The organism is Paenibacillus psychroresistens (assembly GCF_009728935.1).
In the GTDB taxonomy this organism is placed as follows: Bacteria; Bacillota; Bacilli; order Paenibacillales; family NBRC-103111; genus Paenibacillus_AC; species Paenibacillus_AC psychroresistens.
This window is the reverse complement of the sequence record NZ_CP034235.1, coordinates 919,215-976,885: the sequence shown is the minus strand read 5'-3', so window position 1 is coordinate 976,885 and position 57,671 is coordinate 919,215. Positions and strand designations below refer to the sequence as shown.

Annotated in this window: 56 protein-coding genes, 2 pseudogenes, 1 riboswitch and 1 other annotated feature (2 of these 60 cut by a window edge); of the genes and pseudogenes, 10 read left to right on the top strand and 48 right to left on the bottom strand. The window is 41.0% G+C overall.

Translation table 11 applies throughout. The features are described from left to right. On the bottom strand, positions 1-4 hold the 5' portion of the coding sequence (locus EHS13_RS04540; protein WP_155699225.1) for a GNAT family protein. Its footprint begins 473 nt before the window's first position; the window shows 4 of its 477 coding nt (coding positions 1-4); it begins with the start codon at positions 2-4; the stop codon falls past the left edge of the window. Positions 5-170: 166 nt separating this feature from the next. Here EHS13_RS04540 and EHS13_RS04535 point away from each other — a divergent pair, with 166 nt between their 5' ends. Both EHS13_RS04535 and EHS13_RS04530 read left to right on the top strand, forming a co-directional pair. Then, positions 171-1,217 (top strand): M23 family metallopeptidase, encoded by a 1,047-nt coding sequence (locus tag EHS13_RS04535; protein ID WP_155699224.1) that lies wholly within the window; start codon positions 171-173, stop codon positions 1,215-1,217. Between the two features lie 102 nt (positions 1,218-1,319). Next, the gene (locus tag EHS13_RS04530) at positions 1,320-2,129 is read left to right on the top strand and encodes a sulfite exporter TauE/SafE family protein (protein WP_155699223.1); all 810 of its coding nucleotides are present in this window, start codon (positions 1,320-1,322) and stop codon (positions 2,127-2,129) included. A gap of 22 nt (positions 2,130-2,151) precedes the next feature. Here the strand turns inward: EHS13_RS04530 and EHS13_RS04525 are convergent, their stop codons facing one another. After that, a complete protein-coding gene (locus EHS13_RS04525; RefSeq protein WP_155699222.1) occupies positions 2,152-3,060 on the bottom strand; it encodes a Gfo/Idh/MocA family protein in 909 nt (302 codons plus the stop codon). Positions 3,061-3,241: 181 nt separating this feature from the next. Between EHS13_RS04525 and pepT the strand changes: the two genes are divergently transcribed. Beyond that, positions 3,242-4,471, top strand: coding sequence for a peptidase T (gene pepT / locus EHS13_RS04520; RefSeq protein ID WP_155699221.1), 1,230 nt, complete (start codon positions 3,242-3,244; stop codon positions 4,469-4,471). Between the two features lie 95 nt (positions 4,472-4,566). Here pepT and EHS13_RS04515 read toward each other — a convergent pair whose 3' ends face one another. The 20 genes and pseudogenes from EHS13_RS04515 to EHS13_RS04425 form a co-directional block, all read right to left on the bottom strand. Further along, positions 4,567-4,905, bottom strand: coding sequence for a hypothetical protein (locus EHS13_RS04515; RefSeq protein WP_155699220.1), 339 nt, complete (start codon positions 4,903-4,905; stop codon positions 4,567-4,569). A 235-nt stretch (positions 4,906-5,140) separates the two neighbouring features. Continuing rightward, on the bottom strand, positions 5,141-6,895 hold the full coding sequence (locus tag EHS13_RS04510) for an ABC transporter ATP-binding protein (protein WP_155699219.1): 1,755 nt from the start codon (positions 6,893-6,895) through the stop codon (positions 5,141-5,143). A gap of 3 nt (positions 6,896-6,898) precedes the next feature. Beyond that, positions 6,899-8,686 (bottom strand): ABC transporter ATP-binding protein, encoded by a 1,788-nt coding sequence (locus EHS13_RS04505; RefSeq protein ID WP_155699218.1) that lies wholly within the window; start codon positions 8,684-8,686, stop codon positions 6,899-6,901. Further along, positions 8,679-9,278 carry a TetR/AcrR family transcriptional regulator gene (locus EHS13_RS04500; RefSeq protein WP_155699217.1) on the bottom strand — a complete coding sequence of 200 codons (600 nt, stop codon included), beginning with the start codon at positions 9,276-9,278 and terminating at the stop codon, positions 8,679-8,681. Before EHS13_RS04500 ends, EHS13_RS04505 begins: the two co-directional genes overlap by 8 nt. A gap of 134 nt (positions 9,279-9,412) precedes the next feature. After that, the gene (locus EHS13_RS04495) at positions 9,413-10,441 is read right to left on the bottom strand and encodes a hypothetical protein (RefSeq protein ID WP_155699216.1); all 1,029 of its coding nucleotides are present in this window, start codon (positions 10,439-10,441) and stop codon (positions 9,413-9,415) included. A gap of 20 nt (positions 10,442-10,461) precedes the next feature. Next, entirely contained in the window at positions 10,462-11,202 is a 741-nt protein-coding gene (locus tag EHS13_RS04490; RefSeq protein ID WP_155699215.1) for an RNA polymerase sigma factor, read from the bottom strand. 70 nt (positions 11,203-11,272) lie between these two features. After that, on the bottom strand, positions 11,273-11,476 hold the full coding sequence (locus tag EHS13_RS36600; RefSeq protein ID WP_227013788.1) for a hypothetical protein: 204 nt from the start codon (positions 11,474-11,476) through the stop codon (positions 11,273-11,275). A 47-nt stretch (positions 11,477-11,523) separates the two neighbouring features. After that, the gene (locus EHS13_RS36595) at positions 11,524-11,679 is read right to left on the bottom strand and encodes a hypothetical protein (RefSeq protein WP_227013787.1); all 156 of its coding nucleotides are present in this window, start codon (positions 11,677-11,679) and stop codon (positions 11,524-11,526) included. A gap of 54 nt (positions 11,680-11,733) precedes the next feature. Then, positions 11,734-12,026: pseudogene (locus EHS13_RS04480) on the bottom strand (GNAT family N-acetyltransferase); the annotation flags it as partial. After that, positions 12,007-12,690, bottom strand: coding sequence for a hypothetical protein (locus EHS13_RS04475; RefSeq protein ID WP_193571475.1), 684 nt, complete (start codon positions 12,688-12,690; stop codon positions 12,007-12,009). The gene EHS13_RS04475 and the pseudogene EHS13_RS04480, both read right to left, overlap by 20 nt. Continuing rightward, a pseudogene (locus EHS13_RS04470) lies at positions 12,687-12,950 on the bottom strand (nuclear transport factor 2 family protein); the annotation flags it as partial. The gene EHS13_RS04475 and the pseudogene EHS13_RS04470, both read right to left, overlap by 4 nt. A 20-nt stretch (positions 12,951-12,970) precedes the next feature. After that, a complete protein-coding gene (locus tag EHS13_RS04465) occupies positions 12,971-13,309 on the bottom strand; it encodes a VOC family protein (protein ID WP_155699214.1) in 339 nt (112 codons plus the stop codon). A 138-nt stretch (positions 13,310-13,447) separates the two neighbouring features. Beyond that, positions 13,448-14,365, bottom strand: a complete 918-nt coding sequence (gene murQ, locus EHS13_RS04460; protein ID WP_155699213.1) for an N-acetylmuramic acid 6-phosphate etherase — start codon at positions 14,363-14,365, stop codon at positions 13,448-13,450. 99 nt (positions 14,366-14,464) lie between these two features. Beyond that, positions 14,465-15,499: an N-acetylglucosamine kinase gene (locus tag EHS13_RS04455; RefSeq protein ID WP_155699212.1), complete on the bottom strand. Its 1,035-nt coding sequence runs from the start codon at positions 15,497-15,499 to the stop codon at positions 14,465-14,467. A gap of 1 nt (position 15,500) precedes the next feature. Continuing rightward, positions 15,501-16,304 (bottom strand): carbohydrate ABC transporter permease, encoded by an 804-nt coding sequence (locus EHS13_RS04450; RefSeq protein WP_155705218.1) that lies wholly within the window; start codon positions 16,302-16,304, stop codon positions 15,501-15,503. Between the two features lie 36 nt (positions 16,305-16,340). Further along, the gene (locus EHS13_RS04445) at positions 16,341-17,267 is read right to left on the bottom strand and encodes a carbohydrate ABC transporter permease (protein ID WP_155699211.1); all 927 of its coding nucleotides are present in this window, start codon (positions 17,265-17,267) and stop codon (positions 16,341-16,343) included. 47 nt (positions 17,268-17,314) lie between these two features. Continuing rightward, the gene (locus EHS13_RS04440) at positions 17,315-18,604 is read right to left on the bottom strand and encodes an ABC transporter substrate-binding protein (RefSeq protein WP_155699210.1); all 1,290 of its coding nucleotides are present in this window, start codon (positions 18,602-18,604) and stop codon (positions 17,315-17,317) included. 39 nt (positions 18,605-18,643) lie between these two features. Continuing rightward, the gene (locus EHS13_RS04435; protein ID WP_155699209.1) at positions 18,644-19,660 is read right to left on the bottom strand and encodes a serine hydrolase domain-containing protein; all 1,017 of its coding nucleotides are present in this window, start codon (positions 19,658-19,660) and stop codon (positions 18,644-18,646) included. Continuing rightward, a complete protein-coding gene (locus EHS13_RS04430; RefSeq protein ID WP_155699208.1) occupies positions 19,653-20,519 on the bottom strand; it encodes a MurR/RpiR family transcriptional regulator in 867 nt (288 codons plus the stop codon). The genes EHS13_RS04435 and EHS13_RS04430 overlap by 8 nt, the downstream gene beginning before the upstream one ends. Positions 20,520-20,609: 90 nt before the next feature. Then, a complete protein-coding gene (locus EHS13_RS04425) occupies positions 20,610-21,503 on the bottom strand; it encodes a TolB family protein (RefSeq protein WP_155699207.1) in 894 nt (297 codons plus the stop codon). A gap of 195 nt (positions 21,504-21,698) precedes the next feature. Next, a riboswitch (cyclic di-GMP riboswitch) is annotated at positions 21,699-21,787 on the top strand. Positions 21,788-21,863: 76 nt separating this feature from the next. On the opposite strand from EHS13_RS04425, the gene EHS13_RS04420 reads away from it, so the two are divergent. Beyond that, the gene (locus EHS13_RS04420) at positions 21,864-22,010 is read left to right on the top strand and encodes a hypothetical protein (RefSeq protein ID WP_155699206.1); all 147 of its coding nucleotides are present in this window, start codon (positions 21,864-21,866) and stop codon (positions 22,008-22,010) included. A gap of 85 nt (positions 22,011-22,095) precedes the next feature. On the opposite strand, the gene EHS13_RS04415 is transcribed toward EHS13_RS04420, so the two are convergent. The 5 genes from EHS13_RS04415 to EHS13_RS04395 all read right to left on the bottom strand — a co-directional run bounded on the left by EHS13_RS04415 (position 22,096) and on the right by EHS13_RS04395 (position 29,952). Beyond that, the gene (locus tag EHS13_RS04415) at positions 22,096-23,616 is read right to left on the bottom strand and encodes a hypothetical protein (protein WP_155699205.1); all 1,521 of its coding nucleotides are present in this window, start codon (positions 23,614-23,616) and stop codon (positions 22,096-22,098) included. Between the two features lie 4 nt (positions 23,617-23,620). Beyond that, positions 23,621-25,141, bottom strand: a complete 1,521-nt coding sequence (locus EHS13_RS04410) for a hypothetical protein (RefSeq protein ID WP_155699204.1) — start codon at positions 25,139-25,141, stop codon at positions 23,621-23,623. Between the two features lie 772 nt (positions 25,142-25,913). Beyond that, a complete protein-coding gene (locus EHS13_RS04405) occupies positions 25,914-26,642 on the bottom strand; it encodes an SWIM zinc finger family protein (protein ID WP_155699203.1) in 729 nt (242 codons plus the stop codon). Positions 26,643-26,667: 25 nt separating this feature from the next. Then, positions 26,668-29,244 (bottom strand): DEAD/DEAH box helicase, encoded by a 2,577-nt coding sequence (locus tag EHS13_RS04400; RefSeq protein WP_227013786.1) that lies wholly within the window; start codon positions 29,242-29,244, stop codon positions 26,668-26,670. A 168-nt stretch (positions 29,245-29,412) separates the two neighbouring features. Next, a complete protein-coding gene (locus EHS13_RS04395; protein ID WP_155699201.1) occupies positions 29,413-29,952 on the bottom strand; it encodes a hypothetical protein in 540 nt (179 codons plus the stop codon). A 213-nt stretch (positions 29,953-30,165) separates the two neighbouring features. On the opposite strand from EHS13_RS04395, the gene EHS13_RS04390 reads away from it, so the two are divergent. Next, positions 30,166-30,732, top strand: a complete 567-nt coding sequence (locus tag EHS13_RS04390) for a TetR/AcrR family transcriptional regulator (RefSeq protein ID WP_155699200.1) — start codon at positions 30,166-30,168, stop codon at positions 30,730-30,732. A gap of 15 nt (positions 30,733-30,747) precedes the next feature. Here the strand turns inward: EHS13_RS04390 and EHS13_RS04385 are convergent, their stop codons facing one another. After that, positions 30,748-31,362, bottom strand: a complete 615-nt coding sequence (locus tag EHS13_RS04385) for a serine hydrolase domain-containing protein (protein WP_155699199.1) — start codon at positions 31,360-31,362, stop codon at positions 30,748-30,750. A 151-nt stretch (positions 31,363-31,513) separates the two neighbouring features. Between EHS13_RS04385 and EHS13_RS04380 the strand changes: the two genes are divergently transcribed. Beyond that, positions 31,514-33,592, top strand: a complete 2,079-nt coding sequence (locus EHS13_RS04380; protein WP_155699198.1) for a peptidoglycan D,D-transpeptidase FtsI family protein — start codon at positions 31,514-31,516, stop codon at positions 33,590-33,592. 4 nt (positions 33,593-33,596) lie between these two features. Here the strand turns inward: EHS13_RS04380 and EHS13_RS04375 are convergent, their stop codons facing one another. Then, complete coding sequence (locus tag EHS13_RS04375) at positions 33,597-33,788, bottom strand: aspartyl-phosphate phosphatase Spo0E family protein (protein ID WP_155699197.1); 192 nt, start codon at positions 33,786-33,788, stop codon at positions 33,597-33,599. 113 nt (positions 33,789-33,901) lie between these two features. Next, positions 33,902-34,096: a hypothetical protein gene (locus tag EHS13_RS04370; protein WP_155699196.1), complete on the bottom strand. Its 195-nt coding sequence runs from the start codon at positions 34,094-34,096 to the stop codon at positions 33,902-33,904. Positions 34,097-34,347: 251 nt separating this feature from the next. Between EHS13_RS04370 and EHS13_RS36590 the strand changes: the two genes are divergently transcribed. After that, positions 34,348-34,776 (top strand): hypothetical protein, encoded by a 429-nt coding sequence (locus tag EHS13_RS36590; RefSeq protein ID WP_227013785.1) that lies wholly within the window; start codon positions 34,348-34,350, stop codon positions 34,774-34,776. 176 nt (positions 34,777-34,952) lie between these two features. Here EHS13_RS36590 and EHS13_RS04360 read toward each other — a convergent pair whose 3' ends face one another. The 12 genes from EHS13_RS04360 to EHS13_RS04305 form a co-directional block, all read right to left on the bottom strand. Next, the gene (locus EHS13_RS04360) at positions 34,953-35,321 is read right to left on the bottom strand and encodes a LytR/AlgR family response regulator transcription factor (protein WP_155699195.1); all 369 of its coding nucleotides are present in this window, start codon (positions 35,319-35,321) and stop codon (positions 34,953-34,955) included. A gap of 383 nt (positions 35,322-35,704) precedes the next feature. Next, positions 35,705-36,316, bottom strand: a complete 612-nt coding sequence (locus tag EHS13_RS04355) for a DUF2087 domain-containing protein (protein WP_155699194.1) — start codon at positions 36,314-36,316, stop codon at positions 35,705-35,707. A gap of 152 nt (positions 36,317-36,468) precedes the next feature. Beyond that, the gene (locus tag EHS13_RS04350; RefSeq protein ID WP_155699193.1) at positions 36,469-38,934 is read right to left on the bottom strand and encodes a leucine-rich repeat domain-containing protein; all 2,466 of its coding nucleotides are present in this window, start codon (positions 38,932-38,934) and stop codon (positions 36,469-36,471) included. 58 nt (positions 38,935-38,992) lie between these two features. Beyond that, the gene (locus tag EHS13_RS04345) at positions 38,993-39,292 is read right to left on the bottom strand and encodes a hypothetical protein (RefSeq protein WP_155699192.1); all 300 of its coding nucleotides are present in this window, start codon (positions 39,290-39,292) and stop codon (positions 38,993-38,995) included. Positions 39,293-39,359: 67 nt separating this feature from the next. Further along, entirely contained in the window at positions 39,360-40,301 is a 942-nt protein-coding gene (locus EHS13_RS04340) for a hypothetical protein (protein WP_155699191.1), read from the bottom strand. Next, positions 40,298-40,786, bottom strand: a complete 489-nt coding sequence (locus EHS13_RS04335; RefSeq protein ID WP_155699190.1) for an RNA polymerase sigma factor — start codon at positions 40,784-40,786, stop codon at positions 40,298-40,300. The genes EHS13_RS04340 and EHS13_RS04335 overlap by 4 nt, the downstream gene beginning before the upstream one ends. 141 nt (positions 40,787-40,927) lie before the next feature. Further along, a complete protein-coding gene (locus tag EHS13_RS04330; protein ID WP_155699189.1) occupies positions 40,928-42,067 on the bottom strand; it encodes a toxic anion resistance protein in 1,140 nt (379 codons plus the stop codon). 34 nt (positions 42,068-42,101) lie between these two features. Beyond that, complete coding sequence (locus EHS13_RS04325; RefSeq protein ID WP_155699188.1) at positions 42,102-43,790, bottom strand: vWA domain-containing protein; 1,689 nt, start codon at positions 43,788-43,790, stop codon at positions 42,102-42,104. 10 nt (positions 43,791-43,800) lie between these two features. Beyond that, positions 43,801-44,541, bottom strand: a complete 741-nt coding sequence (locus EHS13_RS04320) for a hypothetical protein (RefSeq protein WP_319633417.1) — start codon at positions 44,539-44,541, stop codon at positions 43,801-43,803. Positions 44,542-44,701: 160 nt separating this feature from the next. Continuing rightward, a complete protein-coding gene (locus tag EHS13_RS04315; protein WP_155699186.1) occupies positions 44,702-45,055 on the bottom strand; it encodes a nucleotide pyrophosphohydrolase in 354 nt (117 codons plus the stop codon). Between the two features lie 148 nt (positions 45,056-45,203). Next, positions 45,204-46,289, bottom strand: coding sequence for an aspartate-semialdehyde dehydrogenase (gene asd, locus EHS13_RS04310; protein ID WP_155699185.1), 1,086 nt, complete (start codon positions 46,287-46,289; stop codon positions 45,204-45,206). A 79-nt stretch (positions 46,290-46,368) separates the two neighbouring features. After that, positions 46,369-46,632, bottom strand: a binding site (T-box leader). Between the two features lie 53 nt (positions 46,633-46,685). Then, positions 46,686-48,770, bottom strand: a complete 2,085-nt coding sequence (locus EHS13_RS04305) for a helix-turn-helix transcriptional regulator (protein ID WP_155699184.1) — start codon at positions 48,768-48,770, stop codon at positions 46,686-46,688. A 148-nt stretch (positions 48,771-48,918) separates the two neighbouring features. Between EHS13_RS04305 and EHS13_RS04300 the strand changes: the two genes are divergently transcribed. Beyond that, complete coding sequence (locus tag EHS13_RS04300; protein ID WP_155699183.1) at positions 48,919-49,179, top strand: antibiotic biosynthesis monooxygenase; 261 nt, start codon at positions 48,919-48,921, stop codon at positions 49,177-49,179. A gap of 33 nt (positions 49,180-49,212) precedes the next feature. Continuing rightward, positions 49,213-49,668 (top strand): DUF2269 family protein, encoded by a 456-nt coding sequence (locus EHS13_RS04295; RefSeq protein WP_155699182.1) that lies wholly within the window; start codon positions 49,213-49,215, stop codon positions 49,666-49,668. Positions 49,669-49,890: 222 nt separating this feature from the next. Here the strand turns inward: EHS13_RS04295 and EHS13_RS04290 are convergent, their stop codons facing one another. The 4 genes from EHS13_RS04290 to EHS13_RS04275 all read right to left on the bottom strand — a co-directional run bounded on the left by EHS13_RS04290 (position 49,891) and on the right by EHS13_RS04275 (position 54,170). Next, positions 49,891-50,316 (bottom strand): GNAT family N-acetyltransferase, encoded by a 426-nt coding sequence (locus EHS13_RS04290; RefSeq protein ID WP_227013784.1) that lies wholly within the window; start codon positions 50,314-50,316, stop codon positions 49,891-49,893. A gap of 157 nt (positions 50,317-50,473) precedes the next feature. Continuing rightward, on the bottom strand, positions 50,474-50,917 hold the full coding sequence (locus EHS13_RS04285) for a GNAT family N-acetyltransferase (protein WP_155699180.1): 444 nt from the start codon (positions 50,915-50,917) through the stop codon (positions 50,474-50,476). 242 nt (positions 50,918-51,159) lie between these two features. Continuing rightward, complete coding sequence (locus tag EHS13_RS04280; RefSeq protein WP_155699179.1) at positions 51,160-52,803, bottom strand: discoidin domain-containing protein; 1,644 nt, start codon at positions 52,801-52,803, stop codon at positions 51,160-51,162. A gap of 440 nt (positions 52,804-53,243) precedes the next feature. Next, positions 53,244-54,170 carry an AraC family transcriptional regulator gene (locus EHS13_RS04275; protein WP_155699178.1) on the bottom strand — a complete coding sequence of 309 codons (927 nt, stop codon included), beginning with the start codon at positions 54,168-54,170 and terminating at the stop codon, positions 53,244-53,246. A 129-nt stretch (positions 54,171-54,299) separates the two neighbouring features. On the opposite strand from EHS13_RS04275, the gene EHS13_RS04270 reads away from it, so the two are divergent. Then, complete coding sequence (locus EHS13_RS04270) at positions 54,300-55,361, top strand: glycoside hydrolase family 88/105 protein (protein ID WP_155705216.1); 1,062 nt, start codon at positions 54,300-54,302, stop codon at positions 55,359-55,361. A 56-nt stretch (positions 55,362-55,417) separates the two neighbouring features. Here the strand turns inward: EHS13_RS04270 and EHS13_RS04265 are convergent, their stop codons facing one another. Together EHS13_RS04265 and EHS13_RS04260 are read right to left on the bottom strand one after the other, a co-directional pair. Further along, complete coding sequence (locus EHS13_RS04265) at positions 55,418-57,160, bottom strand: DUF8769 domain-containing protein (protein ID WP_155699177.1); 1,743 nt, start codon at positions 57,158-57,160, stop codon at positions 55,418-55,420. A gap of 35 nt (positions 57,161-57,195) precedes the next feature. After that, a protein-coding gene (locus tag EHS13_RS04260) for a helix-turn-helix domain-containing protein (RefSeq protein WP_155699176.1) crosses the window boundary here: on the bottom strand, positions 57,196-57,671 show its 3' end. Its footprint extends 1,849 nt past the window's final position; only the last 476 of its 2,325 coding nucleotides appear in the window; its start codon lies off the right edge, out of view; its stop codon occupies positions 57,196-57,198.

Sequence of the window (57,671 nt, the reverse complement as noted above, 5' to 3'; positions counted from 1 at the left end):
GCATGGTCAATCTCCTTCATTTGTTGTGATTAAGGTTTTGTATCCCTAACTATACCACTAACCATCGGAACTTATATAAAATTTGCGACATTAAGCATAAACATGCATGCATTGCACATGCTAAAATAACCATTCTTTGCAAAAACACTCGGGAGGATTAATAGTATCTCATGAAAATTAAACCAACTAGATCCTTTCAGTATTTGGTCTTATTTATCACATTGATTGCCGTAACCTACACACCAATTAGCCCTGTCCTAGCCGCGGTCCCAGCTTCTTCTCCCCCAAAAACACAATCCGATCATAAAATAATATTCGCAAAACGCCTAGAATTGTTTGAAAAAGTTAGCATGGTTACCGGAATTCCTTGGTCTTATTTGGCTGCAATGGATCAATATGAGCGAAGCTTACGAATCACTAAAAAACTCCCAGCAAGCCAAGGCTTAATTGGGATACACATTTCTGAATCGGACTGGGCTGGCGCGCTAAACCCGGATCAAACCGACACCAATCCAACCTCGATTTCGCTATTTCGTGGCTTAGGTCAAGATGGTTCCGGGGACGGCTTTGCGCAGCGAGATAACGATTTAGATCTACTTAAAACGGTATCCGCGTTTATTTCAACACCTGGCAATCGTGAGGAAGATTTACAAATAAGGCTTTGGGAGTATTACCATAATTCACGCAGCGTACAGCGAATCCAACAATTCGCACGAATTTATGCGGTTAATAAAACCTTGGATTTATATCAAAATTCTTTTCCATTGCCGGTTAGTGCCGTATACTCCTATCGCAATACCTGGGGAGCCAAGCGTGGCTGGGGTGGACTGCGCATTCATGAAGGCACCGATCTTTTTGCTGGTTATGGAGTGCCTGTAAAAAGCACCTGTCATGGAATCGTTGAGATTATAGGCTGGAATCCATTTGGCGGATGGAGAATTGGCATTAGGGATCTCAATAATGTTTACCATTATTATGCTCATTTGTCTGGCTTTAATAAACCGATTAAAAAAGGTGATATTGTTAAGCCTGGGCAAATTGTCGGTTGGGTTGGCAGCTCTGGATACGGGAAACCTGGAACTTCAGGCAAATTCCCGCCTCATCTACATTATGGGTTATATCGAGATACAGGTCTGACCGAGTGGTCCTTTAATCCGTATTCTTATTTAAATAAATGGGAACGGGAGGATTATCTTCGTTTAAAAATGAAAAAATAATTCCTCAATCAAGCGTGAAGACTGGTGTATAACTCCCTGTTTTGTGGTATAAAACGTTAGAGGGGTTCTTCAACAGTAATCCTCCGGAAGGACTTCAGTGTAATGCTCATCTTTGGCTTATTCATTATTTTGGGGATTATTGCCGCTGCATTTGGAAGCCTGCTAGGCTTAGGTGGTGGAATTATCATAGTGCCTGCATTGATATATTTAAACCCGACGCTTTTTGATGGTGATCTGCTTGCTTCTACAGCAGTTGGAACCTCGATGGTTGTGCTCTCATTTACAGCATTCAGCTCCTCCTTAACTTATATCAAAGCTAAAAAAGTTGATTTCAAAAGCGCATGGATTTTCTTTATCGGAAGCGGCCCTGCTGCTATAGTAGGGGCTTTATGTACTCAAGCCTTTAAACCTGAGACACTCCAGCTTGCTTTTGGTTTCTTTATGCTGTTAATCGCTGCCATTATGGTTGCACGCGACTATATGAAGCCCTTAGCGATATCTTGGAAAATAACTCGGCGTTATGTCCAAGCAGATGGACAAGTCAGCTTATTTGGTTACAGCTATTTCGCGGTTTTAAGTATTGGATGCTTGGTTGGTCTCTTCTCTGGATTGTTTGGGATAGGTGGGGGATCTCTGATGATTCCTGTCATGGTTATTCTGTTTCGTTATCCTCCTCATATGGCTACGGCTACTTCGATGTTTGTGATTTTAATGTCCTCACTTCTCGGAAGTGGAACCCATATTGTACAAGGGAATGTATCTTGGGGGATTCTAGTGCCATTAGCTATTGGCGCACTAATTGGCGGATGGCTAGGAGCCGTACTAAGCACTAAATTAAGCGGGAAAATGCTAATTTGGATTCTAAGAGTATCCTTTTTACTTATTGCTGTGGATTTTATCTGGCTTAAATAACAGATCGACCTGAGTAAATAATTTAGAGTCTCACAGTTTCTCCAGTAGCTCTACTTTCATTACTCGCTTCCATAAAACGAATGATTTCTAACATTTCTGCGGGATCAATTGGGGAAATTTTATTACGGTACATCGCTAGAATTTCCTCCAGCATTCCGGAATAGTAAGGCTTAGGATGTGAGGAAACATCTAAAAATTGAGTCCCCTGCTGTCTATGTAGCAAAGCTCCAAATTTATTATTCCCCAACCGATTGCCACGTAAAGTACCCACTCTTCCGTCGAGCCATTCCCCGACGATAAAATCACCATCTTCATTAGATACAGCTGTTACTTGCTTACAGCCTTCACCTAATCCGGCATATAACATTTCAACCATATGAATGCCATACCAGAACAAGCCCGGCTGAGTAGGCTGGATTGCCATCGGCCCAGAACAATCCATGCCAAAAATCTCACCGTTCTCCTTGTCAGCTATTGCGTCTATCAACGCTTGCGAATATCTTAACGCAGAACAGCTCATTACGGGTAGTTGATGATGAGCTGCCAAATCGAGAATAGCCTTGGCTTCCTGATAGCTTAGAGCAAGCGGTTTATCAATAAAAACCGGCTTGCCATAGGCAGCAATTCGTTTAAACTGTTCATAGTGAACACGTCCGTCTACAGATTCCAACAAGATCATATCACTAGCTTCAACCACTTCCTCTGGAGAAGCTACTACTTGAACTCGATATTCATTTTGTAATTGCTCCGTAAATCCAGCCACTCGAGCATAGCTCATTTCAAAATCATCGGACACACTTGAGTAAGCTATCGTAATCCTTGCTCCAGGGATGTGGAAAGGATGATCCTCATTGTGCAAAATGTCTGCAAATGCAGTAACATGAGATGTATCTAATCCGATCAAGCCTATTCTAAGGTTATGTGCTGACACTTAGTTTCCTCTTTTCTATCGCCTCATTTCCTTTATCTTAAAGCTCCTCTCTATTTAAGACAAGACTTTATGTTGTCTGTAAGTCCTGTTTACTACTCACTTTGATAACAATATCGGGTACACATATGTTTTTAAACAAGAAAAAAATCTGCTAAAATAATTAAAAGGAGCTGAAGCCAATATGAAAACTGAGATTATTGCCCGTTTTAAAACATATGTACAAATAGATACGCAATCCGATGACAGCAGTCAGACCTGCCCTACAACCTCCGGTCAATTAGTTTTGGGACGAATGCTTGTAGATGAGCTTAAAAGCATCGGTATGAAGGAAGTTACAATAGATGATAATGGGTATGTAATGGCCACTCTTCCGTCTAATACAGATAAGGATGTTCCAACGATTGGATTTCTTGCTCATATCGATACGGCTACCGACTTCACAGGTAAAGGCGTTAATCCACAAGTAGTCGACAGCTACGACGGTCATGATATTGTACTCAACGAAGCTCAACAAATTATCCTATCACCAAGGGATTTTCCCGAGCTAGCAGGCTATAAGGGACAAACTCTAATTACAACAGATGGGACAACTTTGCTTGGTGCTGACGACAAAGCTGGCATGACAGAGATTATGACTGCGATGGCTTACCTGATTAATCACCCAGAAATTAAACATGGCAAAGTCAGAGTTGCTTTTACCCCCGATGAGGAAATTGGAAGAGGCCCGCACCGATTCGACGTGACTGCCTTTGGCGCGAAATATGCCTATACAATGGACGGAGGTCCTCTTGGAGAGCTTCAATATGAAAGCTTCAACGCAGCGGTTGCTCGCATAACCTGTAGTGGAAAAATCGTTCATCCAGGTACAGCTAAAGGCAAGATGGTGAATTCAGCAAAGATAGCTATGGAAATCCAAAGCAAATTGCCGACCCTAGAAGCGCCTGAGCACACCGAAGATTACCAAGGGTTCTTCCATCTAATTTCTATACATGGTGATGTTGAACAGACAAAGCTACATTATATTATTCGTGATTTCGATAAGGAACGTTTTAGTGGAAGAAAGGCTGAATTGATTCAGATCGTTGAGGAATTGAAAGCAAGTTATGGTGAAGGCAGCATTGTGTTGGATATTAAAGATCAATACTATAATATGCGGGAGAAAATAGAACCGGTTAAGGAAATCGTTGATATTGCCTATCAAGCCATGGTTAATCTCGGAATTGACCCTATCGTCCGTCCAATCCGCGGCGGTACGGATGGATCCCAGCTTTCCTATATGGGCTTGCCGACCCCGAATATATTTACTGGTGGAGAGAATTACCATGGACGTTTCGAATATGTCTCCGTAGATACGATGGAGAAGGCGACAAAAGTGATCATTGAAATCGTTAGGCTTTTTGAACAAACCTAGCTGAGAGATTAAATCGAATAAAGATCCAAGTCTATGGAGCTTTCGCCTAAGACTTGGACCTTTATTGTTACTTAAAGCAGTGGACAATTGACTCTCTAAATCTGGTCTACATTTGCTCCTGAAATTACATAGTCTGTTATTATTTTTGAGAACAAAACATAATCATTTGTATTTAGAAGATTATCCAACTCACTGCCGATTGTAGTTGTAAATTGAACTTTACTATAGAGATCGCCATTTAAGATGGTGAATAGTGTAAACCCATTCAGGAATGGATTTTGCTCGTTGCCATATTGAACAAACAGTGATTCTTGTGGATTTAGTGTAAAGGTAGCCGTCCCATCTTGGTTGGCTGGATTGACTCCTTGACGTACAAAAAGCGTAATTTGTAACACAGCTTGACTGGTATTGACAAATGTTTTTGTACCTGCCATTTTATTATCCCTCTTTTCATAATTAATATCATAGAAAGACTATTAATCTCTCATACTTTCATATTATGTAAAAGTAGAAAACTAGTGATAGAAAAAAGGCCCTTTTTTCCTATATGTAATGGCTTTCACCATTTGGTTGAAGAGAATCCTCAGGGCATAATTACCTTCAAATTAATGGACGCTGCTGTCTTTGCTAGAAACGGCTGGTTTAGGACTGCTGCCTAAGGTTTTGGATCTACTTACTTTTCCTATCCTGCATATTATGTAATCGCATATATACTCCGCCTGCATCAAGCAAATCAGCATGCCTTCCTTGCTCCATGATTCTTCCTTTACCGATCACATAGATCATATTTGCTTGCCTTATTGTGGAAAGGCGATGTGCGATGGTTATTGTCGTTTTGCCTTCCATTAAACGTTGAAGCCCCATCTGAACCGCTTGTTCCGATTCAGAATCTAGAGCTGATGTCGCCTCATCAAGCAGAAGAATTGTCGCATTCTTCAATAATGCTCTGGCAATCGTTATTCTTTGCCTCTGACCGCCGGATAGTCTTGCCCCCCGTTCCCCAATACTAGTGCTGTAGCCTTCCGACTGTTCCATTATAAAATCGTGGGCATACGCAGACTTGGCAGCTGCAACAACCTCCTCATAAGTAGCATCCATCCTTCCATATCTGATGTTTTCTTCAATCGTCCCTTCAAAAAGGTAGCTATCCTGTGAAACATAAGCCATTTTATTCCTTTGTTCCGACAATGAGTAGTCTGTGAAGCGTTTGCCCTCAAACCGAATCTGCCCTTGCTCAAGCGGATAAAAACCTAGCAAAAGCTTGAGGATTGTACTTTTACCTCCGCCGCTTGGACCTACTAGTGCAACTAAGTGTCCTTTTTCAATAGATAAATTTAACCCATCTAGTATTTTTTCACCCTCACCATAGCTAAATGATACATTTCGAAACTCAATAATTTGCTTACTCTCATTTTTATGTGCTTTATTTTTGGCTTCATTATTATGTCGTTCCGGCTCCTCAGCAATATCTAATAACTCAAATACTCTGGCAGCTCCAGCAAACGATGACTGCAAATTCGCCCAAAAGCTTCCCAGATTGCGAAAGAGATTCGTTACATGATCCAACAATAGAATTAGAGATAGCAAAGTCCCCAATGTAATTTCACCATGGATTAGCAGTAAGGTGCCGAAGATAAAGACTCCACCGTTATTAATCCATATCAACGTGTAATTTGCGCTATTCAGAAAAGCAGATCTTACCGAACGAGCAATGGACAGCTTAGCTAATAATTGATTGGTTACCTGATATTTTCGGTTCATCTGGCCTGTCATTTGGAAGACTCGGCTTACTTGTGCTCCCGCAATTAAATCCATTAATCTTTCCACCTGTTTGCCCAAACCCTGTTGGATTTCCAAACTAATTTTCCGTAACGGCAGGGCAAATCGGGAATTAACATAGGTCGATACTAATCCCACCAAGATCAGGACAACGGCAAATTTCCAGTTGAGAAACAACATAATGACAGCTGAATAAACCCCCGTCATCAGCAGCGAAACAATCGAACGTATATTTCCGCTTAAAGCATTCTCAACTACTCCTAAGTCGTTATTAATTCTCGATAAACTGTCACCACTATGAGTGTTCTCGTAATAGGCCACTGGGAGTTTTTCCATGTGATGGAATACGCTCAAGCGAAAGTCAATCATAATTGCTTTGACTGTCTTGCCAAACAGATATTGAAAAAGTGGGGTCAGGCAAATTAATAAAGCAATAATTATAGAAAATTCTAGGCATATCTTCCCTACAGTGTTCATGTTTTTGGCGGTAACTGCATCCAACACGAGCTTTATCAATAAAGGAAATACAAGCGACATACTGGAATCCATAAGGCTGCTGCCCAATAGTCCCAATAAGTAGGCTTTTCTTCTAGGTTTGATTAATTGAGCCAGTCGCCTAGCTTCAGAATTACGCTTATCAGCCATCGATTATGCCCCTTCCCCTTCAAGTACCATTAGGGATTCCGCTTGCTTAATCCATTGTTTATCATACAAGCGTTTATATGTACCGGCTTTATCCAGCAGTTCTTTATGCGTTCCACTTTCGACGATGCGACCTTCGTCTAAGACAATAACTTCATCTGCTTCGATAATCGTGGATAGACGATGTGCAACGACTAATACCGTTTTGTCTAGCATGATGTGGTGGATCGCTTCTTGGATCAGCATTTCAGATTCTGTATCCAATGCAGATGTCGGCTCATCCAGAAGTAAGATTGGTGCGTCCTTTAATATAGCGCGCGCAATAGAAACACGCTGTCTTTGTCCGCCTGAAAGCTTCACTCCCCGCTCGCCAACAAGGGTTTGATAGCCTTCCGGCAACGACTGAATATAGTCATGTATATTCGCCATTTTCGCAGCTCTTACTACATCCTTCATGTTGAACTCGGTTTTTCCACAAGTAATATTTTCCGCTATGGAGCCAGAAAAAAGAAAGGTCTCTTGTGAAACCAGTGAGATCAACGATCTTGCAGCTGACAGCTCCCACTCTGACAATGCTTCATCAAACAGCTTAATACAGCCATTTTGAGATTCATAAAATCCTGATATCAGTTTAAAAACGGTTGATTTACCCGATCCGCTTGATCCAACCAGAGCTAATGTCTTTCCCTGTGGCAATGTAAAACTGACATCTTTCAATACCCTATTAAGTCCATCATAGGAGCATGAAACGTTAATAAACTCCAGAGCTGGTGCAGACGGGGATATTTCTGGCGTTTTCCCGCCTCTTCGCTCGGTTTTCTCGTCCATAAGCTCAAAGAGATGCCCTGCAACCCCAGCTGTTATGGAGTAATTGCTTATTTTGTTGGGTAAAGAACCCATTCCTCCTACGAGATAAGTAAGCAGCTGAGCAAATGCTACTAGTCCACCGGCAGTAAAATCACCTTGAATCACCATATATCCACCAAACAGAAAAAAGAGTAAAAAAGGAACCGTTTCCACGAACACACTCACAGACCCCATTACCGACTTTCTCTTCTCCACTAACAAGGAATCTGCCAGCATCTGCTCGAGTACACTTTTGAATTTTCCATACATAACTTGAATGAGATTATAAGATTTAATCATGTAAATGCCGCTAATAGCATCTTGAACTGCGGAATTCGATTTCGCTAAACTCATCTGAAGTCTGGAAGAATACTCATTTAATGGACGGCTAATCCTGGTTGTCAGAATTGCCATGAGCGGTAGGATAGCTATACAAAATAATAATAATTTCCAGCTTAGAAAAAACATCACAATAATACTTACACTCACTCGAACGATTTCAAATACAATTCCCATAAGATCATCTTTGACGAAATTTTCGATAGTCGTGATCCCATTGGTCATTCGGGATACTAGATCTCCAGAATGATGCGTTTCCATATAGGAGATAGGTAAATGGTCAATTTGCGAGCTAAATTTATCCTTCATATCCCGAGCTGCATACGCACTGTAACGCCCAGATGAATAGGTATCCAAGAAGTTCATGATAATGCCAATTACAATAAAAATAATCATATATTGGATCGATTTACTTAACTCCTCCTTGTCACCGGACAACGAAGAGTTTACAAGGATATTAATCACATAGACAAGAAATATATCATTTGCCGCATTTAATATCGTACATAACAGTTTAACTATTACCCAGAAGCGATAAGGTCTAAGAAACGGAAGAACTCTTCGCATTGTGTATAAAGAAGAATGCTGGCCTTCCGCCTTATTATTCATCCCGTGCCACCTTGCTTAAAACCTCTTGATCAGCTTTCAACAAAAGAGCTTCATACATCTCTATCATCATTTCTGCAGCTTCATTAATATCTAAATCCAATGTATCGGTGTTAATCATACTTCCGATGCCAATTAAATAAATCGAGAGCTTTAAGAATATTTTGGATAGCGTACTTTCTGGAACTGCAGTTTGACTCGTATTGTGTTCCATATGTAAAAAGGAGATAAACGATTCTACGTTTAATAATTTGTCCTTGCTGTCAAACTTTCTGTACCCAGAAAGGTATACCGTTTTAAAAAGCTGCTTCTCGTTCTTCGCAAAATACAGACAGCCAATTGCATTATTTAAGGCAAGTACGTTTTTTTCATCTTCATACTCGCTCATTCTGGCATTAGCAAAGCTAACAGCCTTATCGTACACATCATCTTTTAATTCCACCATGTTCCCATAAACACTATAAATGGGTTGAGTCGAGCATTTAAGCTTCTGCGCTATACTTCTAGCTGTTAGAGCTTCTAATCCATGAGCTCGAACAATTTCAAACGCTGCTTCTAAAACCTTTTCCTTGGTTATCTCTGCTTTTGGGGGCATATTAATCTCTCCACATTTCATAATAACTATCGTTATATAACGTATGTTATTATGCATTACAATTATTGTCAAGAGAAAAAGGAGCCTGAATTCAGCTCCTTCATAATCAGTCTACTCTTAATTGAAACAACACTTTAACTATATGGCGGGAATTTAAATTTCCCCAGTGAAAGAGGTGCTTCTCTTTTGCGGTTTAAAACAAGCTCAAGCATTTGACTCATTACGGCTAAACCATTAATTTCAGATGTTTTCACTTTGTTTAATAGTTTTATGGCATGTTCTGCTTCCTGTTGGTTGTTAGGTTCTCCTCCTTGGGGAAAAGGAAATCGCAATAACAATTCCGATAATGTTTCGGCTATTACGCTATAATGTGCTGCCGCCTCCAACGCAAGCGGAGCTAACTGGCTGCCAAGTGATGTTTGACTAAAAATAGATTCTGAGAAATTCCCGAAAAATTGAGCAGCAAATTTTCTGCCATCGGTAACCACTGCTAAATTATATGCGTTTTCCGGAATGTGGATATGCCGCGTCATAAACGCTTGCATCCATGCGTCATACCCCGCGATACCATGATGGTATTGAGATGAGGGCTGATGGTTCTTTTCATCTAAGAAATGGACGGCTCTTTGCAGTGAATCTTCCAATGTGTCCAAGGGATCGACAGAGCTTGAATTCAACACAGCCATTGCATGAATACTAGAATAACGCCGATTATTAATTTCACTGTATGCAATTATGCCGTCCTTCTCCGCGTCACGCGCGTACAACTCTTGTTTCTCATCATCGTAACCATAAATAATTCCAAATTCAGGACAAAATAAATCCCAGCCAATTACTGGTAAACCGCGGTCTATGCTATCTTTAATAAATTTGACGTATTGCTCAAGCTGCTCTGGTGTTGCCGGAATTTCATAATAGCTCTCGCCAATATCAAATCCCATTGCCATAAGTCCATCTCCCATTAATTGAGTGGGGGAGAATAGTGTTGGACCCGCAGCGTCAACCGTTTCTGGGTGAATGTTGATCATAAATGCACTGTTAGTAATCATCATAATGTCTGCAAGCGAATAAACCTCTTTTTTGTCCGTATACGGGATCAAACCGAATACTGCTTGTGCGGTTGGCGACCGAGTAAGACGAACTGCCTCTGGTATTTTTGACAAATGGTTTCTCCTCTTCCTGTCTAGAAGTCAAACGGTCGTGTGAGTATACGTCTTGTAGGCTTTCCTTCACTCATCAGCTTTTTGGCAACATCCTGAAAGTAGACCCTTACCCGTTCCTTCTGCACCTTTTTACGTGACCGCGAAAGCAAAGTATATACATTAGAGGTGGAGGTTCCGAATAATGCAGCAATTTCAGCAAATGGAAGCTGTCGAAAAAAATGAGCTTCAAATACATTGCGCTCATGCTTGCTCAAGCATCCCAACAGGGTAACTATTCCTTCTACCATTTCAGCTCGGACGACTCTAACTTCAGGATCATCCTCCGAGTGGCGTTTTTTAAGCGACTGGCTGAAATGAAATAAAATGGAATCAATATCCCGCCAATCCGCGTTGTTCCAAGAAGCTGAACTCATTGAAGCAGCATGTCCTTCCATGCTCGTAAAAGGTCGCTCATTGCCATAAGGCCCTCCTCGACGAAAGCGCTGATTCGCTTGATTCTGCACGATGCGGCGCAGCCAAGGCTTGAATCGAGAGACATCAGAAAGATTACTGACATGTAAAAACGCACGAATCAGCGCTTCCTGCACGATATCTTCAGCCATTGCAGTATCAGCGGAAAAACTCGAAGCCCATCCAAGCGCTTTTGCTCGATGACGACGTACAAGCTCACCAAATGCTTCACGGTTTCCAGCACGAGCATGTTCTACAAGATGTATTTCGGCCATCATTTCCATAGAGTCCGTGCAGCTATTTTGTTCCATTTCCAGCCGTCACCTCCTCGATCACGTTTGCTACTATATAGATACCAAAAAGTATAAGAATCTTTCATCCTTAGCCAAATATTTTAATAGCCTCTTCAAGTATCGTCTTGTCTCTTAGAATCATAAATTTAGTAGAATAATCATCGCATCTGTAAACGGACTCATTCATTAATTCTAATGCTTGCTTCAAAGGTATCCATTTTGCCTCCATACCCAGTTTAATTTCACTTTCACTTAGCGTTACATCATCCTTATATTCAAGTGCTTTTGCCACAAAACAATAAGAAAGCTGCATAAAATCATTCTGATTCTTATATTCCTCTATGTATCCCAGCTCATGAATGATCTCAGCATCATAACCACATTTAATTGTTCATCCACTAGAACGCCTCTTGAAGCAAATCGAGATACTAAATTAATCCACACAGGCGCCTCGCCTAAAAAATCACTGTCTGATATTTTTCTAATTAGTCTCATTAAAATCACCCTTCATCTTCCGTTAAATGATTACGAATTGTCAGTCGAAAAACCTCAAAGGTCTTGCGAGAGGCGCACCATATCCCTGCATTGAATTCCATTCTCATAAATCTCCTCAGCGTAATGCCTAATAAAGAAGTCCCTATCAACTCCAATGATTCTAAACCCACATTTTTGATAAAGGGCAAGCTGTCCCATACCTGGATTCCCTGTGCCTACCTCAATCGTTTTATACCCTAATGATTTAGCTTTATCTATTGCATGGTTTACTAATTTTCTTCCTATTCTTTGCCCTGGTGCTCCTCGTTAACTGCAATATTGACTAATTCAATGGTCTCTGGTCTTGTCCATTGGATAATCTTCATTCGACTTTAATTCTCGTATCTCCATTGGAAAGCAATATTCTTTAGTCTTAAAATTCAAAATCCGAGCTCGCACATCATTTTCCGAAATAAAGACAATACCCCCATCCTTATTAATGCAATAAGTAATGGGTATGGAAACACCCGTATTCCCAAAAGAGCCGTCTGCATGACTCGTACCGATAATCATCGTTTTATTCTTTATGGCTATTGCTGCAGCTGCTGTAATCCACTCATCAAATTGTGCTTTGCTAAACATCCCTACACCAATTGGATGGACAATTAAGTCAATGCCAGCAACATCATTGCTTTTTACACCTTGTATGACTAACTCATCACATAGGATAAGACCAACTCTTAGACTCTCTTCTAATATGAAAGATGTGGGGCTATATTTTATTCTATCCAGAACGATTTCGCCTTTGCGATTAATAATAATAGCTCTATCTTTTGGGCTTTCATTTAGCCTTCTGTAACCACCTATAAATATGGTGTTTGTGCTCTCCGCTAATTTACAGGCTTGACCCACATTTTCATTCAAATAACCCTCTGGAAAAATAACTATATCCACAGATGGGTTGTTACGAAGCTCATTTTCAAGCTGAACAATCCCTTTTTCAAGCTTTGGCTGAAGAATTAAAATGTTCATTCTATCCCCCGTTCACGTTCCGTTGGTGTACCTTGATGGAAAAACATTTGCCAGCTTCCGTCTCTAAATTTCCATATCGAGCTGCGCAATGAATGCTGCAGTTTTACTTCGTTAAAGATTCGATAGGTTGTTAGAGCAGTATCAGCAGATAGTGGATGCAGTTCAAAATCACTAAGTGTCATCGTTACAATACCAATTCCCTCTTCAGCCAAGCAATCTTTTTTATACCATACGCTACCCGAACTGCCGAATTCAAAAAAAATCATCTCTCCTGATTCAATTACTTGATTTGAGTCAATCCAAAATGAACTCCAGTAGGATCAATCAGATAGGCAAGGTAAAAAGTATCAAAATCCATCTTATCTTTCACAATAGTAGCCCCTAGATCCTTAGCCTTAGAAATAGCGTCATCAATGGAATCGACTTCAATTTGAATGCGAGTTCCTGCTGGATGATCGTCTGGCGGACCTGAAATCCCTCCATTAACTCCTCCAGCTGTCTTAACAGCCTGATAGTTCCATTGAGGTTCTGCAATTTCCCAACCAAACACCTTAGAATAAAATTCTGCTGCCTTTTCAGGCTCTTGACTGCTTATTTCAAAACCCACTACTTTGCCCATGCTTCTACCTTCTTCCCAAGAATTTATAATTCGTTACCTGTTTTTAAGTTCTACATTTCCCATTAAATACCTTTCTAGTCGCATAAAAAAAACCTGCCGCAAATTTCGGCAGGCAAGCAAATGTAATTCTAAATTTTATTATATACGACTTTGCTCGAGTAATTTCACTGCTTCACCAAAGTGATCTTGCGCAAGAACAAGCATACCCGCAGCTTTTTGCTGACTAATCCCAAACATGATCATCAGAATAGCAACTCTTGCATCGCCCTTAGCTTCGCTTCCGATACGTCGAGCTGTTTCTTCGTCAGCTCCGGTTGCCTCTTGAATAACTCGTATGGCACGTTCTCTAAGCTTCTTATTAGTTGCTCTCATGTTGACCATTAGATTTCCGTAGACTTTACCCAACTGAATCATCGCAGTCGAAGAAATCATGTTCAACACCATCTTCTGCGCTGTCCCTGCTTTTAAGCGTGTTGAACCGGTAATAACCTCTGGCCCGACTAGTACTTCAATCGGAAACTGCACAGTTGAGCTTAATGGCGTATCCTGATTACAGCTGATTCCAATTGTGGTTACTCCCATACGATTCGCCTCTTGGATCGCACCTATAACATATGGGGCAGCCCCGTTTGCTGTGATTCCAACGACGACATCGCCTTCACGTACAATATCTGCAATAGTTCGGGCTCCTGCTTCGGCATTGTCTTCAGCATTCTCTATCGCTGCACGAATAGCTTTTTCTCCACCTGCAATAAGACCATTCACCAAGTCTGTGTCTACGCCAAACGTAGGCGGGCATTCTGAAGCATCTAGAACACCAAGACGTCCGCTTGTTCCAGCTCCAATATAGTAAAGTCGGCCACCAAGCTTCATGGCACGAACAACAGCTTCAATGGCAATAGATATTTGTGGTAGAGCTTCGCGTACTGAAAGTGCTACCGTTTGGTCTTCTTCGTTCATTAATGTTACGATTTCATGTACACTTAAACGGTCAAGGTGCTGTGATTTATTGTTCCTTTGCTCCGTAAGTGGTTGTTGTTTTATTTGTTGTGTCACTTTACCTTTCCTCCTTTTTACCAAAAAACGACTGCACCGCTTTCTGACAATGTGTTTGTCAAGGTTTATACAAGGCAATCTGCCTTCGAACCTATTATCTTATGTCTTGAATTCAAATGCTGTAATTTGTTGCTTCATCACTTCGGTCAATTCGACGTCCTGCTCCTGCAAAGCTAGCAAATAAGCTCCGACAACTGGAGGACGTTCGAGCAGTCTAATCTCAAATGCACCCGATTGCATCGTTGGTGTTTCCCTAAAAAGCTGTTCAAACAGTTGATCTGAGAATAATCCCCCAGTTAAAACTAGAGGTATCTCAAGCCCCAACACTTCATTATTCTCGCTAAGTCCCACAGAAAGCTTACTCATTAATTGAGCCGTTGCTGTTTGGACAAGCTTTTCAAGCTCTTTAATAGCTTCCTCTACCAGCTTAACCGCTACCGAATCTCCAGCTGCAGCAGCCTGCAGGACAAGCTTAGAACCATCTGCGATAGCAGTCCGTACATTTTCCTGACCATAAATGGTGTTGATTAATTGCCCTGGATGCTGTAATTCCCAACGCTCCAGTACTAGCTTCGTTAAAGCAGTCGATTCACCTCGACCATCATACTCCTGCATAACAGCCATTAGCGCTTTCTGCCCAAGGTCAAAGCCGCTGCCTTCATCGCCAAGAAGGTAACCCCAGCCGCCTACTCTAACAAACTCTCCTGTTGCAGGGTCGAATCCATAGGCGATTGAGCCTGTGCCAGAAATCAGCACAATGCCCCTCTGTCCCCAGGTTCCAGCAGCCAAAGCTGTGACTGCATCATTGTGTACGGTAATGGTGACACCTTCTGGTAATTCCGTCTGTAGCCAGTCGACGATCCGTTTCCGATCTTCGGGTCTATCACTACCGGCAAGCCCGAGAAAAACTCCACCTAATGAGGAGGCATCTGTACCGGATCGAACTAATACCTCATGGATCAGTGAGAGTAAAACTCGTTTAACTTCCTCCCAAGATCGGGATTTCACGCTGCTGGACTCACCACGGCCCTCAGCAAGAATACGCCCATTCTGATCGCCGAGAATACAAAGTGTTTTGGTACCTCCACCGTCGATGCCTATAAAGTTTTTTGCTCCAAAGCTGCTAGTCACCATGCTACTTCACCGCTCCTGCCGTCATTCCATCCATAAACTGCTTCGATGCGAAGAAAAACAAAATGATCATCGGCAAGGAAGACAACGTCAATCCAGCGAACAGCATACTTAAATCAGTGGAGTACTCTCCGAACAAAGACAGCATGCCAACTGGTATTGTCTTTTTCAAATTATCCTGGATAAAAATCAAAGGGAAAAAGAAATCATTCCATGAGGCAAGGAAATTCATTATCATTACAGTCCCAAGCGCCGGACGAATTAACGGCAGTAAAACATGCCACAAAACACCAAAATCAGATGATCCATCAATACGCGCTGCTTCTTCGAGTTCTTTAGGAAGTGTCCGAAAAAAGCCTGTTAGTATTAAAATAGCCAAGGGCAATCCGACAGCTGTGTAAACACTAATCAATGACCAAAGACTATCTAATAAACCAAGCTGCTTCATTAAAAGAAACAGCGGAACAATTCCCAGCTTAATCGGAATCATCATACCCAAGAGAAAAAAGAAGAATAACGCAGAGTTCCATCGAAAAGGAAATCTGGCAATGTAAAAGGATGCAAAGACTCCAAACAATAGAATCAAAGTTACCGAAACCACACTAACTACTGTACTGTTCAAAAAATAGGTTCCAAACGAAATCTGATGGAGCAGCTTGCTATAAGATGCGAACGATAAAGAAGTCGGCAATGACAATGGACTTTTTAAAATCTGAATATTCGTCTTTAGTGAGGAGGTCAGCATCAGAAAAATCGGATACAAACTGACCAATGCTCCAAAGTACGCTACAAAGTATTGAAGCCCCATAATGGGTTTGTTTGTTTTCACAGTCTGCCTCCTCTCTTAGTTCTGCGTCGATTGCTTTCTAGTAAAGTACAGGAACAATGCGGATACTGTTGCGATCATGAAGAATAGGACAACGGCAAGTGCCGATCCAAGACCCAATGCAACCGAGTCGCCAGCTGAGCCTCCAAAAGCAATGCGATAAAAGAAAACGGCTAACGTGTCCGTGGAGCTGTAAGGCTCTCCTTGCGAACCTTCCATGGCATAGATTAAATCAAAAACCTCGAATGCATGGATAAACGTAAATACTGCAATAATAATTAACGACTGGCTCATCATAGGTAGAATAATAGAACGGACCATACGCAATCCCTTTACTCCGTCCAAACGCGCGGCTTCAATAACCTCCGTTGAAATGGACTGAAGACCTGCAAGGAAAATCAACATGATAAACCCTACACCAAACCAGCTATTAACCAACGTAATCGAGGTGAGTGCCGTAGACGTGTCTCCCAACCAAGGCTTAGCCCAAGAAACGAGACCAATCTTTTTCAGCAGCACATTAATCACGCCATTGTTTGGATTCAACATCAGCTTCCATAGAAAACCGACGACAATAACAGAGAGCAGCCGAGGTAAAAAATAAGCTATTTTTAGAAAGCCTGAGCCCTTTAGCTTACTGTAAATAAAGTAGGCGAGCATAAAAGCAATTGTGTTCTGTACAACCATTTCAACTGCTAAATAATAGAGATTGTGACGCAACGCATTCCAGAATAAATGGTTGAACGGTTCTTTGGTAAACAGGCTCACAAAGTTGTCCAGCCCAATAAAGTCACCGCGGATAAGACCCTTCCAATCATAAAAGCTATAGCCGAAAGCGGCAAGAATTGGATAAATCAAAAACAAACTATAAATTGCGAGGGCAGGAACAGGGAATAGATGAACCAATCCCTTTTTCCACCCTGACGATTTGGCCAAGTTATTCATGCCCCCACACCCTCATCTCAAGGTTATCAAATGAACCTTGTTACTGTTTATTTTGTAGACTTGAACCATGTATCTGCACTTTTCTGAACTTCTTCTGCTACCTGCTCTGGGGTTAATTTATCCAAATACATCCCTTGAATAGACTTTTCCAATGCAGCTTTGGTTGTAGGGTTACCTTTGTTGAAATAAACAACCGCAGCATAAGGAGTTGAAATCGTATCAGCATTCTTGGCAATTTTCGCTACAAGTGGATCATTCGCCACGATACCTGGGATAGTGCTTGGTTTTTGAAGCTCGTTAACAGCAAGTGCACCAAATTCCTTGGTAGTTAAGAACTCCATAAATTTAAGAGCCTCTGCCTTATGAGCTGATTTTGCATTTACTGCAAATGAACCATCTACCCAAGTTGTAACTGTTGGTTTGCCATCCGCTTTTTTCGGTGGAATTGGGAATACATCCATTTGAAGGTCTGGGTTGGTTTTTTTCATAACTGCATATTCCCAATCTCCCATTACCATCATAGCTGCTTGTTCGGTAACAAACATGTTTCTCATGTCGTCCATGCCAAGCCCAATATAATTATCTGGGAAATAAGGTGTTAAATCCTTCAGCATTTTAATCGAACTCACGAATTCTGGGCTTTTGAAAGTAGCTTCGCCTGAAAGAATTTTATTGATGAAATCCGTGCCATATTCAGAAGGAGCAAGTGTACCTTGAGTTAGTGAAAGGATCCAAGCTTCTTTAGAACCGAATGCTAATGGAGTAACTTTATTTTGTTTTAGTGTATCGGCAATCTTTAACAGCTCGTCCCATGTTTTGGGTTCTTGCAGCTTATATTTTTCAAAAATCTGCTTGTTATAAAATACTTGCGTGGAGCTGAATACCGTTGGTACGCCGTATACTTTACCGTCTGTACCTGTTGCTGCTAATAAAGTGTCCTTAGTAAATACGTCCATACCTTTCAAAGTATCCAAAGGCTCCAAGTAACCGGCATCTGCTAAAGCTGCACCTGCTGCATAAGGACGAAGATGAATAATATCTGGACCACTGCCGCTTTGCAACGAAGTGTTAAGTGTTGTGTTGTACTCGGTATTTTTAACTGGATTAAATTGAATATTGATGTTCGGATTGCTTTTCTTAAATTCTGCGATGATTTTGCTATAAGCCTCAGTATCTTCTGTACGCCAGCTGCCCATTGTTAAGCTTACCTCTTGTGCTGCCTCTGTTGCTGGTGCTGCGCTTGCATCACCGGTCTTTGTAGTATCGCTGCCACAAGCTGCTAATAAGGATGATGCCACTACCATTGTTACTAAAGCTCCACTAAATAAACGTTTCATTTAAAATCCTCCCCTGGATGTGTGTTTCTATGTTAAACCTCATATTGAGGAAATAACCGCTTCATGCAAAACTGGACGCAGCTCGCGGATTCGATTGTTCCGTCCGAGATGAACTGCATTGGTTAGAAACACAACACTGAGACCGAGACTAGGTTCGATCCATAAGCTTGTACCCGTAAAGCCTGTATGGCCAAAGCTTCCATCCGGCCAGCTTGTACCACAGCTAGGTAGGATAGCTGAATCATGCTTTACCTCCCAGCCAAGACCACGCCCGCGAATCGGATGCGTAATAGCTTCTCGCATTAGCGAAGGTAACAAGATTCCCTGCTTGTCTGACTGCAGCCACATGGCCGCATATCGAGACAGGTCATCGGCTGTAGCGAAAATCCCTGAGCTCCCGGAAACACAGCCAAGATGAAAGCTTTTCTCATCATGAACCTCACCTATAATGAAAGCTCCGTCTACATGTTCTGTAGCAGCGATACGTTCTCTTAGCTCTAGGTTAGGAGTATATAGCGTGCTGCACATACCGAGCGGATCGAAAACATTCCGCCGAACGAAACGATCCAACGGTTCATGCGCAGCACGCTCAATTACTTTTCCCAGCAGGATCATGCCAAGATCGCTGTACAAGCTGCTCGTACCCGGTAGAAATTTCAATTCCTGCGCTAGAATCTCGGCGATCAGATCAGCTCGTTGTCCCTTACGCGGAATTAGCGGCAAATCCGCTGGCAAGCCAGAGGCATGCATCAATAAATGACGTAGTGTTACTTGCGAATGGCGGAATTCTGGCAAATATTCTTGCAAAGTACCATCTAAGGATAGTTTTCCCTCAGCCACTAAAATTAAAACAGCTGGGAGTGTTGCAGTAACCTTGGTAAGAGATGCGATATCGAAAAGCGTGTCTAGCTGGATTGGATGTTCCTTAGCTCCATCTGAATACGATCCATACGATTTACTGAATCGAAAACGATTGTTTAGGGTTATATCCAGTACAGCACCTGGCAATTCCCTATCCTGTATCCAGCTCTTCACCAATCGGTCTACCTTATCCATTACGCTTCCCTGCCTTAACTGCTTTTCGAGTCATTTCCAATGATTGAATGCTTTCTTCATAATGCTGACCGGCTATTCCAACATACAGAATATCGATCACATTCAGCTGAGCAATCCGCGAGGCCATGGCACCACTACGGATGCTTTTCTCCAATGAGCTAGTAAACAACTGGATATCAGCAAGCTCTGATACCGGATTCGCTCCGAAACGAGTCAATGTAATGACAAATGCACCCTTTTCTTTAGCGATAGCTAGAGAGCGTATCATATCTTCCGTTTGTCCCGTATAGGAAATTCCAAAAACTACATCACCCGGAATCAGATTAGCTGCAATCGTCGCTTGTGCATCAAAACCAGTTCCAATTTCACACCAGCGATTAATCCGCGACAGCTTTAGTTTGAAATCCTCGGCGATCACTCCAGATGCGCCAACACCGAATAACCCGATTTTTCTAGCGTTGCTCAAAGCTGCAATAGCTTTCTCTACGCTTTGTGGAGATAGTACCGTTAAGGTATCTTGGATAGAAACAATATTATTATTAGATACTGACTCAATTAACTGTTCAATGGAGCCGTCTGTTTGTATTTCTTGATAGGAGTCTGCTGGAAGCGACAGTTGAGTTAAATCACCGGCAATTCGCAGCTTTAATTCCTGAAAACCTTTAAAATGAAGCGAACGCGACAGTCTTACGATGGTAGCTTCGCTCACATTGGCGTACTCCGCCAGCTTTTGTACGGATAAGACAACTACCTTTTCAGGATGCTCCAAAATATATTGAGCTACCCTGCGTTCCATAGGCTTTAAGCTGCCCATAGCCGCTTCTATACTTACTAACCCACCCTTTAACAAGAGAATCATCCTCTACATTTTCGTTTGTGAGCTTCTCTTACATAAGCTCATTATAAACATATTTATTTCATAATACAACAATTATTTTGAAACATTGTTTCATGCATTCTCCGAATCTTTCAATTGATAGCTTACAAACGCAATTTCTTTACTATCAGGCGACCAGGAATTAACATTGATCGTGCCTTGCCCACCAAACAGCTTAACCAACGTTTTATATTCGCCGCCATCAATGGACATTAGTCTAAGCTCGACGTTCTTGTTTGCGGGATGATCGCCTGGGGCAACATCGCTCTTGCTATAAGTGATATAGGCAACGGATTTAGCATCGGGAGACACATGTGGAAACCAGCTGTTGCTTTCATCAAATGACATCTGCGTCTGCTCGCTGCCGTCTGCATTCATCCGCCAAACCTGCATAAGACCTGTACGAGCAGAGTTAAACCAAATATGCTTGCCATCCGGAGAATATTCAGGCCCGTCATCCAGATTAGGTAAGTCCGTTAACTGCGTTTCAACACCGCCGATTACCGGGATAGTGAAGATATCATATTGGCCATTACGCTCCGCACAATAGGCTAAAGTCTTGCCATCTGGCGACCAGCCATGCAAATAACTTGGCCCTATTGGAGTTATTAACTCAGGATTGCCACCCTTGAGTGGGAAAATACAAATGCGGGAATGACCATCCTCTTGGGTTTGATGGCTTACCGCGATAAGTGAGTTGTCAGGTGAAAGCACATGATCATTATTGCATTGTGTAGCATAACCAGATTCGATAACCGTACTTTCTAGTGTACCAATATCGAAAGAATAGATACGACCCAAGCAATTATAAATCAGTTTTTTACCATCACTTGTCCAGTTTGGCGCTTCTATAAGATAGTCGAATTCAGCTAATGCTTTGCGTTCGCCAGTCTCTACATTCACAGTTTCCAGAGTGCTGATTACATTGCGCCCTTCAATTTTGGAAGGTATCTTTAAGGTATTCATTGTTTTATCTCCCTTGTCGTTTCAAATATTATGTAAATGGCTATATAGTTAATATTATAGAGTTGACTTTCGCAACTTGCTAGCTCAAAGTCGTTATTCTAGCTGTGTTTTCCCATTATTATTCGGTAGACAAAATCCACTTTCCATCTTATTATTAAAGTATTCGATTCGCCAAAAAGCGACAAGTTTCTGCGATCCCGATAAAGGCAAAACTGATGAAAATCAGCGACGCAAAGCTTTAGGGGCTAAAGTGCATTCATGCATGATGCTTGCCAGCTACCGAATGATTGCGGAGGCTTGTTTTTTTGCTTTCATTCAGAGCTAATAGTTAACAGCATACACTAAAATGGAGGGGTTTTAATGACGACAGCAGAAGATACAAGAGTAGACAAATTAATTAAATACGAGTGTTCAACCTGTGAAGGGGAAATTACACTAAGCTTGAAAGCTGTCATACATACCAAGGTTGTAAATTGCCCTTATTGTAACCCTTTGAATATGGAATAAGTTGAATAAAGTGCACACGATTTAAATTTTAAGCCTTCATCAACGATACAGCATAATGTATCGTTGATGAAGGCTTTTTCGTTTCCTATTTTAGTGATAAGCTTTTTACAAGTTCAGCATCAGACCATGTCTTGAATTGATTCTTCGTCCAATTAGTCAATGTATTGCTGTACAGGTTGATCGAATATACTTCACCCTGATTGTCTTTATACATCATAAGATCGTCTTTGGAATCTGGCGAGTTAATCAGCTTCTTTAAGCCTAATGCTGTATCGACTGTAAATAATGCATCCTTCTCCGGGAGATAGGGTTCTATAAACCCAGAATCATATATCGTATTGCTGTTAACATCCCTTTTTGGCTTTCCATAAAGGCGTACAACCATATGGTTTGAATCCAAGTTCGGATTATTGAGCCCAATTGGACTGACATCCTGTTCATTCCAATCATCATTCGCATTACGTACGATACCCTCTAGATCCATAATTAAAAGCGTGCCAGTGCCAGGAATATAACCTCCGTAAGGGGTCATTATACGATCATGTGCAATCCATACGGTTCCATCCGCATTCTTCAAAACTCGTGGTGGCAAATAATGATACGTTTGATCTGTAATTTTTTCAACCTTTCCATCAACTATAGTAAACAAATGGTATTGATTTGGATCAAATCCTATGTGTGCAAACGGAATAGCATAAGAAGTTTTAACATATAGCACTTTTCGTTTTTCATCTAAATCATAGAGGATGCTTTCAATTTGAAGGGGATACTCTTCCTCATCGTATTTTTGACTCGCTGGCATCGTCCCGAGTTCTAAACCTTGGTAAGTGAGCATGTTACCCACTAGCTCCACAGCCCCTGGCTTCCCCCCGTCCACTGGAGCTTGCATTAATTGTTCTACTTCATCTAAAAGCACCTTCACCTGCTCCTTCTCGATCCATTTTGGAGGAGTTTTAAATGATTTGGGAATTCTAAGTATTAAATGGCCTTTAACCTCAATATTAGAGCTCAAGTATAAAGCTTCCTCATCATCATAAATAATATCACCCAATATTTTGTCCTGTCCGCCCCATAAGGAAAGGCCATCCGTTTTATTCCATTGCAAATCCATCAAGAGCTTGGTATGAACAAATTTCCAAGTAAGCGGCATATACGTTACATTACGAAACTCCAAGAACGGATACGTTTCCTTGTCATTATTAATTTTTTCGTTGGCAATTTCGATTTTGTTTATGGAAATTTTGGCGGAATAGGCGCTGCTCGTTGAGTTTTTGACTGTCAGATTCTGCGGATACGGTTTCTTCTTTGAAGCAGCTTTGGCCCCGTAAAGGTTATCCCTGTATACCTGCAAGCCCTTTGCTTTACTCCAATTAGCAGATAGCTCTAGCTCGGTAAACATCTCCCAGCTCATGGGAATGTAGGTTATATCCTTATACACTATAAAGGGATTCTTGCTTAGCCGATTGTTAATCAATTGTCCATTTACCTTCACTGGAAAATTAGCTATCTTAACCTGTACCGTACCTTTTGCAGCGCTAACTGCAGCGGGCATTAGCGATAGAATTAACGCACACGCGATTCCTATAGTTATAAATCTTTTTAACAAATCGTCACGTCCCCTTCAAGTCAAGAGCTCTCAGTAATTCAACATCGATCCAAGTCTTAGATTGGTTCTTCGTCCAATTGGTCAATGTATTGCTGTATAAGTTAATCGTATATAGGTCACCCTTATTGTCTTTATAGATGCTAAGGTTATCATTTGATTCTGGTGCTTTCGGCAATTTTTTTAAGTTTAGCGCAGTATCTACTGTGTAATAATTATCGCGGCCCAGATTAGGAGCAAATATAAAGTCAGGTTCGGATTTTGTAAGTCCATTTATATCAAATTGAGGTACTCCATACAGGCGCACAATCATTGGACCTTTCTGATCAGAAGTCGGACTTTTAATCGCAATCGGACTAACGTCTGTCTCGTTCCAGACATCATTTGCTACGTGAACATTACCTTCTTGATCCATAAGAGCAAGCTTCCCAGAGCCCGTATAAAAAGAATCGAAATGTCTGACTCTTGCACTAGCAATCCAAACTGTACCATCTGCATTTTTAATTACTCGATCGGGCATATGTGGGTAATCCAAGCTCGCCTTCAGCTTCCCATCGATAATTGTAAAAAGCTGGTATCGACTGAGAGGGGACTCAATACCTCCACCACTAGCTGAAAAAAAGGTATATACAACAAGCAGCTTCCGCCTATCATCAATAGTATACAATGTGCCATCTATTTGAAGTGGACCTCCTTGCACCTCTTGTCTATCCTCATCCCTTAATGCTGCCAATTCCAGTCCTTGATAGGTGAGTACGTTATTAATCCGCTCGACGATCACCTTTTCGCTTTCTTCTATCTGGTCACTTATTGCTTGGGCTGCCTTATTACGAATAATATTCTCCTGATTTATGTCGAGCCATACTGGAGTGGATTTCAGTGATTTAGCTATTTTCATCATATTATATGTCCGATAATAACTTCGATTAGCGTATACATACAATGCCTCATTATCGTCATAAACAATTTGGGTCAGCACCGCAGCTTGCCCACTCCATATAGCGAGACCCTCCTTCTCATTCCACTGAATATCCATATGGAGCCTAGTATGGGCATTCAACCATGTTAACGGGATATATTTAACATTTCGGAATTCTAAGAATGGATACACTTGCTCGCTGTTTTTGATTATTTCTCCACTTAGTTGAATCTTAAATGTCGAGATTGTTGCAGCATATGATCCGCTTATTGAGTTTTTCACCGTTAGATTTTGTGGATATGGCTTTTTCTTCAGTGGTTGCGTGACAATATCGAAATTCCTTTGAATTTGCAACCCTTTATCTTTACTCCAAGTTGAAAGGAGTCCCAGCTCCTGAACCATGTCCACATTCAACGGCACATAGGTAATATTCTTGTATACTAAAAAAGGATTCTTAGCTAGACGATTGTTGATCAATACTCCATTTACCTTGACTGGGAAATTTACAACCTTAACCTGTACCGTACCTTTCGCAGCACTGGCTGCAGCTGGCAATAATGTAATTAATAATACACAGCAGATCCAAGTGATTAATAATCTTTTTAACATATCGGCACTTCCTTCTTTGCTTTCTATATCTATTTAGACGCATGTTCTGGAAAAAAGTTGTAAATGAGGGTGGAGCAGGTTTAAGTACGAAGTAGTTATAAAAATAAGTTAGATTGGCTGGAAACAATATTTGTAAGCGTTCTATCTGCAAAAGCGGTTCCCCCCTTGCGTTTGGAGAGTGAAACAGATAAACATATATATATCCATAAAACCCCTTATTATTTCACAAGATTATCTCAGATTTCACCTTCTCTTTTATATGCTTTAAATTTAACCCAATTAAACATGAAGTTTCTCTTTTAAACGAAATATTATTAAAAAGGATAATCAAAAAATATATACTCAAAAACGACATCAGAGCATTCCGATGTCGCATTCCTTCTTACTTACTTGAGTGTTGCGAAAATATTGCTGTCGGCTAGCACCGGATAAGGCTACAAATTGAGAAGCTATAAGCGGCTCAGCAATAGTATGGATCAAAAGCTCGGATAATCAAGCTAATTCCATGCCCATTTATGATGATGGCAGCTAGGATTTATATATGGATAGAGCTCAAACACAGGAGCAGAAGGATGCGTTGTTAGCTTTAAAAAAGCCCGGTAAGGAAGGGTTCCGACTTTGAAGGTGGGAGCGGCATAACTCATACTACTTACTATACAGATAAAAATCACAAAGAAGGGTTTATTGTTTCCCTCAATAAAATTACCCATATTATCGTAAATGAAAAAAATGAACAAATTTTTAAACCGCTAATAGATTAGCTGCCGCTTGCTCAATCCAAATCAATTCCAAACATATCGGAAACATCGGTATCTTCCATAACTCTGCGGCTTTTTGTTTTTGATTTCTCCAGCAATGCATTGGTTTGCTTCGTAATGGTTTCAGAGATTAAGGCCTCGACATTCACACCCCTCAGCTTGAAAAAGAGCGTCGGATCATCGTCCAAACGCACGCCAACTCCGTATAACACAGCAGCCAAATGCTTGCACATTTTCGCTCCATCTGGACAATTGCATTTAAGCGAGATTTCGCGTGGTGCTGGGAATAAGCCTTTGCCTTTTGCCGTAAAGAGCTCACTAAGCCCCTTCGGAAACTTACCTTCGATCAACTCCTGTAAGGAGTCTATTTTACCGGCACATTCCTTGGTTAACGTTTCCCAATTTTTCTGAGCAAGTGGAATAATTGCAATCGTTATTTGATAAGGCTTGGATCCGCTGCCCTGTACTTGTGCACGGACAGTACCCTCTTTTATTTGTAGATCGAGCACAGCTCCATTGCGGACGTAAGCTCGCCCTCTGCTAATTCGATTAGTATAATCGGCATAGCTCTCCAAATTTACATTCCAGGATTTCCCCCACCAGGTTCTGGTGAGACTTTTACCGGTAACTACTACTGGAGCAATATCTGGATTTTTCAGCCTTAACTTTTCAATGCTTTCCAGTGCCTGTTCTTTTCGCTCTGCCACTGAAACATATTTTGGAAAACCACCATAAAAAGACATTCGATTCCTCACCCTCCACTAAGTGCTAGGATAGTTTGAATAACCCCATAAGCTGCTTATTATCCATCTCTGTGATCCAGTTCTCCTGCAGCTCAGGTATGATTTCTTGCGATAATTTATTCTTATCTTCAATGATTAAGTCGATTTTCTCCTCAATGGTGCCTTTGGTAATAAATTTATGCACGATCACATTCTTCATTTGCCCAATTCGAAAGGCGCGATCCGTTGCCTGATTCTCCACCGCTGGATTCCACCATCTATCGAAGTGAATCACATGATTCGCCGAAGTAAGATTAAGCCCGACTCCACCGGCTTTTATCGAGAGTACCATAAATGGCACATACTCCTGCCCCTGAAATTTCGCGACAAGCTCCTGTCTCTTGTGAACGGCTGTCCCACCATGCAGAACCAATCCTTTATGCTGAAAGACCGTCTCGAGAAAGTCTTTTAACGGCTCCGTAATTTCTTTGAACTGGGTAAAAATAAGCACTCTTTCCCGCTTCTCATAGATCATTTCACATATTTCACGCAATCTTGCGTACTTGCCGCTCTCCTCTTCTGCATAAAAATGCTGCCCGAGGTATTGATCTGGGTGATTGCATATTTGTTTAAACTTCATTAACGAAGCGAGCACAAGCCCCTTGCGTTCGATGCCTTCGTCCGTTGATTCCAGCTTGTCCCTCAATTCATTAACAAGTTTATTATATAGGATGACTTGTTTTTTGGTAAGCGTTGCGTAGGATTTCATCTCAATTTTCTCTGGCAGATCCGATATAACGGATTTGTCAGTCTTCAGCCTTCGTAGAATAAATGGACTTACGACCTGTTTTAAACGGGTGTAACCATCTTGATTTTCCCTAAGCCTCTTAGTAAAGCTCGTGAACTCCTTGGCACTCCCCAACAAACCTTTATTCAAGAAATCAAACAACGACCAGAGATCGGACAATCGATTCTCAATCGGCGTACCTGTCATCGCTATTTTGTAAGCGGCTTTTACTTGCTTAACCAGCTTGGTTTGCTTCGAGCCTGGGTTCTTGATAGCCTGCGCCTCATCTAAGATCAAGCAATCCCATTGGTTTTGCACGAGCCAATCGTACTTCAAAAGCATCCCATAAGTCGTGATAAAAAGCTCATTCCCCTGCAAAATGCTGCTGTCTAGCTCGTTCAAATTTTTATTCTCAGAAGGATGTATGACATAAACGCGCAGCGATGGAGCAAACTTCTGAATCTCACCTAGCCAATTTCCAATTAGCGAAGCAGGCACAACCAGCAATGTTTTTTCATTCTTCTGGGAGCGAATATAGTTCAGAAGCGCAATCACTTGCACGGTTTTCCCAAGACCCATATCGTCCGCCAGACAAGCGCCTAGCCCAAGCGATTTCATGTAATGCAGCCAGCTTAAACCTCGCTCTTGATAAACCCGCAGACTAGCATGAAAATCCTCTCCACAATCAATTGCTTCTATTGTATCTGGATGAGTTAGACGTTCAATAACCGAATGGAGCCAATCTCCATTGGTTACCTCCAGTGCTAGATTCTCTTCAGGAATATTGAGAACCTCAGCGGCATTCAGTTGAAATCTTAACGCATCCACCATACTGAGCTCAGAGTTATTCATTAGCTTCTGTGCCTGCTCATAGGCTTTTAACGTTTCCTGTAAGCGGGCATGATTAACCTCAATCCACTTTCCTTTAATAAAGCTAAGCCCTTCTGCTTCCGATAATAACTTCCTGATTTCACTAGCTTGAATAGCCTCGCCAGCGAGGAACAATTCCGCATTAAAATCCACTAATGCAGCAAAATCCAGATGAGAAGGCGGTTTTTCTCCCACACTAACCGCTAGCTTAAATCCACTCGATCTCTGCTTCCACCATTTTGGAATCCGACAAAGAATCCCTGCTTCTTCATAAAGCGGAATCTCTTTAAGAAACGTAAACGCCTCATCAGCTGATAAACCGATCGGGTGAAAAATTTCGCCCGACTCCACAAGCTCCGCTATAAAGTCACTTCGCTCGGAAGCACGATTCACAGTGGACAGCAGCTCGAGCAGCTTTTTACTGTTCTTGCCATATTCCACCAAAGCATTCTTCAGCGGAAGATGCTTAGATTTGCCTTCCTGTGAAACTTCAGCGGCATAAGTAGCCATATAGGCAAAAGGAAACTCCTCTTTTTTACTCTCGACCAAATGGAAGAACACCCTGCCCACCAAATGGACGTTGGGGTTCATCGACGATAAGTATTGCTCCACAGTACCTTCATAATTGCGTATAATCGCCGAAAATGCATGCGTAAGCTTAGTCCAAACTTGTTTAATCCAATCCTCATTTAAGTGTTCAGCACCGAACAGATAAGGCACGCTGTCTAGAAGCTGTTGGCTTTCATCCGCCTCCAGCTCAACCTTTACATGATCTCGCATCAGCTCCAAGTCCGGACTCTCTGTTAGTTTTTTGATAAAAGCTGCTGCAATTTTCTTGAGGAATAGTAAAGAATCCGAGGTCGACAAAGCTCGCTCTGCAAACCCAAGAAACAAAAGCGTATCCCCGGCATTATCAACAAAGCGATTATATAGCTCCTCTTGAAAAATATATGTTGAATCATCCAATTTATCTGCAATATCCTGCCAGTCCAGCTCATAAGAACCCTCTGGCTGCAGGATGACAATCAGTTCTTTTTGATTAGTAATGATAATCTCCGCCTTATTAGGAAAATAGCCCTAGTCCCTTAGATTACTAGGGATTTCGGGCGTTAGTGTATAGTTAATAGTGATTGGTCAAATTCCTCCCGTGTCAGGCTGTGGACATCCTTGTGTGGGGCCTTCTTCAACATATACTGATCTTGTTGTAAAAAAATCTTCATTTCCTACTGTCAGCGTATAGGTATAAGTGTAGTTACCACCTTCAGCTGTATCTATAGCAGTTATTTCTTCACCACTACTATTCGTGATCTTTACAACAATACTGCTTTCTAAATAAAAAATACCTTTATAGGATGCTGTCGCTCCCAGATCCGAATAGAGAGCATTTCTCTGCAGCCTCATATAAGAATTTCCATTCAAAGTGATGACAGGTGGTGCAATAACGGAAGTGATATTATTCATCAAGAGTTCAATTCCATCTACCTCAGTAAATGGTAGATTGATTTGATTCCCTACTGCTAACATCCGATCCCCTATTGTATTCCATTCCTGACTACTCGTTTTGTTCTTTACTCGAATAATATTGCCAATATCAAAAGAAGAAGGAGTAGATGAGCTGTCGATTAATACAGGTCCTACTGGTAAAGTTCTATTTGCAGAATCTTTTAACCCCATATCATCATTAATCCCCCTAATTATTCATCATCTGAGCTATCTTTGAATTATCATATCATATATAAAAACCCAAGACTATAATCTTATAAGTGGCTTCAGCTTATATCACAGGCGCAAGTATAAATATAGACGTTGGATTCATGATCAAAGAATCGTGCTTTTATTGACTCTAAGGTTAGATGCTATATATACTTATTACAGGAGATGATACCAATGTCCAGACAAAAAGCCTTTGAAATCAACGAAGCAATTGATAAAGCCATTGATATTTTTTGGGATAAAGGCTTTGAAGGGACTTCTATGCAGGATATTGTGGAAGCGCTTGGTCTTAGCCGAAGCAGTATATATGAGACCTTTGGCAGCAAAAAGGAGTTGTTTCTTGTTGCTTTAGATAGATATGAAGATAAAGGCAGTATTACCGCAAAGGCCATTCTTTATAATAAAGAGGGAACTGCCAAAGACATATTACTCCGTTATTTTAATCAAATAATTGAGGATACTCAATTTCGCAGCTGCTTGATGATTAACTCTTCCTTGGAAATGACTCATCATCCGGATGTTAAAGCTAGAGTTCTATCCAGCATGACTGAAAGTGAAGAAGGCTTTTACCAGTTACTAATACGCGCTGAAGCTAATGGTGAGCTTAAAGGCAACCCTAATATAAGGTATTTGGCTCAACATCTGGTCAATGTTAGGAATGGGATTACGGTCTCAACATTATCATTCGATCGACAAGTACTAGACAATATTGTAAATATGTCATTGAGCTTTCTGGGATAACCTTACATATAGAAGCTAATGGACTATTGCTTTTTTCAATATATTTTCTTCTACATCTCCATAAGCTTTAGCCGAGGAGGTTGGTACTGCCTGAATAACGGAGACATAATTGTTAGCTGGTATAACATTGATTTCTTGCCCACCAGAACCACGACAGCCGTAGCCCTCTTGGAATAACCACCAAAGAAAGCCATAAGAATCGGTATTCTTCGAAGAACCAATCGCTACATTCTCATACATAGGCGTAACCGCTTGCTCTACAAATCCAGCAGAAATCAGCTGTTTTCCGTTATAAACTCCCTTTTCGAGAAAAAGCAGTCCTATTTTCGCAAGATCTCTTGCCGATAAGTTAGCATTCTCTTCACCATTCATATGTATATACGAAAAACCACATGGGCTTTGCGGCCATTCCCCACTTGTTATAGCTAACGGTTCATACAAATACTTTTGGACAAAATCATAGGCTGTACCCCCAAATGCTTTGCCAATTACTGCCGATAACAGCATGACATCCCATTCCTTATACTGAAAACTCATACCGGGAACACCATTCATATCAATATCTGCCAAATGAGCGGTCCAATCTTTAGTCCTCATCATTTGTGCCACCTTTGATTTCAATATATTCATTCATAGTTTCCTCCACTACTATCTATATTACAGCTATCGTCAAAGTTCGCTATTTTTTTTCATAAAATTTGATCTATCAATTTTAAAATGGTAGTCTTAAAATGTAATATATGGTAAAAATATTGAATAACAGAAAATTGGCGGTATACCTATGAAGCACCAACCGATAACCGAAGAACAGCAAAAAAAAGAATCGCAGAAACGGCGTCATTTCAATATTCGGATTAATGTCTTTTTTTTCTTTACGTTTCTTTTATTCTCGATTCTAATTGTACAGCTGGCGCGCTTGCAATTTGTCGATGGTAAAACTTTTTCTGCTGATGAAAAGAGAACAAGAAACAAAGACATTACGATAGCACCCATCCGTGGCAATATATACGATTTTAATGGAGCCCCTATCGCTTACACGATATCCTCACAATCTATTTTTTATAATATCCAGCAAACTAGTAAAGAGCGAGAAGAATATAATGATGAGCTTATTGCCCTTGCCAAGCAATTGGAACAGATTTTCCTAAAATATGGTGATAAGAAGGTTTCACAGCCGACAGCAAGTGCCATAATTAAATCCATGGATGTAGGAATCGATATTCAAGGCAATGAGATAAAACCAGACAGCGAAATTGGGATTATTTTTGTGCCGCGCCGGATTAAAACCAATTTAACTAAGAGTGAGATTGCCTTTATATCGGAGCATCGTGATGAATTAAAAGGTATTGAAATCTCGGAAGAAAGCACAAGATTCTACGATACAGATATTACGGATAAAACGAGTAACGACAAAGGCAGCTTTATTGCTCCCCAATTAATTGGCTATATGCGACCTTACAATACAGCAACTAGAAATTTAAGCTTCTATAAAGATATAGAAAAAGATAAACCAAAAAAATATTTAAACGAAGAATATGTCGGTTTTGACGGTTTAGAGCTACTCTATCAAGACGATCTTCGCGGCACCCCAGGCAGTAAAACCTATCCTGTTGACGCTTCTGCGCAAATCATCGGTCAGGTTAAGATAAAACCGCCAGAAAAAGGCCATAATCTGTGGCTAACTATTGATAAATCCGTTCAGGTTGCCGCACAAAAAGCAGTGGCTGCCCATCTTGAATTCTTGCAGCATAGTACCGATAAAAACTACTCCCTAGGTAACAAAGCCGTTGCTGGATATGCTGTGGCTATTGAGGTTGAAACTGGACGTGTAATGGCAATGGTAAGCATGCCCGATTATGATCCGAATCTGTGGATCGGCGGGATGACTCAAACCGAGTTTGATCAATTTCAATATAGTTATACTAATGGCACCATTCGCGAGCGCTATGCAAACCTTCCCAATCGTGCAAGCTCACTTGTTCCGCCAGGTTCAACTTTGAAGCCTTTGACGGTTCTAGTGGGTCTTAAGGAGAAGTTAATTACTCCTACTACAATCTATCCGGATTCAGGCACTTTTTATTATGGCAAAGATAACAATTCACATATTGGAAATTCTGACGGACATTCTTATGGATCATTAACACCAGCTAGAGCAATCGCCGTTTCCTCCAATACATTTATGGGATCACAAATTGGGGCTAAGCTCTACAACAAGTATGGCAACGCGGGAACTGTAAAAGCAATAGATGTCTGGGATACCTATATGAAAAGCTTTGGTCTCGGTATTCTAACTGGAAGCAACCTGCCTTATGAAAGTGAAGGCTTAAGAGAATACGTCGATAATAAAGATCAATCGGCTCAAGCTTCACTGGTTTTTGGAAGCTTTGGGCAAGCAGCAAGGTACACCACTCTGCAGCTTGCTCAATATACGATGATGCTTGCCAATCATGGCAAACGTTATCGACCACAGTTTATTGATACTATTAAAACCTATGATGGTCAAGTAATAAAAAAGATAGAACCCGAGCTCTTGGATGAGATCGTATTTCCAGATGAATATTGGAAGGTCCTAGCGGATGGCATGAGTAAGGTAAGCTATACTGGATTTGAAGACGTTCCAAATGTCGCCTTATATAAAGTGAATCGCAAGACTGGAACATCGGAGCAGAGCATCGCCGGAAAAGTGATCGATAATGCTGTATTCATCGCTTATGCACCAGCCGATCATCCAAAGCTTGCCGTAGCTATTGTTGTGCCAGAGGGTGGTTTTGGGAGATTAGGTGCAGGGCCTATTGCTAGACCCATTTTTGATGCCTATGACCAAGCCTTTGGTTTGGATGGTGTACCAAAAGGCAAATAAGAAATCAAGCGATTTGCAAATCGCTTGATTTCTTATTGTTGGTTATTAATCTATAGTAAGCCGTAATCAATTCATCTAATCTTCGGCTTAAATGTAATACACCCTCTTGGATAAAATCACCCGCCTTAATTGTATACTCAACGAGTTTAGATCTTAACCTTTCAATCTCCTGCAAAATGTTCGTGATCTCGTCCATGCTCCTACTCCTTTCTCTTATAAAGTGACAATAATTACTATTATAAGAGATAGAGTTTAAAAAATTTGTAGAATGCTGTCGTTCACAGAAATTTCATATCCATTATTAATTTTTTAACGAACTTTGAATACACAGTTTGCTCTTAAATATATAAAATCGTTGATTGTGACAGAAATATCCGTATAGGATTTGATGTAACCACTAATATCAATAATATGATCTTGAATCCAGACCGTTATCATTGTTTTATTATATAGGGCAGCATCTAAGTGAAGATCAGTTCCAAGCTCGAACCCTGATTTAAACATCCTTTATCACCTATTTAAGAGTTATATTTTCGCTAAATTTATTAAAATTTTATCATGAAATAATTTATTATTCTGTAACCTAGATCACAAAAATCAGATAATCTATAAAAATAAAATAAAAAATATCTATAAATATCTATAACAAGAATTAAAGCTCTAGCCAAAAGTAAATGGCTAAAAAACAGGATTTTGGAAAATTTTGTCGAACTTTCTAATTGCAATTACTAAACATACGAAGGGGTTCATACAAAGTGCAGCGTCCAACTACAAGAACTACAGTCAGACCAACTCCTGCACAAACTGCGGGAACGAGTAATCCCTTGAATTCTTCTGGACCTGTTAATACAGTAGTCTGCAGGAAATGTAAATCTACACAAATCGTAGCTAATAAAAGAGGCTACAACTTTGTTAACTTCTTTAAAACGTTAGGCTGGATGGCCTTACTTCCTTTAATATTGTTTCTATTAGTTGGGGTAGGCCTAACTCAATTGTTTCTTAATGGAAGTCCTGATGTAACTGAAGGTGCCGATAAACTGATAGCTGTTTTTGGAATTTTATGTTGGGCTTCAATAAGCCTCTCTTTACCTGTTGCGATATTGGTTGGCTTTGCCGGAAGAAGCAACATTATCAATGCTTGTATGAATTGTGGCTTTAAATGGGCACCTTCTAAGAAAAAATAAATCGTCATAGACTCCACAAATAAAGCCGCCCCGGGCTTGCTCTGGAGGCGACTTTATTTTTTTGCTAGCTAGATGATATGATTTTATTAAACTTTTGCTCAATATATTCCTTGTCTGGTGTTGGTATATTATCCTTATGTAAGTTAATGTAAATCGTAATTAGTCTATATATATGGCTACATAACTGAATGTCTATCTATCGCTTTCTTCACCGTTTTCTCCAATCTTTCCAGTGATACAGGCTTGACGATATAATCCAGGACATACATATCGAATGCATCCAGCGCATATTCTTTATACGAAGTCACAAAAACAATATGAAGATTAAGGCTGGTCTTTGCTATTCTTCTGGCAAACTGCATCCCACTCTCCTTTGGCATACTAATATCTAGAAAAACGATGTTTACAGTATGATTGTTTAAGAACAAAGCGGCGGAAGCTGTATCATGAAACAAACCCAAAATCTCGATATTGGGAATTTTAGAAAGTAAGGTTTTCATAATCAAGTGCATAGCTTTCTCATCATCAACGATTATAACCTTCATCTTGGCTCGAGCTCCTAATGTTCAAACTTACAGGCATTTATACCTGACTATAACTAGCTTTGGTTAATTTTTTTCATATTCTCAGCAGCTCTAAATTTAACGATTCTACTAATCAAACCTCCATGATTTCCCCCTTTTAAGTAGTACATAATGTTAACTTATTTCGCCAACAGATACGTAATGTCCTCCAGAAATGAAAACTAACTCTCGTTATTTCCTCAAAGGATATACGAGTTGAATTTCATTATCTGCAACAAACCCGTCATATAAAGCATGATTATGGTCTGCACCTACAAAACACAAGATTCTTTTTCCTGAGTGCTTCTTAATAGCGTTTCTTACTCGCTGAATCATGATAAGGTGTCTACATATACCTAGAATAGTCACGATAGAGTCTCCCATTTTGCCCACATTTCTTGTGGATTTAACTCATAAATTTGATTCTCTCTAAACATGAATTGGTGCATAATAAATTCCCTGCGAATGGTCGCAAAGTCTTCATGGAAATTTTTAATGAATTCATTGATTTCCTTCTCCGTATACTTCCGCCCCATATCCAGATTGGTCACTAGATGCTCCAACACAATTAGCTTTTTCTTAAGCTGTACCGGCAGATTCTTCAGTTTACCATTGGCTGTGATAAAGTTTTTAATGACCGTTTCCTTCATTTGCTTATAGTCCTCCTGTAAAATTTCTGTTTCTTTTAGAGCATTAACGTTAGCGTTTCGATAAATTAAATTTTCTGTTGCGGTAGCATTACTCTTGATGAAGTAATCGTTTAATGAAAAATAGATCGTATTCTTGTCCCTACGCTCGTTAATCAGGCTAGCTTCTCGAAGTTTAGTAGCATGATGAGTTATGGTTGCTGGTGTAACACTTAGCTTTTCCGCTAAATCCTGACCTTTAAGCTCTCCGTTAGCGAGCAATATTAATAGCTTTATTCTAGTAGGGTCTGCAAGAGCTTTATGATAACTGACTACCTTATCCAGCTGCATAGATATCATCTCACTTCTTATAATTTAATAAACATCTAATTTACCATTCATTAAATTAGATGTTATCCCAATAACTATAATTTGTCAAGTAACCAAATAGCCACAGCGGAGTGATATCTCCTCTGTGGCAATGGGCAACTCTCTTAAGTCAATTAATTGCTATGTCTAACAGTAAACCAGCTTCCAAGATCTAACACCTTATTTTCCCCATAATTATCGAAAAGTGATTTTTCAGAGCTGAATGTTTTATCATAGGTTACTATGCGCATATAGGGTCCTGATGATCTCATAACTGCTGTCGTGCCATCAGGATTAGTAAGTGACCCCCAATTGTCGCTATACATGTTTTTTAACGAAAGATCAATGCTATTGGCCTTAATGATCATAGGTTGATCGGACGAATTAGCTACTACTAGATTGCCGTATAAACTATTCACAGGCGGAACTGAATCAGGAGCAATCAGATAGATTGCACTATACGCCGGCAAGGTAAACTCACCTTCATTCTTCAATGCATATAAATTTGTGGTCCCCTCTACACCTAGATATTGCACCACTTCCTTTACATACATCGTAAACATGCTCCCACTGCCAAAAAAACCATTGTCCGATGATGGAGCTTCCATGCTAACAGTATTCTTATCTACTTTTGCAAGGTCATGAATTCTCTTTGCCATAACAACCGCTTGCTCAATACTTGCATTTTGTTTGGGTTCGAATGTATTCTCAGTCAAGCCCTTAACTATCTCAATAGAAGATAAGTAGTCAATTGCTTCCACTGCATAGGCGGAAAATTGTTTCTGATCCTGAAATATTTTCTTAGAACCATAGGGAATGGATACCTTAGCTTGATCCAAGACTCTTTTCAGCATTCCTGCAAGTTGCTCACGAGTAATTAGTGCATTAGGCGAGAATTGATTGGCCGATGTTCCATTAACAATACCCAGATGATAAGCCTTTACAATCTCTACGTTGTTCGTATCTGTAAACGGATTATCCGAGTAAGCTTCCGTTTTCAAGCCCGTTAATCCCTCATACAGCTTCACTGTAATCTCGCTGAACTTCTCTCGGGTAATCAATGAGGTAAAGCTCAAATCAACAACCGGGCTGCTAAGACCAATGCTTTGCGCATAACGTATATCCTCTTCCGCCCATTTTGATACATCCTTCATAGGAATATCAGCTGTCGGTGTATCTATAACAGTATCAGGCTGAATCTTAAAATGTATTGTCGTAGCAAGGCCATTCTTTCCTGTAACCACTAGCGTATAGTCGCCATACGCACTTATTTTTGTTCCACTGGCGTATGTCTTTCCGTTCAGCTTTGCCCTTATCGCATCTACGAATGTTATAACCTTTTCGGAGTTGTATACTCCATTCTCTTTTACTCCTTCTATTAGGTTCTCAGGTGCTTCAATCTTAAAGTTAATTGTCGTTTGATTGCCTGCAATATCTGTAACCACAAGGTTGTAATCGCCAAAAGCGCTGACCCTGATTCTATAATTCTTGCTGCCGTTAATCTGGTCTATCCAAAAATCATTACCCACTGGTTTACCATTTAATAAGGCTTCTCCCTCATTATGGATAATAACTACCTCATCCTTATATACACCACCTTGAATCGCACCCGTAATTATTGGTGGAGTCTTGTCAATTAAGAAATGAACGGTTTTCCCAATTCCAGTAACCTCGGAGAGACCCAATTCATAGGCGCCTTCTTCACTTATGACTGTGCCCGAGGTGATTGATTTACCGTTTAACGTGGCTTGACCCTTCTCGAAAACAATCGTAACATCCGTACTGTATCTGCCTCCCTCAATCACTCCTCCAACCAATGCTTGCAAAGAATCCTTATAGCTATCATCAATACTTAGTTCTTTTAGCTTCGCTAAGCTCTTAATAATGCTGACATCGCTGATTGGGTTTTTAATTATGGAAAGGCTCCGAAGCTCGGGAAACTCAGATAATACGGATATATCCGTGATTTGATTATTGGATAGTGCTAAGTTCTTCAGCAAAGACATACCCTTTAACGGACTAATATCATTAATTTTGTTATCCATCAGCCACAACGTTGTTATAGCATTCAAATTAGCTAGTGGGGCAATGTCGTTAATCTGGTTGCCGGCCAATAGCAAACTAACCATCTTCGTTAAGTTAGCCATTGGATTAAGATCAACAATTCTATTCCCATTAAGTGACACAGTCTTTAGGAGGCTCAATTGAGATAAAACCGATATATCTGTAATCTGATTGATCTCAAAAGATATATCTTCCAGCATCTTTAAATTGGCTAACGGTGTAATATCCGATATTTGATTGTCTGCAAAATATATGCCTCTCAAATTCGTCATCGGGGCAAGCACTTCAATACTCTTAATTTGATTCGAACTAAAATACAGAAAATCCAGACTCGTAGCATGAGATAATGGACTTAAATCGCTAATCTGATTATTGCTTAAATCTACACTTCTTAAATAAGGGATCGACGCTAGTGCGCTGATATCTTGAATATTATTTTCATCAGCGATGATAGTAACTATATTATTAAGATGCGCGATAGGACTCAGATCACTTATCTGATTATGACCCATCGAAAGTGCGGCTAAGGAACTCATCGTGGCAAGTGGACCGATATCACTAACCTTTGCTGCGCTAAAATCTAATAGCCGTATATTAGTTAAGTGGGCCCATTCCTGAGAGATTCGTTATTCCTAATCTCGTAAACTCTGTTATGCCAGATTCTTTCTTCAGCCCAAAGTTTGCCATCTCTCCGCGAGTAAGCTCACCGTCTCCATTTGAATCTAATCCCTTGCCTAACAGCGCTTTCTTCAAATTGGCATCTGGAATTTGAATGACTTCGTCATCACTCGCGTACACTTTAGCTGCATTAAAAACCGACACACCCGATACCAATAACATTACAGCTAGCAATACGGCAATAAATCTGCTTAATTTCACTCTCACTTTTTCCACACTTCCCCTTCTATCGACACAAAATGTAAATTTCTAAAATGAATCTCTTACTATTCGACAAGCGTAATTAAATCCCTTTTTTTGGATGTATACTGTTCCATAAAGCGGAAAATGCAGCAGGCTCTAGCTGAAAAAGGACGGATGTACTTGCATATTTTACATAATTGCCTTTAATCAACCACATTCGAACTTCCGTTTGATCCTTAAGCTTAATGAACAATACTTTTTGATTCTCGGCTCCATCATTATAGATACCCTCCTTATAAAGCTTAGCTTCATCAACTGGCTTAGCTTCATAAAGTGCGGTCATAAACGTATGGATAGCTTGATCTATGGGGTACGGATTAAACTCAGGCTTACTTTCACTCCAGCTATTATAATCCTGCCAGCTTACAGACTCCATGTTATCCTCTATTTGCGTTTTGCCTATTATATCCCTGCCTGTTGTGACCATAATTCCATTAAGATGCTCATAAAGCTCTGCATAAATCTTTCCGTCTTGCTCCCTGTAAGACATTATCCTGAAATCACTGTCATAACCCTTTACAGAAAAAATGTCCGTAACTCCAATAGACGAAGCTAAATCATCATAATCGGTCATCTCGCTCCACTCATCAATGCCTGCTTTCGTCTGACCAAGCTTTTCGCCAAGCAGCGACTTCGCGGCCTCGGGAGCTATAGAGGTGGTAGTTTGGGTATAAATATTGCCTTTATAAACAACAAGACCAACCATAGCAGCCATATCGTTAGATTTATCTGGTAATTTTATTTTGGGAATCGATATCGTATTTATTATAGGTGCTGAAGAATCCGTTGGAGGTTGATCAGCAATCTTTAGACTTACAATGCCTATAATTAGGACTGCCAATAAACTAGTTAGAATATATAGAACTGGTTTCATTCGAATCTGACTTGGTTTGTGGCTGAGCAACCCTTGAGCAAGTCGGTTCTCTAAACCTGCATCCGGCTCTATTTGATCTATAGCATTTTTATAATCATTACGATTCATTCTATTTCTCCTTCCAGCTCCAGCTTTAATTGTTGCCTTCCACGCTGCAAACGCATTTTTACTGCGGATTCGCTTATTTGCAATATCTCGGCAATTTGACTGACAGTATAATCCTCATAATAGTAAAGATGAATAACCACTTTGTACTTAAAAGGCAATGCCATTACGTTATCGATAAGTATCCGTTCAGAAGGGTCTTTAAAATAGACATCCATACCTGCCAGCTTTACAACACGTCTACGCCATAAATTTCTTAACATGCTTTTACAATGATTTGTAACGACTCTAATCAACCAGGCCTTCTCATGCTCCTGATCGTTAAAACCTGGTGATTTATACAACAGCTTCATAAAAGTTTCCTGCAAAGCTTCTTCAGCATCTTCTTTATTACCTAGATGAATTATTGCGATTCTATACAGCATGCTGCCATACAATTGAAACGTTTCTGGAAAATCATCGCCCGGCCGAAGCGAATTACTTGCCATTGTAAATTGCCCCCTTTACTTATTAACACGATTATGTAAGTATATTGGTCACATTTGGTTAAAAAAATAAAGCTCAAGCCACTGCTGGCTCAAGCTTGAATAATCTAATATACATAATGCCGGTTGCTGCTGAAAGAGTAATTACAAACCTAGCTTATGGCCTTTTTCCAGACGCTGAATCTGCTTCTCTCCACCATCAGCCAATTCGCGGAATTGATTGATCGTTTCACGCATTTTGGGCAGGGCTTCCTGCTTGTAGGTACTGATTGAATCCAGAGCGGATAACACGTCAGTGAAAGCTGTCTTCAAAGTCTCTACCGAGATACTGGATTCAAGCGACTGCTTATGGATCTCAGCCCCTTGATTCTTCAGCATTCTGGAAGTGCTGGCAATCAGTTCGTTGGTAGTTTGATTCAATAGCTCGATCTTCTTTAAGACAATCTTCTGGTTGTAGAGCGCACTAGCAACAGTAACGGAAATCTTCAACGCCGAGATCGTCACATTCTTAGCTCTGTCTACCCCGCGAATTAGTTCTTTATTATTACGAATTACCACTTCGATTGCCATAATCCCCTGTTGGTTGACTACAAGCATTTGCTGCAGGTCCATAACCCGCTGACGCAATGGGAATAACACTTCCTCCGTGATAAAACGCACCTTATCGGGGTCTTCATTACGGACTTTTGCCATTTCGATCTGCGCCTCGATTGACTCATCCATTAAGACTCCCAGTTGAATTTCCTTCTGCAGTCTCTTGGTCAAATCCCGGAGGTTTTGTTGCTCGATCTCCAGTGTAGTGTTATCGTTCTTGAGGATTGATTTCCCTTTATCTAAGGAAACAACTATATCCGCAATCATCGTATCTGCTTTCTGATACTTCAAAAAGTACCTACGCAGTGGGTTGAACAGCTTGCCGAGAAATCCACTTTTAGCAAAATCTATGGCACTCGGGTCTAGATCCTTCAGTTGAATATGTAGTTCAGTCAAACCTTTAGCTACCTGACCGCCTTCGTCCCCTGTTTTCGAGAGATTGCCTACGGAAACCTGAAGTAAAGAATTCTTATCCGAGGATGATTTCATTGTATTAAGACCAAAAGTATCAATGGATTGCAGGATTTCTTTCCGCTTCTCAAGAGATTCAATATCTAAAGCCATGATCATGGCAACATTGGAATCCGCTGTCTCTTTAAGCTTGGCAATCTCCTCAGGTACAGGTTTAACCTCCGCTTCTATCGCTAGCTTGATCTCTTCCGGACTTGCTACTTCCATCGAAAATGACATTGCAATCCTCCTCGTAAGCATATTTTTGAATAAATTACATTTGAACGTTAAACAGGTTTCCGAGCTTGTAAACAACATCATCTGTATCTGCATTAATACTAGCTGCCTCGTTGATGCTTGATATACTTTGAAGTGCCTTAATATCTGCATTGTAGCCAATGGTGTAAATCGGAACCTTATAGGTCTCGATCAAGCCTCTAATGTCTTTCAGCGATAACCCCTGATTAGTCTCGCCATCACTCATGACGAAGATAATCGGCTTAATACTTGGATCAAGCGCCATCTGATCTTGGAGCATCTTCAATGCCACAACAATTCCATCAAAAGTAGCTGTACCGCCGCTCGCTTGCAGACTGTTGACTGCACCAACAAACATGGACTGCTGGTTCGTATCATACTTAGCAATAGGAAGGTTAATCGTTACCGCATTAGAATAGGAAACCAGACCGATACTGTTATCCTTGCCTAGATACTTCTGCCCTTTTATGAGGGATTCCTTCATGCGGTTCATCGGTTCTCCTGACATACTGCCAGACACATCGGTTACGAAGACGGCCGCGATAGCTTTATTGCTGTTCTTCTTTTCTTTCCAGAGCTTTTGTGCGGAGGACAGCAGGCTGCCATCTACTGCATTTAGCTCCGATTTGTAAGTATCAAGTCCGTTGAAGCCATTATCCTTCGCGGATTGCTGGTATTTATCCTGTGCGACAAACTCAGCAAACTTCTTTATGATGTCTAATTTAGCTTGCGGCAGGTCACCTAATGCGAACAACGGGCTATCATGCCTAACTCCAAAAGGGGTAAAGACATACCCATTCTTCAAGTCGGCCGCATTGACATAGGTTTGGTATTCGAGAACAAACCCATCCAAGCTACCCGACTTAGCTGCATCGCGCATTTGAAGCGTTGTTGATGCAATAAAAGGCACGTTGGCTTGAAACTTCTCAAACCCCTGAACAGCCTTTTCTCCGAGAATATTAGTGCTATCAAAAGAATTAAGCGCCGTTACGAGAAAGTTTAAGCCTGTGGAGCTGGCAAAGGGATCTGTATATCCAAAAGATAACTCGTTATTGGAAATCGCTTCGGTAATGGTTTTGACATTTACTGAGCCGTACTTAGCTACCAAAGTATCATACTTTGCCTTGGCTATGACGATACCGGGAACATTGCCTACTAAACGCTTAGAAACAGTTTGAGTCTTAACGCCACTCGCCTTTACCATCTCACCCCATAGCTCATTGGATGGCGTGTAGGCGTCAGGCACATATTTACCGGACTTGATATAATCGGCCGCTGTCCCCGAAGCTATATTGCGAATCTTCACAGAGGCAGGTTTCCCGCCTACAGCAATATTCGCTTTGTTGAAATCATTCGCTACGCCGTTTAACCAACCGTCTATTCCTGTACCCGATTTCTCAGTAGACGAGAAAATCTCTACAAAGTTATCGGTCGTATTGGTTACAGAAATGGCAAACTTCGAGATATCCGGCAACGACTCCCCTACATCAGCAGGGTTAAGGTCTATTTGACCTTTTATCGGCGCTTCACTAGAGACAGAAATGCTGGAATACAGCTTATTTAATTGTTTCCCCGCATTTTCTGAGGTTACCTCCGTTTTTGATTTCCCTAAATTCGAGGTTAAATTGATACCATAATAAACAAGTGCAAATACCAAGGCCACGATAAAAACCGCTAGCAGAAAAAACTTACCTTTTTTAGTCATTTGGCACCTCTTACTGTTTATAGTATTTAGTTTGCTTGATCAACGCGTCGATTTCCTGCATACAAGGCATTTGCTCAATATCCCCTGGCTCAAAGCTGTCTAAGCGGGAAATTTCCAACAGCAGCTTATCCAGCTTCAGCAGGATTTCCTCATTAGAGCCAAGTGAACCTTTCACGAACGACAGGTACTCGTTGTAAACAAGGGCTTTCTCTTGAAGAAGCTCAGGTGAGAAATGAGTTGATTTCTTATTCATCACACTCTCAAACTCCGACTCGTCGAAGACGTTGAGCCTGTTCAAGACGCTTCTTACATTCAGATAGAATACCTTTTCCACCTCCAAAGTTACGGAAGCAAACTTCTTGTAGCTTAGCTCAGTCGGATCGAATCTTTGATTCAGGACATTCATCAAGGTATCCTTCTTCTTCCTTATCCGCTCCATCTGCTCCAAAGCAAGCACGATATCACTTTCCAGTGCCTTTACACGTCTATATTGAGTCAAAGCTTCGACGTAATCTTCATGCGTTTTGATTAGTTTTATAGGTATAACAACGGGTTGCTTAAGTAATATGACATAACTTCCATATAGCAACACGAGTGTACTAGCGAATAGCAGCGTTACTCCAATTGCGGTTGAGAGCGCACCTCCGCCTATATCGACCCCAATAAATCCGGGAGAAAGCACAACAATATTCAAAACCACTACACCCAGAATAAGTCCCAGTAGTTTTATGTTCTTTGTACCAGCCAACACGTATACCTCCTTTACCTATATTTAGAATACGTGGCAGCTATCTCGCCGTTCCAACAATTCAACTTTACGTTTATCTAGGTATCCATCGCCTTAAAATTCGACATCTTGTTGCATTTCCCCTGCTTTTTTCCATGTAAATGTAATAAGAACCTATATTCTTCTAACCTTCCGTATATTTCTTATTGGATCCTTTTGATGTATCTACGGGATACTTCAGAGCATTTTTTTGCAGCTTCTGTTTCAGCTCATCAGCAAGATCAAATTTATACATATCAGCAAACCGCAGCAAGAAGTACATAACATCTGCCAATTCTTCACCAATATGCTCTCTACCTTTCTCATTCACCATTAAAAGCTGCATATCCTCCGATGTTTTAAAGCGAAAAATATCCAAAAGCTCAGCAGCCTCCGTCACCATGCCAATCGACAAATCCTTTGGATTATGGAATTGATCCCACTCCCGCTCCTGACTAAACTGTTTAACCCATTCCATCAATGTATGTAAATCCTGCATAAGATATCCTTCCTTTCCTTTGTCAATAATTTTATGCGTAAATCTATCCGACATCAAGAGAACACTGGTAAAAAAAAACAGTAAGCCCCCGAAAGTATCGAGGAACTAACTGTTTTGGCTGTCTTTACCATTCATTTTGCATGCTCGCTTACTTTGCCTGAATGTAGCCTTCCGCTTTAAGCAGTTCAGCGATCAGAACAGCACCGCCCGCTGCCCCGCGTAAAGTATTATGAGAAAGTCCAACAAATTTATAATCGTAAATGGAATCTTCACGCAATCTACCCACCGAAACTCCCATACCACGCTCAATATCACGATCAAGCTTCGTCTGCGGTCTGTTCTCTTCTGCAAAATACGTAATGAACTGCTTTGGTGCGCTTGGCAAACCAAGCTCCTGCGGCCGTCCTTTGAAATTCAGCCAGCGCTCGAGAATTTCTTCTTTCGAAGGCTTGTTCTCGAAGTCAACAAATACCGTAGCCAAATGTCCATCCGTGACTGGAACGCGAATACATTGAGTGGTAATTAAAGGTGCAGTTGCTTTTACAATTTGATCATTGATAACACTACCCCAGATACGCAGCGGCTCTTGCTCGCTTTTTTCTTCCTCGCCGCCAATGTAAGGAATGACATTATCCAACATATCCGGCCAATCAGTAAAGTTCTTTCCTGCTCCGGATATGGCCTGATAAGTCGAGGCAACCACTGTTCTTGGCTTGAAGTCCAGCAGCGCATGAAGTGCTGGCACGTAGCTCTGAATCGAACAATTGGGCTTTACAGCAATAAATCCAGATGAGGTTCCCAAGCGCTTTCTCTGTGCTGCTATCACTTGTAAATGCCCAGGATTAATTTCCGGAATAACCATCGGAACATCAGGAGTCCAGCGGTGAGCCGAGTTATTAGAAATAACAGGCGTGCCTGTTTTGGCATAAGCTTCTTCCAGTGCTTTAATTTCATCTTTTTTCATATCCACTGCACAGAAAATAAAATCGACATGCGCAGCTACTTCCTCCACTTTTGAAGCATCCTGAACAATGATATTCTTCACACCTTCAGGAATTGCACTAGATAGCTTCCATCTACCTTGCACGGATTCCTCATAAGTTTTACCAGCCGAGCCGGCGCTAGCTGCGATAACCGTTACCTCAAACCAAGGATGCTGATCCAGTAATTGAACAAATCGTTGTCCAACCATACCCGTACCTCCGACAATACCTACTTTAAGTTTATCTGTCATTTGATAGTCAAATCCCTTCTTAATTCGATATTTATATGCCTATTGCCAACAAAAAAATCCCACCCCCAAGACATTTAGTCTTAGGGACGAGATATATAGATATCCGTGGTACCACCCAAATTCGCAAATATGTCTCCATATTCGCCTCTTCAAGTACGGCATTACTTAGAATGCTTATACTCTAGCTCTATAACAGGAGCTCCTGTCACACCATCCCCCAAAATCAGGTTCCGATATGCTGCTCAGACGGCTTTTTTCAATAAAGAATTTTTTGCCCCTTTTCAGCTTCCGGAGCTCTCTGTGGAAAAATTCATTTACTTACTTTTGTCTTCATCGCATTTTAAATATTTAAACCATAATATCAAATATCCAGCGTACAGTACAGTTAATTTTGTTTTACTCTGCTGCCTTATTGGCCTGATTTAAATGTTTAGCAAGCTGGGTGCGGTTTTTAACATCAAATTTGCGAAAAATAGAGGTCAGGTGTTTTTTGACGGAAATTTCACTTAAGAATAACGCCGTGGCGATTTCATTATTGGTTGACCCTTCAACAAGCTGAATGGCAATTTCTTGTTCACGTGGGGTAAGCTCTGTTATTCTGCTGTTCTGCTTCTGAGTTACATTTGGTTTAATTCGTTTACTTATCCCGGCTTGTGTTAATAATTTATCGAGAAAGACAGCTAGCTTTTCTTTGCGGGTATCTACCACGTAGTAGGTTGCCGGGAATTTAGCACCATATTCATAATGATACATTTCAGGGATGTACTCTATTCCGACTAATTCATGAACTCGATAAACATAAGGCAGCGGGGGCGGAGATCCAACCAGTAATTCGCCTGCTAACAAATAATTAAAAAGCTGATAAGCAGCCGCGTTACGCAAAGCAGGATTGCCAAAATCTACAACATCAATTATCTGGTTATACCAACCAGCAGAATCGTGTTCAGGGACGGATAAGCTAGCTATACTAGCCTCATTTAGACTATGGAAATAAGCCCGGGAAAAAGGCTCGACCATCAAGAATGGCAAAGTCTTATAATGAATGGGAATCATTGCGGACAAACCTACGGTCTCCCCTTGTTCGTTACGGGCAATACTCAGAACATCCTTACCTAAAGCAAATAATTCATCCAATTTCTCCAAAGCCATTAAACCTAGAATACTCAGCTCAGACGATATAGAGTAATCAACCAATCGATTCACTCCAGGATCAAATATTTTGATTACCGATTCTTTGGAGTCTAATTTCCGCTTTCTTATATATTCTCTTGCTTCGTTTAACTCTTCATATCGCAAAGTTTCAAATCTCACTATAAAGGTAGATTCTTCATATACCATGGTCCGAATCATACTACCAGAAACGTAGTAGTAAAGCTCAGATGTTTCCCAACCCAACTGCTTTATTCCAATTCTTCCGACAATTTTTTCATAGTAGTACAGAATGCAATTATGACGAATTGTTTCAAAGCGCTGAGGAGCCCGAACGCGCAGCTCTCGTTGGATTGACTCTCTTACCATATCATGGAGCATCCATCCACGTTCGATACGTTTCACAAAGGATAATTGGATCAATTGATCAAAGGCTTGTTGAGATATCGTTTCACCGATAATAAAAGCGAGAAATTCTTGATTGAACTGCCGTGCTATTGCTGCTGCTTCTACAAGTAAACGGAGATCAGCCTCTGGCACCTCCAGAAGCCATCTTTTGATAACTAAGGGCAGAATTTCTGCTTCGTTCATTTTATATAATTGCTTGGTTTGGGTGGAGTCAGCCATCGCTGCCAGTAGTGAAAGTGTTAATGGGTAACCTTTAGAGATATCCCAGATGACATCTCCTTGTTGCTCCTCTTGCAATGAGCAGCGATCCAAATATTCTACAACCGATGCACGATCCAGATCACTCAATTGCACCTTAAGTATAAGCCTTGCCCATGCTGGATTTGCAGTCCATGCATTCTGAAGTGGAATTCTTCCCGCAACTAAAAAGAGTACTTGTTGATGAAGCTGCCCCATAAAGGTTTCTCTTAGCCAGTAATCAATGCTCCCCATTTCCTCGTAGGTATCTAGGGCGATGACCAGCCTCTGTTGCCCGATTAGCTTATGTATATTATGTAAGCATGATTCAACGTTAGAGCTTCGCTCTTGCTGAATAGTAGATCGTTCTATCTCGCAGACATCACAAAGTAAATGCAATAAATGCTCGCAGAAGGACTCAACCGTGAGAACAAGATCATGACTATCAATTAATATGAAAAAAACGCCTTGTTGTAGTGTTCTTCTACGAAGCTCATTTAGTAAATAGCTTTTGCCAATTCCGCCAGTTCCATAAAAGTTAATGATTCTATGAGGCAATGAAGTGTCATTTATATAGGTTTCAAATGTAGCAATTTCTCGTTCTCTTCCGACAAAAAAACGCTGTTCCAACTGTTCAATTTGGTGTCTAATGGATCGATTTTCTGATAGTTTTCGACTTGCATCCACAAGGGAACCTCCATCTTTCCTAATCCATTATACCTACTTTTATACTTAAGTATAACGTAGATTTATACGGTCGTATAGTACGCGGCACAAGTAAATGATGATATGTTTAGGGTAAGAATTATCCCCCACTATAAAGGAGAGATACAAGATGGCAAACGTATTATCAACATTGACTGTACCTAATTTTGAAGCATGGAAAGTAAAATATTATGAGGGTGAGGAATTACGTCAATTGGCAGGCTGCACAGGAACGCAGGTCTATTCTGCAGATCTTAATTCTAACGAAGTGATTCTGGTACAGAATTGGGAGAGTATTGAAAAGTTCGAAGCATTCTCAGCTAATCCTAAACTGTTGGAACTATTAGAAAAAACAGGTGTTACTAATTTAAAGCACCACATACTGGAGTAATCTGCACATCACTCGAAAAAGGGGATTTTACATTTGAAATGGCTTGTCTTGGTTCATGTATTATCTGCAATTATTGGGATAGGTCCAACTTATGCTTTCCTGATTATTTTGCGAAAAAACCAATCTGCTACTGAGTTAAAATTTTCACTGAGAATGGGTAGAATTCTTGAGCTTTTCCCCAAAATCTTAGGTACTTTGGCTGTAGTAACTGGATTAATACTTGTCTTTGTCGGAGAATATGGGGCGTTTACACAATTATGGTTACTGGGTTCATTGATTTTGTTTATAATCATTCAAGTAATCGTTGTTGCGATTGGACCTCGATGGATCAAAAGCCTGACGGCATGGGTCGAAGTTCCAGCTAATCAATCCTTTCTAACACTACCAGCCCCTCAAGCCTCACAGTTAAGTAAAGCCTTAGGTTCAGCTCGCTTGGCTTCCCTTATTGGCTTAGTGTTATTTATATTTATGATTATGAAGCCGACTTGAGTTATTTTTATTAATGCTTGTTAAAAAGAACGCACTCCCAAAGCCATTTTGGCCAAGTGAAGTGCGATCTTTTTGTATTACAGCCCAATCTTATTTTGAAGCTTCCGTATATTTTTTAAAGTTGTTTATTATCGCTTGTTATTTTAATATTTTGACCTGTTTCCATTTTATTTACCGCCTCACTTAAATTTAGTAGAATCGTCTTTAATTATATTTGTTAAATTACTTTGTGTACATATCCTCGTTCTTAGCATTCACATATTCCTCTTTCAAAATAGAATAATGAGCACTATCTGCAAATTCACCCTTTAGCATGTGACTTCTCCGCAGGATTCCTTCATTTGTCATCCCTAAGCGACTCATTACTTTACCAGAAGCTGGATTCTTAATATCATGCATAGCATACACTCGCTCTAAATCCAATATATTGAAAGCTAGTCCCAATATTAATTTGCCTGCTTCGGTCATGTAGCCTTTCCCCCAGTAATACCTGCTTAATGTAAAACCTAGGTCGCCGCTTTTGTTAGCTTCCTTCACCCTGAACTCAATCGCTCCAATCATTTTATTGCTTTCTTTTATCACAATTGCATATTTTCCAATCGACTCTTTCACAAAATAATTCGCTATTACCTCTTTAGTTTTGTCCAACTTTCTAGTTGACTGTGTATTACCATTAAAAGTGTATAACTTTCCATATTTACCTCCTGTAATCGTCTGTACCTACTGAATCATAATAACTACTATTGCTATATTTATCTAATTTATACGCATTCCATTTTTCCACCAACAAAAATAAATTGTTTATTCATAATGGTAAATAATGAGTTGAATTAAGATATGTTGGATGGTTCGAGAAACCGAGTGAGCTATAAAATTTATCTGCTACCGGATTATTTGTATTAAGCACAATTGCGGTATAATGCTTCCTTGCCTCTTGAATGATTCTGTCCATTAACCCTCTACCTGCACCAAGTTTTCTATATTCCTTCAATACATAAAGCCTACGGACACGACCAATGCTATTTTCTTTTAGATAAGGATCTTTGTTTAAACCACCTATTCCAATAATTCGATCTTTTAAAAATACTGCAAAAAGTGCTTCACCTTCTTCAGAAAATCTATTTTCCCCGTTGCTATACTCCTCAAGTAAACGACTTATATGGCGATGCCCTTCACTTAAACTTTCGTTCACCAAGTCAGTAATATCTATTTGATCCAGGTTGATTTGCTTTATATTGAAATCATCCATACTAGAACTCCTCTTCCTTTGCCTATTAACTTATTCCATTACGCTTACACTAGGCTGATTCAATCGGTGTGTAAAGGTTATTGTCCCTCCCAGACGACGCTAATTAGGAAATATTCCATAAGATTGGTTTACTAAATCATTTATCGGTTTCTGACTCGCTAAATTCCATCCTGTAAACAATGCTCACAAGAAACAACCTCCCGACCGGAAGGTTGTTTTCATTTTTCCAAATATATAGTTATTTAATAAGATACATTAAGCTTTAACCAGCCTATAAACTGTTCATCTTTCCAAATCGAAATTCCGTTAAATTTACCAAAGTTCAGGCCGGCTCTATTACCCGAATTGACACTCCATTCATATTTGTCTGTAGAATTCACTGTTTGTCCCAAAACAATTGCGTATTGGACCCCATTGGTCAGTCCGTTATAGATTAAGGGTACATTTATTGAGCTGAACGATGCTCCAACGTCGCCGGATAATATCTTTTGTGAAGCAAGCGCAGTCCCAATTGGAGTTATAACATTATTAGTAGCAATAGTAGCAAACAGTTCGACAGTTACATCTGAGTGGGTTGTACCCAAACCAATTTTGCGAATTTTTACTTCAACACTTGTCATTTTAGGATAATTGTTGGCTTTAAAGGTCTGCCATCTCTTCTTTTCATCTGATGTTGATGAACCGAATCCAACCCCGCTTTCGGAATTGATAGACAAATCAATAACACTCGTCGTAGGTATTCCATAAAGCGCAATCTCAGATAACTGAGTTCCTGGATCCCCAGCATTCCCTGTCACTTCCAACCGATAGTAAAGGTAAGACGTGCTATTGTTGATTGTATAGGTTTTCGTCTGAAGTCGATCCGTAAACATTTCACTTGTTCTCGTATCCAATGTAGTCCAATTTGTATCATCATTCGAACCCTTCAATGTCCAATCCCTCGGATCCCTGCCTGGAGAATCATTAGCGGAAGCGACCGAATAGGTAGTAACAATATGAGGCTTGGTTAACTGATATTGAATCCAGCCTGTTTTTGAAGCATTATTATACCATTTCGTATTTGGGTTACCATCGAATGCTTTGTCCATTCCTTCACCACCAGTTAAAGCCCCACTCGCTGTTACCGTTCCACCTACAGTTATCCTAGATCGGGCAGGTATTGTAACAGAAAGGGATGTTGTATTTGCATTGGTGTTGGTTGATATTTTTCTAATGGTGAACACTAGATCGACTGGTGTTGCAGCTAATGGAGGTACAATCGCTCCTGTATTACTTACCACTTGTTCATTACTAGAACTAAATAAAGTAATGGTATATCCAGATGGTAACGTTGGTAACGGCATGTACCCCTCATTTGTAATTGGTGCCACTAAGCTTGATATTCCAGAAGCTACATCTTGCGCTGTTGGGGATCTTGCAGGAACGGTTACAGTAATTTCACCTGTATTCGCGGGGGAGCTATCATAAACCCTAGTTACCGTTAAAATTACATTGACAGTGGTTAAGGCAGCTGGTGGATTTATTATACCTTCTAATCCTATTACTTGATCATTATCAGAACTAGATATAGCAATGTTATATCCACTAGGCACGGTTGGAAGTATCAAACTTGTCGCATCTACAGCCGGGGCAGATATATTCGTAATCCCTGCGGCTACATCAGCAGCAGTTGGCATAGCTATTTTTGGAACAATCTGATCCAATAAATCTCTTATTTCTGAACTAGATAGTGGTGGTAATTCTGACGGCAGAGAAAGAAAATGAACGATATCATCCATGTGAATACCATCTCCGTCTTGATCAGGAATAGCAGCATAAGTTAAATTAATTGGTACAATAGCACAAATAAGCAGATAGCAAACGAGTAATCTTAATTTATTTTTCATAAAATCCCTCTCTCTCTTGTATGAATTTCATATAATTATATTAACCTGGCAACCTTCCCCCAAACCACTCAGGCATTTTTTTGAAAATTGTTCCAATCATTCTATCCTCATTATAAGTAATTCTAATGAACTATAATAGATGAAGAAATTCACTAATTCGGTCGTTTTCGACATTAATTTACATGACTAAAGTCATGTAAGCGTTATTCTGTTTTATGATGATCCAATTACCACACTTTCTCCCTGAGGCAAAGGGATACAGGTCAAAAGGGCAGGAATAATAACAACAAAAAAGAACTCAGATGACCATGTCATTTGGGTTCTCAATTTATGTATAGTGCAGCTGTTGGGTTACATTTTGGAGGTGATTCCTATGAAATAATCCCAAGCGGGAATTAGTAGAGAATAACATTAACCAGCCTGTGAAAAGACTTGGTGAATCAAAAACTAGCTTGCTTAACGCGGTACTGACTAGGAGTCACGCCTGTTTGGCGCTTAAACGTATGGCAAAAATGAGAGATGTCGTTGAAACCGACTGATATTGCAATTTCAGTGATCGGGTCTGCAATGTTATGGAGCAAGTCCTTAGCCTTATTTATTCGGTAAGCAACGAGAAATTCATTCATTGTTGTGCCTGTATACTGCTTAAAGATCTGGTACATATAAGAGCGCGATATTGAAAATTGCCTGCACAAACGATTCAGGCTAATTGTTTCCTGATAGTGAGTGATCAAATAGTTTAGCATACGCTCCACAAGCTGCTTAAGCCCTTCGGATTCATTCCGAAGTTTGTTCGACTCTAAGTGAAAACGGCCAAGGTCTGCAAACAATTGGAGCATGAGGCTTTTGACCATCATCGGAAAATGCGACTGCTTCTTCATAATTTCCTGTGCTAATTGTTCTAGGGTTGCCTTGGCTTTTAGCATTTGGAGCGGGTTCAACTGCAAATGACACGAATCCTGATCCGTTTTAGCAATCCATTGGGCAAGGCTGCGAAACTGGTTCGCGTTTTCATTCACATTCAACTCTTCGTATTCGCCTTCGTCATCGCCAAACAACCTCTGCAGATAGCTCTCTTCAACCGCGAGTACAAAACGATGAAAAGGGATACGGTTATCTGGTTTGGAGTGGTGCAAAACCATCGGCCTGACGATAGTAAGGGTAGCCCTTTCCAAGGTATGCAGTCTATCACCGGCAATGAAACTTCCATTTCCTTGCATGCAGAAATATAATTCATACCCAAAGTGGGAGTGGAAGTGACGTTGATTCAATTGCGAATCTCGAAATACACAATTCACGGGAAATAACGATAAGCCTTCATTTGTCTCTATATCCACCCAATCATGCTGTGCATGAAGTCGCTCCATTGTTATATCCTCCTGATCTTCATTATGGACAATTCCCCAATACAAAGAAGAACATCCGCCAAGCTTTGTTTCCGCATAATGCGTATAGTCAGAGTAGAAACCATTCTTGCAATAGGGGAGGAAACCTTAATGCCACAAGCGAATATAAGTGACGCCGTGACGCAAACAGCTAGAAAAGTGTATGAATACATGCTGCTGGACCATACCGGGAAATGGGGGATGGACTTTCACAATTGGGATTGGGTGCCTGGTGTAGGCGCTATAGCTATTTTGGAATATTATGAGAATACCAAACAAAAGGAAGTAATGGACACGCTGCTCCAATGGACACATGCTAACTTGCATAAAGCAGAACAGGCAAAGGTGATTAATTCTATGGCACCTTTTGCAATTTTCCCTGCACTTTACCGCCACACACAAGATCACCGCTATCTGGAGATATCCGAACGCATTGGCGATTGGATGCTTTACGCTGCCCCACGGACGAGGGAGGGGGCTTTCGAGCATACCGTTACAGAGAATGCCAGCTTCCCTGAGCAGGTTTGGGCGGATACAATCTTTATGGCTGTATTGTTTCTGGCACGGCTCGGACGTTTAACAGGAAAAAGAGTTTATGCAGTCGAAGCCATTCATCAATTGATGCTGCATCTAACGTTACTGCAAGATAAGGACACCGGCGTGCTATTTCACGGTTGGAATTGCCTGGAAGGCAACCATATGTCCGCCGCTCGATGGACCCGGGCTAACGCGTGGGTCGCAGTCGGAGTGCCGATGATTTTGGCTGAGCAGGACGGGTTGACCCCTGTGCCGCCTGAACTATTGGAGAAATACCGCAACCTGATGCAGGGTTTAATCCATTTTCAAAAAGCGGATGGATTATGGGCAACCGTGATGGATCAACCCGGCTTTTATCTAGAAACATCCGGGAGCGCTGGAATCGCTTGCGGCATCGTAAAAGCAGTACGACAAAATCTGTTAGACCCTTCTTTCCTCAAGTCCGCCTACCGTACTCGCGAAGCCGTTTTGAACAAGATAACGCTGGAAGGTGAGGTAATGGGCGTCTCTGGCGGCACTCCTGTTATGCCTTCAATTGAAGCCTACCAATCTATTCCCTGCTATCCTACGCTGTATGGTCAAGGGCTCGTGCTTATGCTATTATCCGAACAATGGCCGGATGCAGCCTACAGTTAAGCTGAAAAATGAAGAACCCTGCCCGCTTCCTGTATGGGCAGGGTTCTTCATTCACTCTATTCGAGCGGATTAGATTGGAAGATAACCGCGCGAGTGTCCGGTTTCTTCCCGATGGTCAAAGAGAGCAGGCCATCCGGTAATACAAGATCAGCCGAAATCCTCTGCTGCATGGTATGAACTGCAGCTTCCGGCAGCTCCCCTGTTGCCGATAATACGAGAGAAAACAAAAATGAAGCTTGCGCCATGCGATGAAAATCGATCTCTTGGCGTTCCCCGCAATAGAGCACATAATCCAAGCCGATAAGCCCAGCTTCATTGGTTATTTCCCAGCGGAATGGTCCCTTGTCATCCATCTCACCATAAAGGTTAGATATCGATAACATCAGGCCATCCAAGTCCACTTGCGCCGAATTCTCTGTGCTTTGCGCTCGAACAAAGGAATCATCGCTGCTGCGGATCTCCACACGAATCCGCAAATCGGATGTCGTAATGCGCCCGTTTGCAAGATCCAGATTCGGATGCGTATCCCCGCCGTCCGTGAGAAATTGGATCCCGAACAGTACATTCGTCTCCTGCTGTTGCCCGTGATATGCGGCAGAGCAATAGTCATACCCATCTTTAAGCACCCTCAGCTGGACATAAACGCTTCCAGTCTTGCCACTTTTAACATATCCGATCAAGTTTCGACTCTGATTCCACATGATGCCACTGCTAAATGAGCCGATGGAGAGGTCTGGGTTCATAAATGTATAGGCAATGCGATGATGGTTATCGCCTGATGGCGGCTGTGGCTGAATCAATTCCCTCACGCCCGGTTCCTGGAACAGCTTCCAGTAACGCTCCGGACAACGGATGCCCTTTCCATACCATTCAAGCTCATACTCAAAATCTGCCATTGCTATGAATGGGACGGCATTATCACAAGCCATCTGTAAGAAGGATAGTTTGGCAGCAGTGAGAAAGGTATCATATGATCTGCTGTGAGGGCCTGACCATTGTTTCAGCACCGGGTGAAAATGCTCCGCCACCATCGCCCAAGTCATATCCAGAAGCTCCTCCGTCATTTTCAGCGCTTTGGGAATCGAAGTGTAACAATCGATGCCCGACAATTCAACGATTGAAACGATGCTGTAGGTGGGACTATTATATTCCAGAAAAGCGCCGTATTGCTTCGTATAGTTAAAGAATTTCTCCAATCGGTTCAATCCGTAGGTTAGAAAATTTGCATCCTTCAGCCATTCGCCCGCCACCAGAGTGACAAAGGCTCCCATAATAGCAATATTCGTGTATTGGGGTCCTACATTGCGCTTGATAATCGCCTCACAGCTGTTTCTTATGGCTTGCTCCGTTTGCCTGCGCAAATCCTCCGGCATCTCGTGACCAAACTTGATTAGCATGATTAATAACTTTTTTCCGCAAAAGTCAGCCCAATTCCAATCTGGAGGCGCCATTTGCGCAAGCGGTTCCTCCCAGAACCAGGACCAGATGCCAAATGTAGCTGAGGCAGGATCCTGATCTTGAAGCGATACCATCGTCCGAATGATATCAAAAGCCCTGATCTTGAACGAAACGTCACCACTGTCTAAGAGTGCCAATGCGTAATCAAGTGCTTCTCTGGTGGGATGAACAAAATCCGCTGCTTTAATCGCCGTATGATACCCCGGGCTCGTAAACGGCCTCCGCAGTAGATGATTATCCGGATTATAATCCTTATGCATGGCCTCCAATGTGTGGAGATAATATTCCTTCCATTTCCCATCTACTCTGCTTGCTTCCTCTGCCTTTTGTGAAACTTTCATGTTATCTCTCCTTTGAAAACCCGACTACTGGCATTTCATTCTTGCTTCCGATCACGGTATTCTTTAGGGGTCAATCCAGTCACGCGTTTAAAGATGCGGATAAAGCTGTTCACATTGGCATAGCCTACCATGTCGGCGATATCTTTGATTTTATCTTCGGTTGTCAGCAGAAGTTCCTTGGCCTTCAGCATGCGGATATCCACTACATAATCGATAAAGTTGCGTGCGGTCTGTTCCTTAAAGGTACGGCTTAAATGAAACAAGCTGACCGAAAATTGATCGACTAGCACATTCAGCGATAGATCGCTCCGACCATAATGTTCATCAATGAAGGCAATCACCTTCTCGATTAAATCCGTGCGATCTCCCCCATGGCTGCGTTTTTCTTTGATCATCCCAATCCAGCCATCCATGATCCGTTCGAGCAGCTTTTTGATTTCCTCGAGGTTTTCGGCGGCGCTCAACCGTTCATACCAGTGGAACTCTTGCGCGTAGGCCGCCAAGTCGGGAT

Coding starts and splice junctions, on each gene's coding strand:
- EHS13_RS04315 (WP_155699186.1), bottom strand. CDS start 45,055: ATGCAGGATTTACATACATTGATGGAATGGGTTAAACAGTTTAGTCAG.
- EHS13_RS04510 (WP_155699219.1), bottom strand. CDS start 6,895: ATGGCTGATAAGCGTAATTCTGAAGCTAGGCGACTGGCTCAATTAATC.
- EHS13_RS04500 (WP_155699217.1), bottom strand. CDS start 9,278: ATGCCCCCAAAAGCAGAGATAACCAAGGAAAAGGTTTTAGAAGCAGCG.
- EHS13_RS04440 (WP_155699210.1), bottom strand. CDS start 18,604: ATGAAACGTTTATTTAGTGGAGCTTTAGTAACAATGGTAGTGGCATCA.
- EHS13_RS04515 (WP_155699220.1), bottom strand. CDS start 4,905: ATGGCAGGTACAAAAACATTTGTCAATACCAGTCAAGCTGTGTTACAA.
- EHS13_RS04380 (WP_155699198.1), top strand. CDS start 31,514: ATGAAGCACCAACCGATAACCGAAGAACAGCAAAAAAAAGAATCGCAG.
- EHS13_RS04370 (WP_155699196.1), bottom strand. CDS start 34,096: ATGTTTAAATCAGGGTTCGAGCTTGGAACTGATCTTCACTTAGATGCT.
- EHS13_RS04430 (WP_155699208.1), bottom strand. CDS start 20,519: ATGATTCTCTTGTTAAAGGGTGGGTTAGTAAGTATAGAAGCGGCTATG.
- EHS13_RS04445 (WP_155699211.1), bottom strand. CDS start 17,267: ATGAATAACTTGGCCAAATCGTCAGGGTGGAAAAAGGGATTGGTTCAT.
- EHS13_RS04350 (WP_155699193.1), bottom strand. CDS start 38,934: ATGAGTTCCTTAGCCGCACTTTCGATGGGTCATAATCAGATAAGTGAT.
- EHS13_RS04420 (WP_155699206.1), top strand. CDS start 21,864: ATGACGACAGCAGAAGATACAAGAGTAGACAAATTAATTAAATACGAG.
- EHS13_RS04405 (WP_155699203.1), bottom strand. CDS start 26,642: ATGTCTTTTTATGGTGGTTTTCCAAAATATGTTTCAGTGGCAGAGCGA.
- EHS13_RS04340 (WP_155699191.1), bottom strand. CDS start 40,301: ATGAATCGTAATGATTATAAAAATGCTATAGATCAAATAGAGCCGGAT.
- EHS13_RS04390 (WP_155699200.1), top strand. CDS start 30,166: ATGTCCAGACAAAAAGCCTTTGAAATCAACGAAGCAATTGATAAAGCC.
- EHS13_RS04355 (WP_155699194.1), bottom strand. CDS start 36,316: ATGCAGCTGGATAAGGTAGTCAGTTATCATAAAGCTCTTGCAGACCCT.
- EHS13_RS04530 (WP_155699223.1), top strand. CDS start 1,320: ATGCTCATCTTTGGCTTATTCATTATTTTGGGGATTATTGCCGCTGCA.
- EHS13_RS04285 (WP_155699180.1), bottom strand. CDS start 50,917: ATGGATGATTTCAATATAAAGCAAATCAACCTGGATCAAATAGATATT.
- EHS13_RS04395 (WP_155699201.1), bottom strand. CDS start 29,952: ATGGGGTTAAAAGATTCTGCAAATAGAACTTTACCAGTAGGACCTGTA.
- EHS13_RS04325 (WP_155699188.1), bottom strand. CDS start 43,790: ATGACTAAAAAAGGTAAGTTTTTTCTGCTAGCGGTTTTTATCGTGGCC.
- EHS13_RS04535 (WP_155699224.1), top strand. CDS start 171: ATGAAAATTAAACCAACTAGATCCTTTCAGTATTTGGTCTTATTTATC.
- EHS13_RS04300 (WP_155699183.1), top strand. CDS start 48,919: ATGGCAAACGTATTATCAACATTGACTGTACCTAATTTTGAAGCATGG.
- EHS13_RS04375 (WP_155699197.1), bottom strand. CDS start 33,788: ATGGACGAGATCACGAACATTTTGCAGGAGATTGAAAGGTTAAGATCT.
- EHS13_RS36595 (WP_227013787.1), bottom strand. CDS start 11,679: ATGAGACTAATTAGAAAAATATCAGACAGTGATTTTTTAGGCGAGGCG.
- EHS13_RS04435 (WP_155699209.1), bottom strand. CDS start 19,660: ATGGATAAGGTAGACCGATTGGTGAAGAGCTGGATACAGGATAGGGAA.
- EHS13_RS04475 (WP_193571475.1), bottom strand. CDS start 12,690: ATGAACATTTTAATTCTTCAGCCAAAGCTTGAAAAAGGGATTGTTCAG.
- EHS13_RS04385 (WP_155699199.1), bottom strand. CDS start 31,362: ATGAATATATTGAAATCAAAGGTGGCACAAATGATGAGGACTAAAGAT.
- EHS13_RS04505 (WP_155699218.1), bottom strand. CDS start 8,686: ATGAATAATAAGGCGGAAGGCCAGCATTCTTCTTTATACACAATGCGA.
- EHS13_RS04455 (WP_155699212.1), bottom strand. CDS start 15,499: ATGGTGACTAGCAGCTTTGGAGCAAAAAACTTTATAGGCATCGACGGT.
- pepT (WP_155699221.1), top strand. CDS start 3,242: ATGAAAACTGAGATTATTGCCCGTTTTAAAACATATGTACAAATAGAT.
- EHS13_RS04275 (WP_155699178.1), bottom strand. CDS start 54,170: ATGGAGCGACTTCATGCACAGCATGATTGGGTGGATATAGAGACAAAT.
- EHS13_RS04410 (WP_155699204.1), bottom strand. CDS start 25,141: ATGTTAAAAAGATTATTAATCACTTGGATCTGCTGTGTATTATTAATT.
- EHS13_RS04335 (WP_155699190.1), bottom strand. CDS start 40,786: ATGGCAAGTAATTCGCTTCGGCCGGGCGATGATTTTCCAGAAACGTTT.
- EHS13_RS04330 (WP_155699189.1), bottom strand. CDS start 42,067: ATGTCATTTTCGATGGAAGTAGCAAGTCCGGAAGAGATCAAGCTAGCG.
- EHS13_RS04270 (WP_155705216.1), top strand. CDS start 54,300: ATGCCACAAGCGAATATAAGTGACGCCGTGACGCAAACAGCTAGAAAA.
- EHS13_RS04280 (WP_155699179.1), bottom strand. CDS start 52,803: ATGAAAAATAAATTAAGATTACTCGTTTGCTATCTGCTTATTTGTGCT.
- EHS13_RS04450 (WP_155705218.1), bottom strand. CDS start 16,304: ATGGGGCTTCAATACTTTGTAGCGTACTTTGGAGCATTGGTCAGTTTG.
- asd (WP_155699185.1), bottom strand. CDS start 46,289: ATGACAGATAAACTTAAAGTAGGTATTGTCGGAGGTACGGGTATGGTT.
- EHS13_RS04425 (WP_155699207.1), bottom strand. CDS start 21,503: ATGAATACCTTAAAGATACCTTCCAAAATTGAAGGGCGCAATGTAATC.
- EHS13_RS04360 (WP_155699195.1), bottom strand. CDS start 35,321: ATGAAGGTTATAATCGTTGATGATGAGAAAGCTATGCACTTGATTATG.
- EHS13_RS04490 (WP_155699215.1), bottom strand. CDS start 11,202: ATGGAACAAAATAGCTGCACGGACTCTATGGAAATGATGGCCGAAATA.
- EHS13_RS04265 (WP_155699177.1), bottom strand. CDS start 57,160: ATGAAAGTTTCACAAAAGGCAGAGGAAGCAAGCAGAGTAGATGGGAAA.
- EHS13_RS04465 (WP_155699214.1), bottom strand. CDS start 13,309: ATGGGCAAAGTAGTGGGTTTTGAAATAAGCAGTCAAGAGCCTGAAAAG.